47 protein-coding genes are annotated in these 49,935 nt (G+C 48.5%); 23 read left to right on the top strand and 24 right to left on the bottom strand.

The annotated features are described in order from the left end of the window. Positions 1-712: 712 nt before the first annotated feature. Both C7B65_RS27415 and mutS read right to left on the bottom strand, forming a co-directional pair. Positions 713-1,669 carry an XDD4 family exosortase-dependent surface protein gene (locus C7B65_RS27415; RefSeq protein ID WP_146135831.1) on the bottom strand — a complete coding sequence of 319 codons (957 nt, stop codon included), beginning with the start codon at positions 1,667-1,669 and terminating at the stop codon, positions 713-715. A gap of 363 nt (positions 1,670-2,032) precedes the next feature. Further along, entirely contained in the window at positions 2,033-4,696 is a 2,664-nt protein-coding gene (gene mutS / locus C7B65_RS14050; RefSeq protein ID WP_106254036.1) for a DNA mismatch repair protein MutS, read from the bottom strand. 101 nt (positions 4,697-4,797) lie between these two features. Between mutS and lnt the strand changes: the two genes are divergently transcribed. Then, positions 4,798-6,414 (top strand): apolipoprotein N-acyltransferase, encoded by a 1,617-nt coding sequence (gene lnt / locus C7B65_RS14045; protein WP_106254035.1) that lies wholly within the window; start codon positions 4,798-4,800, stop codon positions 6,412-6,414. On the opposite strand, the gene C7B65_RS14040 is transcribed toward lnt, so the two are convergent. From C7B65_RS14040 to C7B65_RS14025, 4 genes are all read right to left on the bottom strand, one after another. Further along, the gene (locus C7B65_RS14040) at positions 6,383-7,288 is read right to left on the bottom strand and encodes a bestrophin family protein (RefSeq protein ID WP_106254034.1); all 906 of its coding nucleotides are present in this window, start codon (positions 7,286-7,288) and stop codon (positions 6,383-6,385) included. The genes lnt and C7B65_RS14040 overlap by 32 nt on opposite strands. Positions 7,289-7,388: 100 nt before the next feature. Then, positions 7,389-7,820, bottom strand: a complete 432-nt coding sequence (locus C7B65_RS14035; protein ID WP_106254033.1) for a hypothetical protein — start codon at positions 7,818-7,820, stop codon at positions 7,389-7,391. 100 nt (positions 7,821-7,920) lie between these two features. Further along, positions 7,921-8,379 (bottom strand): DUF3531 family protein, encoded by a 459-nt coding sequence (locus C7B65_RS14030; protein WP_106254032.1) that lies wholly within the window; start codon positions 8,377-8,379, stop codon positions 7,921-7,923. 101 nt (positions 8,380-8,480) lie between these two features. Next, positions 8,481-9,431, bottom strand: a complete 951-nt coding sequence (locus tag C7B65_RS14025) for a Sll0314/Alr1548 family TPR repeat-containing protein (RefSeq protein WP_106254031.1) — start codon at positions 9,429-9,431, stop codon at positions 8,481-8,483. Between the two features lie 720 nt (positions 9,432-10,151). Here C7B65_RS14025 and C7B65_RS14020 point away from each other — a divergent pair. Then, positions 10,152-10,535 carry a hypothetical protein gene (locus tag C7B65_RS14020; RefSeq protein WP_106254030.1) on the top strand — a complete coding sequence of 128 codons (384 nt, stop codon included), beginning with the start codon at positions 10,152-10,154 and terminating at the stop codon, positions 10,533-10,535. 9 nt (positions 10,536-10,544) lie between these two features. Beyond that, positions 10,545-12,413 (top strand): caspase, EACC1-associated type, encoded by a 1,869-nt coding sequence (locus C7B65_RS14015; RefSeq protein WP_106254029.1) that lies wholly within the window; start codon positions 10,545-10,547, stop codon positions 12,411-12,413. A 29-nt stretch (positions 12,414-12,442) separates the two neighbouring features. Here the strand turns inward: C7B65_RS14015 and C7B65_RS14010 are convergent, their stop codons facing one another. Beyond that, entirely contained in the window at positions 12,443-12,856 is a 414-nt protein-coding gene (locus C7B65_RS14010; RefSeq protein WP_106254028.1) for an HNH endonuclease, read from the bottom strand. Beyond that, positions 12,857-13,066: a hypothetical protein gene (locus C7B65_RS14005; protein WP_106254027.1), complete on the bottom strand. Its 210-nt coding sequence runs from the start codon at positions 13,064-13,066 to the stop codon at positions 12,857-12,859. It lies immediately after the preceding gene. Between the two features lie 303 nt (positions 13,067-13,369). Here C7B65_RS14005 and C7B65_RS14000 point away from each other — a divergent pair, with 303 nt between their 5' ends. Both C7B65_RS14000 and rsmG read left to right on the top strand, forming a co-directional pair. Further along, entirely contained in the window at positions 13,370-14,041 is a 672-nt protein-coding gene (locus tag C7B65_RS14000; protein ID WP_106254026.1) for an ABC transporter ATP-binding protein, read from the top strand. Positions 14,042-14,051: 10 nt separating this feature from the next. Next, on the top strand, positions 14,052-14,798 hold the full coding sequence (gene rsmG / locus C7B65_RS13995; RefSeq protein ID WP_106254025.1) for a 16S rRNA (guanine(527)-N(7))-methyltransferase RsmG: 747 nt from the start codon (positions 14,052-14,054) through the stop codon (positions 14,796-14,798). Between the two features lie 2 nt (positions 14,799-14,800). Here the strand turns inward: rsmG and C7B65_RS13990 are convergent, their stop codons facing one another. After that, positions 14,801-15,703 carry a cation diffusion facilitator family transporter gene (locus C7B65_RS13990; RefSeq protein ID WP_106254024.1) on the bottom strand — a complete coding sequence of 301 codons (903 nt, stop codon included), beginning with the start codon at positions 15,701-15,703 and terminating at the stop codon, positions 14,801-14,803. 58 nt (positions 15,704-15,761) lie between these two features. Further along, the gene (locus C7B65_RS13985; protein ID WP_244913205.1) at positions 15,762-16,826 is read right to left on the bottom strand and encodes a phosphodiester glycosidase family protein; all 1,065 of its coding nucleotides are present in this window, start codon (positions 16,824-16,826) and stop codon (positions 15,762-15,764) included. 322 nt (positions 16,827-17,148) lie between these two features. Between C7B65_RS13985 and C7B65_RS13980 the strand changes: the two genes are divergently transcribed. After that, a complete protein-coding gene (locus C7B65_RS13980) occupies positions 17,149-17,748 on the top strand; it encodes a MiaE family protein (protein ID WP_106254039.1) in 600 nt (199 codons plus the stop codon). A 14-nt stretch (positions 17,749-17,762) separates the two neighbouring features. Here the strand turns inward: C7B65_RS13980 and C7B65_RS13975 are convergent, their stop codons facing one another. After that, positions 17,763-18,020 (bottom strand): hypothetical protein, encoded by a 258-nt coding sequence (locus C7B65_RS13975; protein ID WP_106254023.1) that lies wholly within the window; start codon positions 18,018-18,020, stop codon positions 17,763-17,765. A 199-nt stretch (positions 18,021-18,219) separates the two neighbouring features. Between C7B65_RS13975 and C7B65_RS13970 the strand changes: the two genes are divergently transcribed. After that, positions 18,220-18,786: a DUF2854 domain-containing protein gene (locus C7B65_RS13970; protein ID WP_106254022.1), complete on the top strand. Its 567-nt coding sequence runs from the start codon at positions 18,220-18,222 to the stop codon at positions 18,784-18,786. 44 nt (positions 18,787-18,830) lie between these two features. On the opposite strand, the gene C7B65_RS13965 is transcribed toward C7B65_RS13970, so the two are convergent. Next, positions 18,831-19,088 carry a CRR7 family NDH-1 assembly protein gene (locus C7B65_RS13965; protein WP_106254021.1) on the bottom strand — a complete coding sequence of 86 codons (258 nt, stop codon included), beginning with the start codon at positions 19,086-19,088 and terminating at the stop codon, positions 18,831-18,833. Positions 19,089-19,240: 152 nt separating this feature from the next. Between C7B65_RS13965 and C7B65_RS13960 the strand changes: the two genes are divergently transcribed. From C7B65_RS13960 to C7B65_RS13930, 6 genes are all read left to right on the top strand, one after another. Beyond that, complete coding sequence (locus C7B65_RS13960; RefSeq protein WP_106254020.1) at positions 19,241-20,197, top strand: YegS/Rv2252/BmrU family lipid kinase; 957 nt, start codon at positions 19,241-19,243, stop codon at positions 20,195-20,197. Positions 20,198-20,309: 112 nt separating this feature from the next. Then, positions 20,310-20,462: a hypothetical protein gene (locus C7B65_RS27825; protein WP_181314395.1), complete on the top strand. Its 153-nt coding sequence runs from the start codon at positions 20,310-20,312 to the stop codon at positions 20,460-20,462. Positions 20,463-20,474: 12 nt separating this feature from the next. Then, entirely contained in the window at positions 20,475-23,708 is a 3,234-nt protein-coding gene (locus C7B65_RS27410; protein WP_146135830.1) for a PAS domain-containing hybrid sensor histidine kinase/response regulator, read from the top strand. Further along, entirely contained in the window at positions 23,696-24,643 is a 948-nt protein-coding gene (locus C7B65_RS13940; RefSeq protein ID WP_106254019.1) for a response regulator, read from the top strand. Before C7B65_RS27410 ends, C7B65_RS13940 begins: the two co-directional genes overlap by 13 nt. A 563-nt stretch (positions 24,644-25,206) precedes the next feature. Next, on the top strand, positions 25,207-25,740 hold the full coding sequence (locus C7B65_RS13935; RefSeq protein WP_106254018.1) for an outer membrane beta-barrel protein: 534 nt from the start codon (positions 25,207-25,209) through the stop codon (positions 25,738-25,740). 349 nt (positions 25,741-26,089) lie between these two features. Next, positions 26,090-26,932, top strand: coding sequence for a histidine kinase (locus C7B65_RS13930; protein ID WP_106254017.1), 843 nt, complete (start codon positions 26,090-26,092; stop codon positions 26,930-26,932). Between the two features lie 149 nt (positions 26,933-27,081). Here C7B65_RS13930 and C7B65_RS13925 read toward each other — a convergent pair whose 3' ends face one another. Then, entirely contained in the window at positions 27,082-28,305 is a 1,224-nt protein-coding gene (locus C7B65_RS13925; protein ID WP_106254016.1) for a glycosyltransferase, read from the bottom strand. Between the two features lie 447 nt (positions 28,306-28,752). On the opposite strand from C7B65_RS13925, the gene hpsL reads away from it, so the two are divergent. From hpsL to hpsP, 4 genes are all read left to right on the top strand, one after another. After that, positions 28,753-30,372 (top strand): hormogonium polysaccharide biosynthesis protein HpsL, encoded by a 1,620-nt coding sequence (hpsL, locus tag C7B65_RS13920; protein ID WP_106254015.1) that lies wholly within the window; start codon positions 28,753-28,755, stop codon positions 30,370-30,372. Positions 30,373-30,472: 100 nt separating this feature from the next. Beyond that, positions 30,473-31,423: a hormogonium polysaccharide biosynthesis glycosyltransferase HpsN gene (hpsN, locus tag C7B65_RS13915; RefSeq protein WP_106254014.1), complete on the top strand. Its 951-nt coding sequence runs from the start codon at positions 30,473-30,475 to the stop codon at positions 31,421-31,423. A gap of 24 nt (positions 31,424-31,447) precedes the next feature. Further along, positions 31,448-32,620, top strand: coding sequence for a hormogonium polysaccharide biosynthesis glycosyltransferase HpsO (gene hpsO / locus C7B65_RS13910; RefSeq protein ID WP_106254013.1), 1,173 nt, complete (start codon positions 31,448-31,450; stop codon positions 32,618-32,620). 10 nt (positions 32,621-32,630) lie between these two features. Next, positions 32,631-33,806: a hormogonium polysaccharide biosynthesis glycosyltransferase HpsP gene (hpsP, locus tag C7B65_RS13905; protein ID WP_106254012.1), complete on the top strand. Its 1,176-nt coding sequence runs from the start codon at positions 32,631-32,633 to the stop codon at positions 33,804-33,806. Here hpsP and C7B65_RS13900 read toward each other — a convergent pair. After that, entirely contained in the window at positions 33,789-34,088 is a 300-nt protein-coding gene (locus tag C7B65_RS13900; protein ID WP_146135829.1) for a hypothetical protein, read from the bottom strand. The genes hpsP and C7B65_RS13900 overlap by 18 nt on opposite strands. 33 nt (positions 34,089-34,121) lie before the next feature. Next, positions 34,122-34,823: a phosphoribosyltransferase gene (locus tag C7B65_RS13895; RefSeq protein WP_106254010.1), complete on the bottom strand. Its 702-nt coding sequence runs from the start codon at positions 34,821-34,823 to the stop codon at positions 34,122-34,124. A gap of 157 nt (positions 34,824-34,980) precedes the next feature. Here C7B65_RS13895 and C7B65_RS13890 point away from each other — a divergent pair, with 157 nt between their 5' ends. Beyond that, positions 34,981-35,694 carry a uracil-DNA glycosylase gene (locus C7B65_RS13890; RefSeq protein WP_073073608.1) on the top strand — a complete coding sequence of 238 codons (714 nt, stop codon included), beginning with the start codon at positions 34,981-34,983 and terminating at the stop codon, positions 35,692-35,694. A 128-nt stretch (positions 35,695-35,822) separates the two neighbouring features. Next, complete coding sequence (locus C7B65_RS13885) at positions 35,823-37,133, top strand: chloride channel protein (RefSeq protein WP_073073609.1); 1,311 nt, start codon at positions 35,823-35,825, stop codon at positions 37,131-37,133. Between the two features lie 183 nt (positions 37,134-37,316). Here C7B65_RS13885 and C7B65_RS13880 read toward each other — a convergent pair whose 3' ends face one another. Genes C7B65_RS13880 through tyrS form a run of 4 tightly spaced genes read right to left on the bottom strand, consistent with a single transcriptional unit; the run spans position 37,317 to position 40,462 of the window. After that, on the bottom strand, positions 37,317-37,919 hold the full coding sequence (locus C7B65_RS13880; RefSeq protein ID WP_073073610.1) for a hypothetical protein: 603 nt from the start codon (positions 37,917-37,919) through the stop codon (positions 37,317-37,319). A gap of 48 nt (positions 37,920-37,967) precedes the next feature. Continuing rightward, positions 37,968-38,534, bottom strand: coding sequence for a hypothetical protein (locus C7B65_RS13875; RefSeq protein WP_073073611.1), 567 nt, complete (start codon positions 38,532-38,534; stop codon positions 37,968-37,970). A gap of 3 nt (positions 38,535-38,537) precedes the next feature. Beyond that, the gene (gene pyrF / locus C7B65_RS13870) at positions 38,538-39,248 is read right to left on the bottom strand and encodes an orotidine-5'-phosphate decarboxylase (protein WP_073073612.1); all 711 of its coding nucleotides are present in this window, start codon (positions 39,246-39,248) and stop codon (positions 38,538-38,540) included. Positions 39,249-39,253: 5 nt separating this feature from the next. Then, positions 39,254-40,462, bottom strand: a complete 1,209-nt coding sequence (gene tyrS, locus C7B65_RS13865) for a tyrosine--tRNA ligase (protein WP_073073613.1) — start codon at positions 40,460-40,462, stop codon at positions 39,254-39,256. A gap of 291 nt (positions 40,463-40,753) precedes the next feature. Between tyrS and C7B65_RS13860 the strand changes: the two genes are divergently transcribed. After that, positions 40,754-42,664 (top strand): transglycosylase domain-containing protein, encoded by a 1,911-nt coding sequence (locus C7B65_RS13860; protein WP_073073614.1) that lies wholly within the window; start codon positions 40,754-40,756, stop codon positions 42,662-42,664. Positions 42,665-43,537: 873 nt separating this feature from the next. On the opposite strand, the gene C7B65_RS13850 is transcribed toward C7B65_RS13860, so the two are convergent. Both C7B65_RS13850 and C7B65_RS13845 read right to left on the bottom strand, forming a co-directional pair. Further along, complete coding sequence (locus C7B65_RS13850; RefSeq protein ID WP_073073616.1) at positions 43,538-43,852, bottom strand: DUF1825 family protein; 315 nt, start codon at positions 43,850-43,852, stop codon at positions 43,538-43,540. 110 nt (positions 43,853-43,962) lie between these two features. Next, complete coding sequence (locus tag C7B65_RS13845; protein ID WP_073073617.1) at positions 43,963-44,886, bottom strand: J domain-containing protein; 924 nt, start codon at positions 44,884-44,886, stop codon at positions 43,963-43,965. Between the two features lie 256 nt (positions 44,887-45,142). Between C7B65_RS13845 and C7B65_RS13840 the strand changes: the two genes are divergently transcribed. Continuing rightward, the gene (locus tag C7B65_RS13840) at positions 45,143-45,589 is read left to right on the top strand and encodes an SHOCT domain-containing protein (RefSeq protein ID WP_223257424.1); all 447 of its coding nucleotides are present in this window, start codon (positions 45,143-45,145) and stop codon (positions 45,587-45,589) included. Between the two features lie 11 nt (positions 45,590-45,600). Beyond that, positions 45,601-46,140 carry a ComEA family DNA-binding protein gene (locus C7B65_RS13835; protein WP_073073619.1) on the top strand — a complete coding sequence of 180 codons (540 nt, stop codon included), beginning with the start codon at positions 45,601-45,603 and terminating at the stop codon, positions 46,138-46,140. On the opposite strand, the gene lepB is transcribed toward C7B65_RS13835, so the two are convergent. Both lepB and C7B65_RS13825 read right to left on the bottom strand, forming a co-directional pair. Next, the gene (gene lepB, locus C7B65_RS13830) at positions 46,130-46,717 is read right to left on the bottom strand and encodes a signal peptidase I (protein WP_073073620.1); all 588 of its coding nucleotides are present in this window, start codon (positions 46,715-46,717) and stop codon (positions 46,130-46,132) included. The genes C7B65_RS13835 and lepB overlap by 11 nt on opposite strands. 60 nt (positions 46,718-46,777) lie before the next feature. Then, positions 46,778-47,725, bottom strand: a complete 948-nt coding sequence (locus C7B65_RS13825) for a cation diffusion facilitator family transporter (protein ID WP_073073622.1) — start codon at positions 47,723-47,725, stop codon at positions 46,778-46,780. 168 nt (positions 47,726-47,893) lie between these two features. Here C7B65_RS13825 and C7B65_RS13820 point away from each other — a divergent pair, with 168 nt between their 5' ends. After that, positions 47,894-48,748, top strand: a complete 855-nt coding sequence (locus tag C7B65_RS13820; protein ID WP_083583049.1) for a Cof-type HAD-IIB family hydrolase — start codon at positions 47,894-47,896, stop codon at positions 48,746-48,748. Positions 48,749-48,932: 184 nt separating this feature from the next. Here the strand turns inward: C7B65_RS13820 and C7B65_RS13815 are convergent, their stop codons facing one another. Then, the gene (locus tag C7B65_RS13815) at positions 48,933-49,727 is read right to left on the bottom strand and encodes a DALR anticodon-binding domain-containing protein (RefSeq protein WP_181314394.1); all 795 of its coding nucleotides are present in this window, start codon (positions 49,725-49,727) and stop codon (positions 48,933-48,935) included. Between the last annotated feature and the right edge of the window lie 208 nt (positions 49,728-49,935).

The raw sequence follows: 49,935 nt of genomic DNA, 5'->3' as shown, positions 1-49,935 counted from the left end.
CGATCGCGTTTCAACCAGTCATCGAGAGCGTCGAATACGCCTCGGGTTGGTTGCGCGCGCCCAACTGCAATGGTCATAAATCAAACCCTCTAGTTTTACTAAAAATGCAGGTTCTCTAGAGTGAACGCGTTTATATGTTTATTTATAATATGAGAAATCAGAAATTTTACAAAGCGAAACGTGTCGTCTCAGCTAACTTTTTGTGAATTTTGAGCAGATTCCCTAGACTCAGCAAGGATTGCACCGTCCATGAGAAAATAATAGATTTCTGAGATCAGGTTCTATCTAAGTAAGTTTGCTTACCAAACGTGATAAACCGTTATCTAGCGTCACGATCGAGGGAGATGCTATTTGAAAGCGCCTACTTGCGCTCACGGTTTCTCTTTAGTCTGATCAGAGGAAATCTGGTTTGTTTGAAGGTTATTATGCGTAGCGTTCTATCGCCAAACATTATCTCACAATAGTCCAGACAGTTTTTTGAACGGTTTCACAAAACTTTCAGGGCTTGCAGCTTCAAGATTGAGCTATCTTTTCCAAAGTTGGCTTTGCCTCTGGGTTTGATTATTAAGATTCCGTCCACGGTTAAAGCAGGGTTTGTGGCTCAAACCCTGCTCAAGTTTTGTCTGAAGTATTGGTTATTCAAAAGTAAAGGGATGCAGAATTAATTCTGCACCCCCTAATGGTTACTTACGTCATTGCTGTGATCAAGCGGTTATTGCGTGCTTTGTTGCTTACGAGTACGAAGTGTAGCAACCCCGGTTAGCAACAGCGCAGCAATCATGCTGGGTTCTGGTACTCTTTTGCCCTTGGGAGGTGTAGGCGATAAAGCTAGGCTGCCTGCAAAGCTGGGTTCACTTGTTGCAGTGCCGTATTGGAAGCGAAGGTTACTGATTGCTTTGGTCAAATCAAAGTTCGATGCCACATTGGTCAGACCGAATGTGAATAGCACTGAGCCTTTGATTAAGTCGCGATTCAGTCCACCATTTCCAGTGTTTGGATTATCTCCTGCGGTCACAATGCCAAAGTCTAAGCCGCCGACGTTCTCGGTGCCCGACAAATTTGAGGACGTGTCAAAACGATTTTTGGGTCCAAATAGTCCAAGGCCGGCAGCACTGACACCGTAATTATACGTGTTGCTGCCGATCGCAAGGTTTGAGGCCGATGCCCATTCGCCACCAACGTTACCAACTGGAGAAGTTGCGCCATAAACTTGAGAGCCAGCACCAAGCGAGGCTGCCAAGGGACTTAAGGTTGCTCCAGAGAGGTTGAAGAACAAGCCTGTTAAAACATCAGTGGGAACTAATGAATCAGCTTGACTCGTGTTGTTTAGAGCGATCGTTAAGGTGTTCCCAGTTAAACTAAACAGCGTAGAAGCTGAGCGATTTCCATCTAAGCCAGTCCATAAAACTGACGACGGAGTTGTGTTGGGACTGGTAGTTTGAGTGGTTCCAGCACTTGAAGTAGGCTGTGAACTCGAACTAGGGGAAGGTGTTGAGTTCGAGGGTTGGCTAGAAGTTGACGACGAGCTAGAACTTGGTGTACCAGTGGCGCTTCCAGAAGTGGTGTCTTTTGCTTTTGCAAAGGCTGGTGAGGTTGTGACCGCACAGCAGAATCCTACGATTAAAAGCGTCGGTAGGCTGGCAACCAATTTTGCACGGAGTTTAGGCACGGTTCATTAAACCTTGTTTTGGGATATCTTGTATAAAATATTACGCACAAAAATCTGTTGCTGAGGCACCTTAGAGACTCTTCTTTCTAGCTTTAAAAAAAGCTTCGTAAAAAGTAGTACTACGGAGGGGCAAGGATAATTAGATTAAGAATACTAGAAACTAGATGCTGCTTACGTAAAAATACTTAAGCCACTCTATTTTTGAGCAGGTTTGAGCCGCAAACCCTGATTTAACGTGGACGGAATCTTAAGGATCAAAGTCAGAGGCAAAGCTAACTTTGATGAGATAGCTCCGGGAACTAAAAGCCTTGTGGAACTGTTCAAACTATCGTTATTCGCAATGGTCACTTGACAAACCAGCGATCAAATTCCAATCTCTAGCTGTTGAGTCGGATCATGAGGAGGGTCAGGTTGACTATTTTTTTCGCTGCGTCCGCCTTTGCGAAGCCCTACGGCAATTTTGCTGTGCTTCTCAATTTGGCTCATTACCTGTCGCGCCCGTTGAATCACAGAAGACGGTAAACCTGCAAGTCGTCCTGCCTCAATGCCATACGAGCGATCGGCTCCGCCAGGCTGAACTCTGTGCAAAAAGATAATTTGATCGGGCATCTCTTTAACCGTCACCTGATAGTTAGCAACATTAGGCAAAATCGAAGCGAGTTCATTGAGTTCGTGATAGTGAGTGGCAAAGATAGTCCGAGCGCGAACTTCGGTGGCAAGATGCTCTGCAACTGCCCAAGCGATCGACAACCCATCAAAAGTCGCCGTTCCCCGTCCAATTTCATCGAGCAGGATCAGCGATCGCGCCGTTCCATGATTGAGAATATTGGCGGTTTCATTCATCTCGACCATAAACGTCGATTGCCCGGTTGCCAAATCGTCAACTGCGCCGACGCGGGTAAAAATGCGATCGCAGATACTCAACTGAGCCGATTGCGCCGGGATAAAGCTTCCCACTTGCGCCATCAGTTGAATCAGCCCAATCTGCCGGAGATAACAGCTTTTGCCGCTCGCGTTGGGGCCAGTGAGCACAATCAGATCAGGAATCGAATTAGACTCCTGGTTCCCCAGTTCTGCCGAGTTGGGCACAAAAAATCCTGCGGGTAAAGCTTGTTCGACGACCGGATGACGACCTTCTGAAATGCTGAGTTGACGACCTTCTACCATTTTGGGACGGCTGTAGCCTTGATAGACGGCAACCTCTGCCAAACCTGCGAGGGCATCGACGGCAGCAACCGCGCGGGCAACGGTGCGAATCAGTTCGGCTTGTTCACCGACTTCCGATCGTAGCCCTGCAAAAATTTCATACTCTAAATCTCCCAGTTCTTTGCGGGCATTGAGAATTCGGTTCTCTCGCTCCTTGAGTTCTGAGGTGATATAACGTTCTTCGTTGACGAGAGTTTGCTTACGATCGTACCCGTCAGGCACTTGCCCCGCTTTAGAGCGAGAAATGCTGATGTAATATCCAAAAGTCTTGCTGTATCCAACTTTCAGGGTTGAAATCCCGGTGCGCTCTCGCTCAATAACTTCGAGTTTGGCTAACCAGGTTTCATCGTCAGTCGCTTGCTGACGCATTTCGTCGAGCTGGGGCACGACTCCAATGCGAATCAAGCCGCCTTCTTTGAGAGCAAGCGGCGGTCTTTCGACTAAACGGGCTTGGAGGTGTTTGCCGAGTTGCTCCAGCACGGGAGGCACTTGTTGAACGGCTTTGAGATAGGGCGATCGACTGGATTCAACCAATCTTGCCAACTCTGGCAATTTGCCTAGAGAATCGGCTAAACCCACTAGATCACGAGGGCTGGCGGTGCCTGATCCAGCGCGACCCGCTAACCGCTCTAAGTCGTAGATTTGGCGCAGCAATCGTTGCAAATCTTCTCGCAGCGTACCGTTGTTAACTAGTTCTTGCAGGGTGTCTTGTCTCGCCTGAATCTCAGTAACCTTCAGCAGGGGTTGCAGCAACCAGCGACGCAGGGCCCGACTACCCATTGGGGTAATGGTACGATCGAGCGCCCACAGCAATGAATTGTGAAACGTACCGTCACGCACAGTTTGAGTAATCTCTAAGTTACGACGAGTCTGACTGTCGAGAATCAAGAACTCCGTGAGCGTGTAGGTGCAAATCGGCTGAAGCGGAATCTGCGTTTCTTTTTGAGTGTCGTCGAGATATTCAAGCAAGCCGCCAGCCGCGCGAACGGCGAGTGGGAGATGCTCGCAGCCCAGACCTTCGAGCGATCGGACTCGAAATCGCTGCAACAATCGCTGTCGAGCTTCAACTTGGGTAAAAGGAGTCTGCGATCGCAGCGTATAGCAGAACTGAGTCGGTAAGCAATCGGGTAAATGCTCCGACTTTTCGCCAGGTCGCAGCAATCCCCGTAAATCAGGCGCATTGGTGGGTATGAGCACCTCCGCAGGCTGAAGGCGCATTAATTCTTGCGTCAATTGCTCTAGAGAAGAAGATTGCGTCGTCAGAAATTCTCCAGTCGAAATGTCGGCGTAGGATAAGCCCCAATGATGTCCGGCAATCACGATCGCGGCTAAATAATTATTGCGACGAGCGTTAAGCATTCCTTCTTCTAAAAGGGTGCCCGGAGTGACTACACGCGTAATTTCGCGCCGAACTAAGGCTCCTTGCGCGTCAGCAGCGTCTTCGACTTGATCACAAACCGCGATCGCATAGCCCTTTTCAACGAGCAGGGCACAGTAGCGATCGAGCGCATGATGCGGAATGCCCGACAGGGGAACTCGTCCGACTTCTTTGCCGCCATCCTTTGAAGTGAGTACGATTTCTAACTCACGGGAAACAATCAGCGCGTCTTGAAAGAAGGTTTCAAAAAAATCGCCCACTCGATAGAACAGCAGCGTATGCGGATATTGGTCTTTGAGGTCGGCATAGTGGCGCAGCATCGGAGTGAGGTGGTCTCGATGAACGGCGCGATGATCTGCATAGCGAACGGCGTGTTTAACGAGCCGATCGGGTAGCCCATTATTCGCAGCGGGTTCGGTGGAAGTGTTGGGAGGAACAGTCATGGACGATCAATTCAGTACGGACTTACTAGACTTTAGCGCAAGCCAAATCTCATATGAGTTTATAGCGATTTATCAGAATTTTGAGTTGTAAAGTGATTTGTATGGCAAACGTTCAAGACTTCAAACCGCAAGCGTTTAAGATTAAATCCGATCGAGCCTTTCAACTGGCGATCGCGCTAATCAGTGGCATTCTCATGGGCTTAACGCCTGCCCCGTTTAATGTCTGGGGTTTGGCTTGGGTCGCGATCGCGCCGTTGTGGATTCTGGTCGTAGCAACCGATGTAAAATCTACTTACCCAAGCGCTCCGCTAACCACACCTCGGTTCAAAATTCTTCCGGCGATCGCTTGGGGTCTTGGTTATCACGGCTTTGCCCTGGCATGGATTATGGGCTTGCATCCATTGATGTGGCTGGGAATTCCCTGGCTTGCGAGTGTGACGATCGTCCTCATAATCTGGTTATTTGTTACTGCTTGGGGTGCTGCACTAGTCGGCGTTTGGGCGTGGATTATGAGTTGGATGAGTCGCTCAGGAGTTTCTGCTGGGCTGCGCGTCCTAGGCGGAACTGGGGTTTGGTGCGGACTAGAGAGCATTTGGGCGCTGGGTTCGCTCAATTGGACTTCGGTTTCTTATACCCAAAGTCCTCATAATCTGGCGATTTTGCATTTGGGTCAGATTTCGGGGGCGATGACGGTGACAGCGGCGATCGTCTCGGTCAACGGGCTACTTGCCGAAGCCTGGATTGCCTCTAGAAGACAAAGAGAACCTAGAAAGACCGTTTATCTGGTGCCCATCAGCCTTTTTTTGGTCTTGCACTTGATTGGATTTGGGCTTTATAGCCGTCCGCTGATCGAAGCGCCTAACGCGGCGCTAAAGGTTGGGATTATTCAAGGCAATGTTCCCACTCGCATCAAGCTATTTTCTGACGGATTGCGGCGCGCGCTAGAGAGCTACAGCACTGGTTATCGAACTCTCGTCGATCGTGGCGCAGAGGTGGTTTTGACTCCAGAAGGGGCACTGCCATTCTTGTGGGAGGGCATGAATCGTACCCAAAATCCAGTCTACCAAGCGGTTTTAGAGAAAGGCGTTCCGGTTTGGCTCGGCACCTTTGTGCCCCAGGGAACTCGCTACACGCAAAGCCTGTTAACGATCGCGCCCAACGGTGAAGCCGTCAGTCGCTACAACAAAGTCAAGCTGGTGCCGTTAGGAGAATACACCCCGTTTCAAGACCTGCTGGGGGGTCTAATCAATCGACTGTCGCCCATTCGCGCCGACATGCTGCCCGGAAGCCCAGACCAGCAATTTGATACGCCGTTGGGTCAGGCAGCCGTAGGAATTTGCTATGACTCCGCGTTTCCAGATCTGTTTCGCGCTCAAGTGGCAAAGGGCGCAGAGTTTATCTTGACTGCCTCAAATCTAGATCCTTACAGCACAACTTTAAAGGCACAGCATCAGGCACACGATTTAATGCGCGCGATCGAGCACGATCGCTGGTCAGTTCGTGCCACCAACACCGGGTATTCTGGCGTGATTGACCCTCACGGTCGAATTCATTGGCGATCGCAGCCCGACGTTTACGAGATTCACGCTGACACCATTTACCGACGACAAACCAAAACCCTCTATGTGCGTTGGGGAAATTGGCTCACGGCTGGATTAGTTGGATTGGCAGCGATCGGGCTACTGCTCAGAAAAAAGGCTCTGCTGAGTGAACGGTAGGCTCAAGACTGATCAAATCATCGATATTGCGGTGCATTGTGAGGCAAATTGCATCTAAAGGCAGGTCATTTTGATTGTGTCCAAAAGGGTTTTCAATTTCATTTCCGATCTCCTCAATGCCAAACAATGTAAAGCTAATCAAAACCACAACCGGAGCCGTCCCCCATCCCAGTTGACCCACCATTTGAAACGGTAAAGAAAGACAATAAAGCAACAACAATTGCTTGAGATGAATGGCATAAGCCAGAGGCATCGGTGTCTTTGAAATGCGTTCACAGCCGCCGATCGCATCAACTAAATTATCTAATAGTTTGTGCATCTCAGTTAACTGATAGATATTGAGTCGATTATGTTGATATTGCGACTGCAAATAGTCTCCAATCCAGAAAGCAACTTTTAGCGGCGGATTGTTCATTCGCTGCAATTTCTTGTATTTGCCAGGAGACAAAAAATCTTTAATTTCTGGATCAATGGGTTCCTGTCTGAGATGAAGCTTTGTCGCAATTGCAAAGGCGACTAGCAAATAGAGGGCTTTGACTTTTTCTGGTCGATCGCCTGCTTCTTTCTCTTCTACTGCAAGCCAAATCTGTCGCGCTAGATTTCTGACCGTGTTCACGATTGAACCCCAAAATTTTCGCCCTTCCCAGAAGCGATCGTAAGCCGTATTCGTTCTAAACACTAGCAGTAAGCCTAAGACAATGTTAGGAATCAAACTGGCTAAAAGCGGCAACGAAACTGGGTAGTGAGCGTCTAAAAGAAGCTTGACAATTAGCGCAAAAAAGCCACAGAAGAGCGATCTCGGAAGAACGGCTGGAATCACTGAACCCTTTACTTGCAAGGCAAGACGTAGCCAGCGACGCTTTTCCATACTCATCGAAGCGTTTCCTCACTCAAAAAATCAACTCTAGAAAATTGGCTCTTGCAGCGCAAAAACTCGTTTCTAACAAGCTTTTCTAATCTAAAGACCCATGCCTTTAACGACGAACCTTGCCCGTAAATCCCGCCGCCTTGAATTGCTCTAGCTTGAGCGGCGTGGGTTGATTGGCAGAAACGGTGATTCTCAACTCAAAATCGCTGATGCCGGGAGGCACTTCTGCGATCGCACCCAATCGCGTCCGATTTTGCATTACCGAATCGTTATTTGCGTCGTAGATTCGTCCAAAAACATCAGCATTCACAACCATTTTGTTGGTCGCATTCTTGGCTTTGCCCGTGACCAAAAAGCAGTTTGCAGCACGACCCGTGCCACTCATCACCGATCCTTCCCCCATCTCAGACGGGCACTCGTGATAAGACAAGTCAAACAATTTGATTTGAGTCAGCGCCAACGCATCGGGTGCATTTAGCCCCGCCAAAACCCATATTGTGACAGAGAGGACAACGACAACCAAGGCTCGAAACTGCATACACATCACCCTCTGCGATCGACAAACCGTTCTTCCGGTTATTATGAATCGCTTTCGTGCCCGTTGCATCCTCTTGATCGAAATAGAGGAACCGCCTGAATTAATTTCGCTCATTGTCGCCGATAAAATCAGGCTGATTGCTACCCGGAACCCGCCAATCTTCGTTTTCACCGCCGATGATCAGTTGCTCGATCGTTAGAAAATCCCTGCCCAATTCGCGCAGGGTATTGATGAGAATGTCGAGCGCGATCGCGTCACTGGTGCCCAAGTCAAACCAGCAGCGTCCCCAGTTTGACTCAAACTCAAACTCTCCCATATTGTGCATCAGCGCGACCATGCTGTTGTCAGCCTGATCTTCGTCGTAGTCCATGTAGCTAATCTCTAAACCTACGTCTTGCACCTGAAGGTTTTCGGCATTGAAGGCACCGAGTTTTCCCAGATAAAACCAGGAGCTAAAGGCTTCCTCGACATACTGTTTTTCCATTTCTGATGGATTGTTGCTGAACTCTACCCAGATCCAGACGTTAAACGGGTCAAATTCGCGAAACTGTATTTTCATAGTTAGAAGGCAATGAGCGATCGCGGGGCAAGGTTCGCAAGATTGCCAAAACCCAGCCCCGACTCTTCTAGCCTAGCGCCTATTGCCAACAGACTCCCTCGTCAACGTCCCATGTTCTGCATCCGTCGTTGAGTTCTCGCTAACTCTTTTTGAATTTGGGTGACAATGCCGCTCGGAAGCTGATCTTTTTGAGAAAGCGCTTTCTCAAACAAGGTAATCCCCTCTTGATTATTGCCTTGACGCACCAGAATTTGAGCTTTTAAGTAAGACAATTCAGGGTTTCTGGGAGCCGCCGCGATCGCTTGATTGATCGCTTGCAAGGCTTTTTCAGGCTGGTTTAAATCACGGTAGCCCAGCGCTAACCCTCGGTAAGCCAGATAACGAGGCGACGCATATTTTTCTAGCCGCTCGATCGCCTGAGTTGGGCTGGATAGCGGCAAGCTGACATTGACTGCCAACAGCAAATCAATGTAGCCCTTGAGAAGATTAAGCTCCGGGTCTTTAGAATCGATCTTCTCAGCTTCGTCTAGATATTTAAACGCTTGCTGAAGTTTACCCAACGCTTGCGGAGTTCCCCGAATTACGCCTTCGGTGCCCACCACATAAACCCCTTCTAAAAAGTTGCCGACTGCAATATAGAGATTTCCGCGCAAGGGGTCAGTCTTAAGCAACTGCTCGGCACTTTCACGGGTCTGGGTCGCATAGCCTTTAAAGCTATCCAACTCGGCTTGCTTTTTGGACTGATCAGATTCACCCTGCCAATTGCTATAAGCCAGCGATGCCTTCAGTGCAAATGCTAAGGGTTCGCCAGCTTCTGCCTGACTCAGATAAGAGGCGGCATTTTTATAATTGCCCTGCTCAAAGACCGATCGAAAAGCAGCCTCGGTTTTGTCACCGATCGGGCGAGGGCTAGTGGTGCGAAACGGGTCTTTTGCCAGCGAAGGACTTGCCCACAAACTGACGGCGATCGTCGCAGTGCCCACAATTCGCCAAACACGTTGCGAATTTAGAAGCGCAGAAGGGGGTTGAGAAGCAGAAAACCAATCAGCCATAAAGGTCGTTCTCTAAAACTATGCTTGAGACTTCGCTACCTGATAATCAGTAGCGATCGAGAAAATCTAAGATGCCTGACGCAGTTTCTAATGTCAAGTTCCAACTGAGAACGGATTGATTGAGGACGATCGAGTAAAAACTTCAAATTTGTCAGAATGGAGACAGAAAAGTTCTTGCACATCAAGACCAATCAACCTCACTGATATCTCTCTTCATCATCATGGCAGATCGTTTCGATCTCGGTAGATTGGGCTATCACATCGAAAATTGAGTGCAGCAGTCAAATCACGGGCAATGCTAGAGCGAACACCTCCGGTGCAGGGAACCTATGCGCTAACAGCCATACTAGAATCTGCGAATATACGGAAAGATTCCGCCGCTCCAGCCGATTTGGGATGACATGTGGAAACTTTCTCTCTAAAAATTTCTCTTTAAAAAAGTTCGACCGCTAAGTTATCTACTAGGGCACAGTTAGAAAGCTATCTGCGGAGTCGATGCTCAACTAACAAAAATCATTCATCAAGGTGCTGCTCAAAAGTACCCATAAGGGGAATGGCAACATTGAGACAAAGTTAATAATATATTGCAAAGAGGCAAAATGAGATTGTGGTATATTCAGCCAAAATGAGATAAAGTATCTGATTAAGAAATTACTTTCCATGTTGCAATCTTGATGCATGCATTGGCTTCTATCGAAAAAATCTTCGATAAGGACTGATATGAAAAGCGAACCTAACATTAAATTAACCTTTAACTTTAACGATCCAGATTTAACTCCAGATGAACGAGATGAGCAAGCTCAACAGCTCATCGCAGAACTCAAAGACGTGGATGAAGTAGAAACGGTCAAACGCGTACTTGATCCCAACCCACCCGAAGGCAATAAGGCATTAGGTGCGATTTTAGTAGGGCTGCTAACAGCCCAGGTGAATGCCGGGAATGCAAAACGGGTCTTTGAATTTTTGAGCGATCGCCTGGGAGGAAAAGCGATTGAACTAGAAGTGGAAGCGAATGGCAAAAAGCTTAAAGTCAAAGCTCAGAGTCGGGAGGAGCTAGAAGTCGCTATTAAAGCAGCCCAAGACTTCGTAGCTGCATCAGCATAGGAGGTTAAGGTGGCTAAGATCGCATTATTGATTGGGGTCGGTGAGTATGGGCTAGGGCTGAATCCACTTCCTTCAGCAGTCAAGGATGTTGAAGCGATGCAGCGAGTGTTGCAGCATCCGGAGATGGGTCAGTTCGATCAAGTCAAAACGTTAGCGAACCCTGATCCACTGGTGATGCAGGGAGAAATCGAGAATCTATTTGCCGATCGCGATAAGGATGACCTAGTACTTTTGTTTTTCTCAGGTCATGGTGTCAAGGATGATAGTAGTAGGTTGTACTTTGCAACGACCATTACCCGCAAAACGACTCAAGGCGAACTAGTTAAATCGACTGCCGTTCCTGCCAGTTTTGTGCTTGATGTGATGAAATACAGTAGTTCCAAGCGACAGATTATTCTATTGGACTGCTGCTTCAGTGGGGCATTTGCCGAAGATATGAGGGCAAAAGATGATGGCTCAGTCGATGTCCAAACTCAGTTGGGGGGTGAAGGGCGTGCAGTTCTAACCTCTTCAACCTCCACTCAGTATTCCTTTGAACAGCAGGGATCAGATTTGTCAGTGTATACTCGCTTTCTGGTAGAAGGACTGGAGACTGGTGCAGCCGATTTAGATAACAATGGTGTGATCTCGATCGATGAGTTACACGAGTACGCGAGTCGGAAAGTTAAAGACGCTGCACCAGCGATGAAGCCCAAAATCTATGCCGTAGAGGAAGGATTCAAGATTCGTCTCGCGAAAGCTCCTACCGGTGATCCAAAACTGAGCTATCGCAAAGAAGTAGAACGTTCTGCCAGCCGAGGTGAAATCTCTGATGTTGCCCGCTATACATTGAATATTCGGCAGAGACAGTTAGGGGTTTCGTCAGCAGAAGCCCAAGAAATTGAGGGTCAAGTGCTGAAGCCTTACCAGGAGTACAAGCAGAAATTGCAGCAGTATGAGGAAGTATTGGCAAAGGCATTGAAACGCGAGAATCCTTTGAGTGTCTACACGCGCCAAGAGTTGAAGCGATTTCAGGAAGTGTTGGGATTGGAGAATAGGGATATAGAGCCAGTTGAAGCAAGATTGAGTTTACTCAGAGAAGTAGTCCAACCTCAACCTATAAGCTCTCCTCAACCGTCAAACGCTGCATCGCCACCTGTTCAACCACAGTATCGTGAGGAAACAATTGACCCACTCCAAAGTGCGGCTAGAACGCCAACAGGCCCAACCCTTTCTCATTCATCAGAAGCTTCGCCTCCTAGGGTACAACCGCAGCATCGAGTAGAAGTTCCTGCCCAACCAGAATCATCACGCCCTGCCACACCTTCAATCCGAACTGAACGGATACAAGCAGCCTGGATCTTTTGGCTCAAATGGGTATTGGCAACGGCTGTGGGGGAATCTGTGACCAACGTCATGTTCTTTCAGGTTACGAATGGTGGTCAATCTATAGGAGTAATTCCTTCTTTTGCAAGTTCGGCTGTGGGCGGGGCTATCTTTGGAATACTCCAAGGTTTTATCCTACGACGTTACCTCCCCAAGACCCACTGGTTGCTAGCAAGCACATTAGGATATGCTATGGGTTCGGTTCCATCTGGTGGAATCATAACGGTTGCCAATTGGGTGTCTGGGGCTGTAAGTGGACTGGTGCTGGGTATCTTCCAATGGCTAATCCTACGACAGCACTTCTCTAAAGCTGGTTGGTGGATATTAGGCAGTGCTGTGGGCTGGGCTACGTGCTGGGCTATAGAAACAACAAATTCAAATCCAAATTGGGGGAATGTGAATGGATTCGCTGTGTATGGATTTGTAGGTGGGATGACGGCTGGAGCGATTACAGGAGGCGTAATGATTTGGCTAACTAGGCACCCAACTCCAGGAAAATCAGGTGTGCAGTAGTCCTATAAACTGAGCAGTGCCCACTGGTTTCACGGGGGTGGATGACGACCCAGCAATTCCTCTTCTGCTCGGATTGCCAGCATTGTTGCCCGATTTAAATCGAGTGCTTCAACTGTTGCTCGTCCCGTAGCGGTTAATCCAACCACGTTTACGCCATCCCAACGAAAATGTTCCCTCCAGATCTGTTGGCGTGGATTGAAAATGGTAACGGTCTCGCCTGTTTGTAAATCCTTAAGTTCCTGACGCGCACCCTTACGGAGTGAGCAGGATACACAGGCAAGTGCCAAATTGTCAGACGTGGTTTCGCCCCCTGCGCTCACAGGGATGATGTGATCGATATGAAACGTAGCCACTTGCCCCACCTGGGAAATGCTGCAATATTCGCAGCGATCGTCGGCTCTTTGAATCACCGATCGACGAAGAGACGCTGGAATCGTTGTCATTTAGGCTTGCTTCATCACTCGTGTTGAGCGCAAACGCAACAAAGATAGGAATTCTGCCAGTTCAACAAGCCCCTCTGCTTCCTGTCGCTCTGCCTGAGACAATGTATTTCCTTCATCTTGGCGATCCAACAGGAATTGCAAGCGTGCTTGAACCGCCTGGGGCAGTTGGAATCGGGTCAGTTCAATGGGGATCTCGATGATTTCAGGCATAGAGCAATGGGATCAACCTGCAATCTTATCTGAGCTTAGTGTAAGCGAAAGTATCAGAGTAGTGCAGCGATCGCAGTCGAACAACCCAGTTGGAGCCGATCAAACAAGACTTGTCGGTTAAAATTAAGGTCATCTGCCACAGGTAAGCCGGAACGTTAGCTCGTCAGACCCGATCGCTAAAGTTAAGTTTTAGATACGATCGCCCCAGCAGATTAGGTGTGTATCTACTATTCTCTGTTAAGTTTGGAAGAGTTTGCCTTCGCTGAACGATCGTCCCAGTCCACCCTGCTCATAACCCTCTGAATGCTTCATCTTCGAGATCTGTCTTATCACCCAACCGCCAGCCCTAAGCCGATTTTGAACGCGCTCAACTTAGAGTTCGCCCCTCAGCAGCTAGGGCTAATCATTGGGCCGAGTGGTTCTGGAAAAAGCACCCTATTAGAAATCTTGGCGGGTCTGGCAGAGCCAACCAGTGGCACTATGTTTTGGCGAGAACAAGAACTGACATTTCTGCATTTGCAGCAATTGAGCGGGTTGGTTTTTCAGTTTCCAGAACGCCACTTTTGCGGCGGCACGATTCTAGAGGAGTTGCGGCTTGGGCACCCTGAAATCAAGTCAGAGCGAATTCACGAAGCCCTCGCAGAAGTGGGTCTCGATCGCTTATCACTGCAAACCTCACCCCATTCGCTGAGTGGTGGGCAGCAGCGCCGTCTCGCCTTAGCCGTGCAGTTGATTCGTCAACCTAGCATTTTGCTGCTCGATGAGCCGACCGCAGGGCTAGACTGGTCTATGCGTCAACAGTTGGTGAGTTTATTAGCCAAACTCAAGGCGCACTGGAGTTTGCTGGTCGTGTCACACGATGCGGGGGATTTGCTCGCGATCGCAGACCAATGTTGGACTCTAAACCACGGAGAACTCAATCAAGTAGACCCCAAAACGCTCAAAGCCCCAGGGGAAGCGCAGCTAATTTCTTGAAGGGTGAAGGATGAAGGATGAAGGAGACTTAGCCAAACTGCCAGAAATGGCTGATTTGTGGCAGGAGACGCTCAACTGGCAGCCAGATGCTAATCAACTGGCTCAGCTCCAAAGTTTTTATGAGCTAATTTTAGAGAGCAATCGACAACTCAATCTGACTCGGATTACAGAACCCTCCGAGTTTTGGGAAAAGCACTTATGGGATTCTCTACGCGGGATTCTCCGCCTACTGAGTTCACATCACCCTTCGCCTTTCCAGGCGATCGACATTGGCACTGGCGCTGGCATTCCGGGTGTGCCCATCGCGATCGTGCGACCCGACTGGACGGTGACCCTGCTAGACTCGACGCGTAAAAAAATTAATTTCGTCCAGCGTGCAGTCGAGGCTTTGAAGCTAGAAAACATCAAAACGGCAGTCGATAGAGTCGAGCAGATCGGGCACGATCGTCACCATCGCGAACATTACGACTTGGCACTAATTCGAGCTGTCGCCACTGCTTCAGTCTGTGCAGAATACACGCTGCCATTGCTGAAAGTGGGTGGAGTTGCCATTCTCTATCGAGGACAGTGGACGACTGACGAAGCCCAAGGGTTAGCACTTGCGGTCGAGCAGTTAGGCGGCAAGATCGAAGCAACCGAGGCGTTTGTGACTCCGCTCACCCAAAGCACCCGCCACTGCATTTATCTCCGCAAAGTTGCCCCAACGCCTCCAACTTTTCCGCGCACGATCGGAATTCCGACCCAAGATCCCCTATAGGGTCACTCACAGCAAGATTTTTGAGCGCAAGACAGCATAGAATAACCCGTTTCTATCTGAATTGTGGTGTGTTCAATGTCGAAGCGATCGTGCAACTCTTGAGAAATTCTGGCTAGAAAGGCATCGTCTGGGCATCCAGTGAGCATCACTAGATGGGCAGTCAGGGCCGTCTCAGTCGTGCTCATTGCCCAAATGTGCAAATCGTGAATGGCAACCACACCCGGAGTTTCGTCCAGGAAAGTCCGAATGGCGAGAGGCTCAACCCCTGGTGGAACTGCATCGAGTGCCAGGTTTAGAGAGTCGCGCAGCAAGTTCCAAGTGCTAACCAAAATGACCACGACAATGACTAAACTAATCACAGGGTCAAACCAGAGCCACCCAGTTGCGAGAATGGCAATCCCAGCCAGCACTACGCCCAGCGACACGAGGGCATCAGATGCCATATGTAGAAAAGCTGCTCTCAGGTTTAAGTCTCGCTTGCGACCCGACATAAACAGCAGGGCGGTCAGGCCGTTGATCACAATTCCAACGAGGGCAACCCCAATGATTGTTTCGCCGTTGATAGCGACTGGATTTTTAACCCGTTGGATGGCTTCGATCGCGATCGCGCCCATTGCAAACAGCAAAATCATGGCATTGAGTAGCGCGACTAAAATCGAAGAACGCCGCAGCCCATAGGTGTAGCGGCGAGTTGGGCGAAAAAGAACTAACCAACTTGCGCCCCATGCTAGCAACAGCCCCAGCACGTCACCCAAATTGTGCCCTGCATCAGCAAGCAATGCCAGAGAGTGCGTCAGAAACCCAAATATCGCTTCGGTGATTACGAAGCCGAGGTTTAGCGCAATTGCGATCGTAAAAGCGCGATTATAGCTGGGTTGCCCGTGGTCATGATGGTGAGGTGCCATTAAAGGGACTCAGTAACAGTAGGATCATTATATATGAACATCTGCTCAGATGTCTTATCTATTCTTCACCTTTCGGCAGTGCGGCTCGTTGACTTTGCTGAAACTCTAGCCAAGATCTTTGCACCTCATTAGGAGCAGGATGATCGGTGTCATAAATTGCAATCACGTTGGTGAGTGGTCGCCCCGCCGACCTGAGAATTTTGCCCCCTTGAGCCAAAGCCAACGAGGTGCCGCCATCTAAATTCATGGCTTCATGGCATCCGAGAGATTTCATAATCGCTGCTTCTTTTTTCAAAGAAACCGGATTGCGAAAGGTCACAAGCAGCAACCGTTTTCCGTGTTCGGGAAACCCGATCGCGGCTCTGACTGCCACCCCCATCACTGCCCGGTCAGTAAACCCCTCCTGTTTAGGGTTGAGCCAAATCTCGCCGCGTTTAAGCAGCCTCGGCCCGGCTGTGAGCGAAAACCAGTGCTGTTGCCATCGGGGTTTGCCATCGATACGCGCCGTCGTCATTTCGGGGCGATTGCTCGATCGCAGTCCCAAAGTGGTTCCATAATTTTCCCACGGGCTGTATTTGAGAAACTTGCCCCCCGACACCAGATTGCCCATGACTCGCTTTTGGGCATCCGTGCTGAAGAAAGTGCCATTAGCAGTGATCGCGGCTTGAGCGCGACGAACTATGGCTAAAAATGCTTCATCACCTTGGGTAGAACGAGCGCTGTTTGCCTGAGTGGCACGGTTTGCTAACTCTACGCTGACAAAGGTTTTGGGATCGGTGAGGTCGATCGTGGTGACATAGATCGCTGTTCCGGCAATATGGCGTTCGTTGACGGCGATCGGTCGGGCAGGAACAGAAAAATCAACGGGTTCGCGTTTAAGTTGGTCGGGTTTGATCGCATCAGCCAGAAGCAGAGATGGATGAGAAATGGTCGGAGGTTGGATCGGAAACAGCACCGTAGATAGAAAGAGGAAAGACCCTGTTGCTGCGGAAATGCTGCCAAAACATGAAGCAAAAAAGTGAAAAGCTCTACGTCGGCGATCGGACTTAACTCGGCTCTGCATCAAAACTTGCTGAAACGCTCTGTCGATCATGCCCTGCTTCTTTAATTGTTCAAGATCCATTAAAAAGATTTAATAGTTATTAACAGATTTGGAATGCATGTATGAAAAATTGGCGAGTCAATCTATTCAGTAATTTGATTTTTCAAGGCGCGATCGCGCCTTCCCGGAAGGTTAATTTACCGTCTTAAAAGCTTAATAGAAATATCAGTTTAGTTAAGCGTTGACTAACCTACATTTGCTCGCAGTTCTCTAGATGAATAATGATCAAATCTCTTGCAATTTCATCTACAGAACTCGCAGATTTATGCCCCATTAAGGCGAAGTCTCTGATAGAAATAATCGCGTTAAAATTGCAAATGCCGACCTAGTTATGGAGTTTTCTGTGAATTCTTCGACGCTGCCAACCATCAAGTTTTTGCAACAGCCCACCTCTGCGGCTTGGGTTGAGCAAGCCCTCGCCAACCTAGACATTATTTTGCTCGATCATTCTCACTGCGAGCGCAAAGCGGCTGGAGTGGCGCTCAATCTGATGTTCCGTTACCCTTCTAACGCCAAGCTAGTGAGAACGCTGACCGCGATCGCTCAAGAAGAATTGCAGCACTTTGAGCAAGTTAATCAGATTTTAGAGCGGCGCAATATTCCTCTAGCTCCCCTCGCAGCTCCACCTTATGGCGCAGGGTTAGCTAAACAGATTCGTCGCGACGAACCCGATCGACTCCTCGATGCTCTGCTCGTATCGGGGCTAATCGAAGCGCGCAGTCACGAACGCTTAGGCTTGTTGGGAGCGCATTGCCCAGAACCTGATCTCGCCCGTTTTTATCGCAGTTTAATGGTCTCTGAAGCGCGTCACTATGGCGCTTACTGGACCCTAGCAGACGCTTATTTTGAGCGATCGGCTTTAACCCAACGGCTCGAAGAACTCGCCCAAGTCGAAAGTGACTTATTGGCAACGCTGCATCCACAACCTAGAATTCACAGCTAGTAATTTGTCTAAACTCATCGCAAAAACGGGGGGCGGCAGAGGTCAGCAGGTTTTGTTTTCACCACTTCACTCATAAAGCGTTTGAGTGCTTTTTCTCGATTCTTCATAAACACTGCCCAAAAACCGGGGTGAAACTCTTCCATCGTCTTTGCCAGTGCCCAAACATCGACCGCTAGAATGTTGTAGAGCGTTTCATCTTCTTTTTTAAGAGAGTCAATTTGATCAGTCACCGACCCTTTCTGCGGAACGCGATGACCTTCGTTATTCAACACGATCGATGCTCCAGATGAGAAGTGAATAGAATCAATCTAGCCTTTATCATAGTCATACTCGATGCATTCACAAATATGGCGGCGGAGTCATGATTGAGCGCGATCGGGCAATGCGGTGAGAGTTTTCTCGATCGTAACCATCCTTAGAAGGCACTGAACCAGTGATAATTAAGAGTAGATATTATTGCAGGTTAGCCCTATGTTACGTCGAATTTCCTTAGCGTTGGTTGGCTTAGTAGTCGGCGGAGTGTTAACAATTGTTGGGTTTGCTGCTTACTTTTTAAACTACTCAACGCTGAATCTAATTGGCTTTTTTTACGGCATTCCTCTGCTGTTAGGAGGTCTAGCGCTCAAAGCATCCGAGCTAGAACCCGTGCCTTTAATGGAGCCAACTCCACCCGCAGTTTTAGATCTTCGGCAAGCACAAGCTACTCCGACACAGACCCAGATTCTTAAAGATGTGACTCGGTTTCGCTACGGTCAGCAAGCCCATTTAGATATTTCTCTCGGTCATTTGGGGTTAAGCCCAACTGATGATGAGCGCCCAATTTTGAGAGGGGTGCGAGAAACCGAGGTCGATGGTGCGTATACCTTAGTCCTTAATTTTGAGTCGCTTCTCGTCCCGTTTGAGACCTGGAAGACAAAGCAAGAAAAAATGACGACGTTCTTCGGCCCAAACGTGAAAGTTAAGTTAGATAGCCCAGAACCCGATCGCGTCGAAGTTGCCCTGATTGCAACGCCTGAGCCGACTCCAGAAAAGGTCTGAACGTTGAGTTTTGAGTTGAGTCGAAAGCAGCCATCCCTCAAAACTCATTTCTCTAAGCGCACTGCATACCACTGAAGATATTCTCCGGCTCCAACGTCTAGCTCACAGGCAGTATCTAACAACTGTTTTGCTTGCTCATCAACCGACGACAGCGACTGTAAATCTCTAGGTAAATTATCTTGATGCTGTGACAAAATCGATCGCAGCTTTTCTAACATTTCTGCTGCTGTCAAAAACTGTTCGGGTTGATCAGTTTCTAACACCACAAAATGGTCTTCTTGATACATTAAAGAATCGGGCATATTGGCATCCTAATAATCAAGCCTTATTCTGACATTTACTGATCAAGATACATGCAGAAAGATGCCGAAATCCCTCGTGAGTAGGAGCTTTTGACCCGAAACCAATGTTATCAAGAAAACATATAGCACTTGTTACAGGTTAGCAAAACTCTATGCTTCGTTCAGCCCGTCTGATTTTCAACCCGATCGCGGGTCAGAGCGACCCCGATCTCGATCTAGAGCAAATTCGATCGCTGCTAGCTGACATTGATTTAGAGATTGTTCAGACCACTCTAGAAGTCGGGGCAGACGAGTTGGCGCGGCAAGCAGTTGAGCATGGAGTCGATGCGGTGATTGCCTCTGGCGGAGATGGCACCCTGTCGGCAGCCGCGAATGCCCTGATTGGCACCAACATTCCTCTAGGTATTATCGCTAGAGGCACTGCTAATGCCTTTGCCAATGCGCTAGGCATTCCGACCACGATCGAGGGTGCCTGTGAAACTATCTTGCAAGGGCAAATCAAAACTGTTGATGTCGCTTCCTGCAACAATCAGCCGATGGTGCTGTTAGCTGGGATCGGGTTTGAAGCAGAAGCGGTCGAACTGGCAGACCGCGAGGCAAAAAATCGATTTGGGATGTTAGCTTACGTCATGGCAGGCTTTCAAGCGCTGCGGAATATGAAGCGCTTTGAGTCCCACATCGAAACCGAGGACAGAATCATTTCGGTTGAGGCCTGCGCTCTGACTGTAGCAAACGCGGCTCCTCCAACCTCTGTTTTAGCTCAAGGCCCGGCCGGGTTAGTCATTGACGACGGATTGTTGGATCTGACGATCGTGGCCCCAGCCAACAAAGCAGGCGCGATCGCTGCGACTTATCATTTATTTCAGTCTGCTTTGTCGGGAAACCCCACTGATCGAGACGATATTGGCTATCTGCGGGCAAAGCAGTTTAAGATCACGACCGAGCCGCCTCAAAAAGTAGTGGTCGATGGCGAAATGATTGGCACCACCCCGATCAATATTCAGTGCATTCCTGCCGGGCTTACGATCTTCGTGCCGATTCTCGAAGAAGCAGCGCCGAGCGAAAAACTTGAAGGACTTCCCCATTTAGTGATCGAAACCAAAGATTAACGATCGCAGACTGAATCCTGACCAGCCATGCAGAAGTTGTAATTTGATTTGTGAATGTGACAGCTTCACAAGAGAGCAGTGCCGTCCATGCCCATACGCGTAGAGACATGACATGTCGTGTTTCTACGCGATCGTTCCATCTGTGGCAATTATTTTTGAAATTAGGATAGGAGAGTCGAGTTCTAAGTCACTTTCAGCCTCGATCGCCGCCGACTATATGGAAAAATGGGGTAGTGTCTTTGAGTTCCTGGTCAGCTATCAGTGAGATCAACGTTGAATGCTTGCAGTAAATGTTGAGTGGGCTTTTCTGAGTGCGAACGCGATCGCCGCACTTTGCAACCTCATCGCCCTATTTGCGATCGCTCGTCGCTTGAGACAACGGCGACTTCCGTTTGCGACTCGTCTCACCTACTCGCCCTGCGACCCGAAGCAGGAACAGGCAGAACTGCATCGTCAGTCTGTGGCAGTTGAAGCGGCCATGGATGGCATCGCCATCTTCGACAGCCAAGGGGCGTTTCTCTACGTCAACGATGCCTTGGTGCGAATTTTTGGCTATCGCAACAGCCAAGAGTTAATAGGCAGATTTTGGCACGAACTTTACTATAGTGACGAAATTTCTCGATTAGAACGCGATGTTATTCCCTTTCTAAAGCAAAACGGACAGTGGCGCGGCGAAGCGATCGCCAAAAAACCTGACGGCAGCACGTTTTTTGAGGAAGTTTCTCTGACGCTAACCGAAGACGGATTTATCTGCGTCTGTCGAGATATCACCGAAGCTAAACAAGCTGAGATTCGGTTAAGGCTGCTTGAGCGAGCGATCAGTGCCAGCAGCAATGGCATCATTATTACCGATGCGCGACAGCCTGACAATCCGATGATCTACGTCAATCCAGGATTTGAGCGGATGACGGGCTATAGAGCAGGCGAAGTATTGGGCAAAAACGGTCGCTTTCTCGAAGGGCCCGAAGCCAACCAGCCTGCTTTAGAGCATCTCCGCAATTCCATCAAAGCTGGATCAGATTGCATTGTTAACCTGCGAAACTATCGCAAAGATGGCAGACTATTCTGGAACGAGCTATCGATTTCACCCGTCCGAGACTCTGAGGGGCACTTGACTCATTACATCGGGGTGCAGACCGACACCACCGAGCGCAAACGCACTGAAGATGCTCTACAACGACAATTTCAGCGCACTCTGCTGCTCAAGCAGATCACTCAAGAAATTCGTCAAAGCTTGGACGGTCAGCAAATTGTGCAGACAACCGCTACTCAGGTTGGGCGGGCATTTCGGGTCAATCGCTGTCTGATTCACGCTTATGTCATTACGCCTGAAGATGCTTTGCTGTCAGGGTTTGAGCTATCTCAACTAGGGTCGTCTTTCCCCCAGATTCCACGCGTTGCTGAATATCTAGAACTCAACTGCTGCGAGTCGGTGTCTGAGGTCGAAATTCCGATTAGTGGCAATCCTTACACTGAAGCGCTGTTGGCTACCGATCGCGCGATCGCTTCCCCCAATGTCCATATTGATCCGCTCCTAATTCCCGTTGCTGATCTCTGTCAGCAACTTCGTCTCAAGTCGATGCTGACCGTTCGCACCTCTTATCAAGGTGAACCCAATGGGGTGATTGGCTTGCATCAATGTGACCGATTTCGGCAGTGGAGCGCAGACGAAATTGAACTTCTAGAAGCGGTCGCAGACCAGGTAGGCATCGCCCTCGCTCAAGCCCGATTACTCAAACAAGAAACCCTCCAGCGAGAAAAACTGACCCAACAAAACTTTGCCCTCGAAAAAGCCAAACGAGTTGCAGAATCTGCCAACCGTGCCAAGAGCGAGTTTTTGGCAACCATGAGCCACGAAATTCGCACCCCAATGAATGCGGTGATTGGTTTAACCGGATTGCTGCTCGATATGAAGTTGACCCATCAGCAGCGCGACTTTATCGAAACCATTCGCAGCAGTGGCGATACGTTGCTGACGATTATCAACGAAATTCTAGACTTCTCAAAAATCGAGTCTGGCAAATTAGAGCTAGAGCAACAGCCTTTTGATCTGCAAGCCTGCATTGGCGAGTCGATCGACCTCCTGGTTGCCAAAGCATCCGAAAAAGACTTGCATCTGTCTTATCAGGTGTCTCCCCAAGTTCCGACGGTGATTTTAGGTGACGTAACCCGGCTTCGACAGGTGTTAGTCAATCTACTTAGCAACGCCATCAAGTTTACTGACGCAGGGCAGATCGTCGTTTGGGTGAATGCGCGCCACATAACCGACCCAGCGATCGATTCTAAAACCCAAACGCCAAAATCCAAACCTCAAACCCCGACCTATGAGCTACAGTTTGCCGTAAAAGATACGGGGATTGGCATCCCGCCCGATCGCATGGAGCGGCTCTTTAAATCTTTCAGCCAAGTCGATTCTTCTACGAGCAGGCAATATGGCGGCACAGGGCTAGGTCTGGCAATCAGCAAACGCCTCAGCGAATTAATGGGGGGGCACATGTGGGTTGAAAGTCGCGGTCAGATTGGGGGAGATTGCCCCCCTTACTATCGCAAGCTAAATGGGCTAGGCGTAGAACAGGATAACCTTCAGGGATCGACATTTTGCTTCACGATCGTCACCCGTCCCAGCATTCAAGAACTCAACGTGATTACCCAGGATGTAACTCACGGCTTAGGATCTGCCGCCAGCACCACTCAATCTTCTACTAGCGCTGACCTTCATCCCCTAAGAATTTTGCTGGCAGAAGATAACATCGTTAACCAAAAAGTGGCGATGCACTTACTTCAACGCTTGGGCTATCGAGCTGACATTGCTGGAAACGGGTTAGAAGTGCTAGAGGCACTCCACCGTCAGACTTATGATGTCGTGCTGATGGATGTGCAGATGCCAGAAATGGATGGCTTAACTGCCACAGAGCGGATTTGTCAAGAATGGCAAGTAGGCAAACGTCCCCAAGTGATTGCGATGACGGCAAACGCGATGGAGGGCGATCGCCAAGCTTGTCTCAATGCTGGAATGAATGACTATCTCAGCAAGCCGATTCGGATCGAGACACTGATGCGGGTTCTCAGCAAATGCCAGCCGTTGAGCAGTCAAGAGCCTGGTCTGTCTAGTCCGACCTCAAGCACGGCTCAGGTCGCTGCCTCTATTTCTATCAAAACGGCAACGAGTGCCCAGACGCTACGAGACATTCACGATCGGTCAGGTGCTCATGGCACGCTCCTAGTAGAGGTCATTCGCAGCTATTTAACTGATACCGTCAAACTTGTTCAAGCGATTCAAACCTCTGTTCAAGTCAGAGATCTTTTTGCGCTTCAGCAGACCGCGCACACGCTTAAGTTCACTAGTGCTATGTTAGGCGCAACTCACCTGTCTGAGTTGTGCTGGGAGTTAGAGAAGATGACTCAAATAGGAAGTCTAGAAAGCATTGCCTCAAAAGTGCGCCAACTGGAAGTGGAATATGATCGTGTCAAAGCATCGCTGCAAATGGAACTCCAGCAATGTCAGAGATAACGCCTCCTCTGATCTTGATTGCAGATGATGACAAGATCACTCGCATGGTGCTGCGGCAAGCAATGGAGCAAGAAGGCTATCAGGTTGTAGAGGCGATCGATGGTGAGAGTTGTTTGGCAATTTTTTCTCGCTTGCGTCCTGATGTCGTGTTGCTCGATGCGATCATGCCAATTATGGATGGCTTCGCTTGCTGCGCCCGCATTCAACAACTGCAAGGTGCCACCCAGACTCCGGTGCTGATGATTACAGGGCTTGAAGATCAAGACTCGGTTGATCAAGCCTTCACAGCGGGTGCCGTCGATTACATCACAAAGCCGATTCATTGGGCGGTGCTGCGGCAGCGAGTTCGCCGACTGATTCAGCAGGTTAGGCTCTATCGGCAGCTTGAAGAAGCCAACTCTAAGCTGCAACGCCTTGCCACTGTGGATGGCTTAACTCAGATCGCAAACCGCCGCCGATTTGATGAATATCTAGAACATGAATGGCAGCGCATGATGCGAGAGCGGCTGCCTTTATCGCTGATTTTAGGCGATATTGACTGCTTTAAGCTCTATAACGACACCTATGGGCATCAAGCGGGCGATGACTGCTTGCGAAAGGTCGCTCAAGTCATGCAGATGGCAGCAAAACGGGCGATCGACCTCTCTGCCCGCTATGGTGGCGAAGAATTTGCGGTGATTTTACCCCACACTGAGCAGTCAGGTGCAATTCAGGTTGCCGATGATATTCGAGTCGGCGTTAAGGGGTTAGAGATTGCTCACGCCAGTTCTAAAGTGGCTCAAGCTGTGACGATTAGCTTGGGCGTTGCTACGACGATACCCAGTCAGGCTAGCAGCCCTGAGATGCTGATTATGGCAGCAGACCAAGCACTTTATCAGGCAAAGGCAGCAGGGCGCGATCGCTATTGCACTGACGCGATCGAGTCAGACTATTGAATAAGTGTGCCGCATAAATTCCTAATCGTTTGACCAATGGGAAACAAAACCCATTGCAAAATCATCTTATAGAGATATAGATCTCTTGCTTTGCTCTATCCCGCAGAACATCTATTTTGTAACGCTAGAAAAAGCACGTTTCAGACTTCTTTTTAAGCCTTATCGGTTTTGTGGCGATCAACAGTGCTACAAAGTGTAATTTAACGATTCTATATTCTGCAATTTCTACTGTTAGGAAATGCACGTTTTATAGTCAGCTAAAGATTATCAGTTTTCAATATATTTTGTGTGACACTTCGCAAACAGACCATCACACATCTATTAATAAGAATCTGCATATTACAACTGAAGTATAGAGAAGTTAGTTCACCAAACGATCCTAACAACTCTAAGTTCCTCACAAGAGAATTCAAAGTTTCTACTCACAACGACAGAGCTTCAAGAATGATTTAATGAGCCTTTAACTCGTAGAAGTCACTAGAATTCTCAGGAACAAATCACTCTCTTCTTACGACCTTAAAAGTAAGAGAAACACAAAAGCTCAAGTACTCAGAGAAACGAAAATGAAACTCTCTCTTAAAACCATCTCAACTCTTTCTGCTCTTTCTGCTCTTGTTCTGGCTCCTGTTTTCTTGGGTGCAGGCTCCGCTTCTGCACAACCCGTTCGCTTCACCGGAAGCTATGTGGGCGCAGGGGTTTCGCAAGGCGTGACTAATGGTGGTCGTGGTAACGATGAAGCCGTATTTGGTGGTAACATTCAAGGTCGTTTTGCAGCCCCTGGTAATGTACCCGTTTCTGTCCGAGGGTCTGTCTTATTCACAGGCGACAATAGTGCAGTGATTCCCAGTTTGACCTATGACCTGCCGTTGAACAGCAAAACAAACCTTTATGCTGGGCCCGGATATTCCTTTGTGCAAAACAACAATCGAACTTCTCAAATCGGCAACAAAGATTCAGCCGTGCTGACTGCTGGTGTAGAATCTCAAGTTGCGAAAGGGGTCGTTGTTTATAGTGATGCAAAGTATGGCATCAACGCCTTTAAAGGAAGTGGTGCAGGTTCACTAAGTGTGCAAGCTGGAGTCGGTATTCAGTTCTAATTCAAAACAGTTTGTGATTGAGACAAGCCTGTTTTCTCATAGCGCATTCTGCTGATTTCAACGCCACTTAGAATTGTGAATTGAATCATGTTGGTTACTGGCAATGTCAGTGGGCACGGCAGTGCCAGTCCCCTACGTAAATCTGCATCTTAATTCACGGTTCTTACTTTGTTAAACGGTTCTCAAACGATGGTGTTGGGGGCCGTTTTTTATTTGCCTCTTTTTTGACCCAAAGAGAGAGGTGGATCTCAACGATTTCTATCAAACTAAGACTAAAGAAGAATATGAATAGAGACCCGGTTAGCAAGCGCCTGAGTTGACATACTTGTAATTTTTATCGGAGTTAACCATGTCTAATCCTGTTAAAGAAAAAATTTCAACAGATTTAAAGCAAGCCAAAGAAGTCGGACAACTTCGGACTGAGCGAATTCGTGAAATTGTTCAAGCTGCGGTTTCTCAAGTTGCATCAGAGCTAAAAACGGGTTCTAGTGAGCTGCGATCGCTCGTCAAAGATGCCTTCACCTCTGCAATCTCAGGGGTTCAAGAGAGCAGCGAACACTTCAAAGAGGAAGTGACTGCCTCGGTTGAGGGGGTGATTGATGGCATTAGTCGAGCGCAGCAAACCAAGATTGCAGAAACTGAGGCAGAGGTCAAGCGGCTTCAGGCTCAACTAGACGAAGAAGAAGACCAACTCGATCAAGATGTTGAAGAAGGTTTAGAGGGGCTGAAAGAGGCGAGTCAAGGGATGTCAGCCGAAGTCAGAGAGCAAATCGACCAAGCGATCGAGAACATTCGCAACAGTGAGGAGGTGGCTTTGCTTAAAAAACGCTATGCCCAACTTCAAACACAGGCTGCTATCTTGAGAGCAAATTTGGCGGCTCGCAGTGAGTCTTATTACGATCGTGCTCAAGACCACCTAGAAGATGCCAAAACTTGGTATCAGCAAGCTCGCCCCAAAGCGGAAGTTGCCAAAGAGCAAGCAGATCAAAAAGTCAATGAACTAGAAAGCAAGCTTGGCGAAGCAGGCAGTGCTTTAGCTAAGAAAGAGCGGCAGGTGCGGGGTTTGTTGAGAGACTTACTCAAGCAAGCCACCGATTCACTTAAAGAAGCGGACAAAGACACGGACACGCGATCGACCACTGAGCTACCCCCCGCTAAACGAATCGAAATCGATCAAGACGAAAACCTATAAATTTTTAGGCGTTGCTGAATAGGGATGATTTGGTAGGGGCAATCCCCCCGTGATTGCCCTCCGTCAGGGGTAGGCACGGGGGCGCTACCCCTACTAAGATTTAGCAACGCCAAATAAAACTCTTGAGATTAGCGAGATGGACGCGAACTCTATTTCAAATCAGTGACGCGCCAACTGAGTTTTAAGTTAATCCAAAAATTCCAGAAGGTGACGATCGCGATCGCAACCAGCTTCGACGCAAACTCGTTAACACCAAAAGCATCGTGCAGTAAACTCACCAGCAACGCTTGCAAAATAATACCTGCAAGGCAAATGATGTTGAACTTTAGAAATCGCTTGAGGCGGGGACGTATTCCGGGTTGCCTTCTAGAAACATCTATAAACGTCCATAAATCGTTCCAGAAAAAATTATTGATCACTGCCACTTCAGCAGACAAAATCGTACTGCGAGCGATCGGCAACCCTAACTGCGCTCGCAGCAGATAAAACACTGCCATATCTACAAACACGCCGCTGAACCCAACTAAGCCAAATCTGAGAAAGCGGGCGATCGGAAACTTTTCTTTGAGTCGGCTGATGCGTCCACGCGATCGCAGCTTTGCCAGGTGCAGCAAATACTCCACATACTGCCGCCAAGTGACTTTACTTTCGCCTTCTTGTCGCTCTTGAAACACATAGCCGACTTCCGCCACTTCACGAACGTTGCCCCGCCCCAAGACTTCGATCAGAATTTTGTAGCCGAAAGGTTGCATTAGACACTCGGCGATCGCGGCACGGCGCACCATAAAATAGCCGCTCATGGGGTCAGAGACGCGCCCAATCACATGAGGCAAAATGATCAATCCTAGAAGTTGGGCACCTCGCGAAAGCATTCGCCGCACAAATCCCCAATCGCTGGTGCCGCCTCCTTCAATGTGACGACTGCCAACTGCAAGATCTGCACCTAGATCGATCGTCTGCAAAAGTTGAATCAACACTTCTGGCGGATGCTGCAAATCGCCGTCGATCACGCCCAACACTTGTCCGGTTGCCGCTTGCCATCCGCGAATCACAGCAGTTGACAAACCTCGCTCGGTTTGGCGACGCATTACCCGCAATTGGGGATAATCCGACATTAGCTGCTGGGCAATTTCCCAAGTGCGATCGGGGCTATCATCATCGACCACAATCAATTCGTAGTCATTTGGCAATGCTTGATCTAACAAGCGGCTGAGAATTTCAACGATCTGCCGAATGTTTTTGCCCTCGTTATAGGTGGGCACGACCAGCGAAAAGTAGACCGATCGAGTCATCAGCGATGGATCGGGCACAGAAGGCACCTCTAGCGCTCCTGATGGCACAGACAAAAGCGCGCGAGATAAGTCATTTCTCATAGGGCGATCGAGGCAGAGAGCAAATCAAATTTTAAGGTTTGGGAATCAGACGCACACATTGACCGGATTCTTAGACCCGCTGACTCGCGATCGCACTGGAGTTTTAGCGATCGCGTCTGGATAAAGCATTAACAAAAGATTAAATGCACCGCTACGTTTAACAGAACTACTTTAAGAGAGATTCTGCTCTACGTCACCCCTGCTGATGGAAGGGTGCCAGTAACTAATCGCCAGAGATCACCGTAAATACTCGTATCTAAGAGTGACTAATTTATAAAAGAACGATCAAACCTACGAGGTTTTGCGGGCAAGACATCAACAACTCTCTAAGCTAGGATTGGGGTGCGAATTTTGTGCAACTAACCAACCAGTGAGATCGCGTAGAAGGTTTTGCCACACACGCCATAACTTCTTCAGACTGAATCTCTGTCCTCTAATTTTGTTTTCATGCCCAAGCGCACCTCAAAACCATTGCCATCTGAATCTGCACCCGTTCTAAGTCTTAAAGAGAAATTAGCGGCTAAACGCAAAGCGGCTCAGACTCGCAAAGAATTGATCAGCTTTTTGTCAATGGCGGCGATCTTGGCGATCTTGGCGGGGCTACTGATGGCGATCGTGGGCGGCATTAAAGGCGGAGTTGGGGGCGGAGTTGCCATCTTTATTCTGATGTTTTCATTCAAATATCCCTGGCAAGCCCTCTACGCTTTTTTGATCTATATGCCATTTAGTGGCACAGTCACCTACGCGATCGGCGGTAACAATCCTCTATTTCAGCTTGCCAAAGACGGGTTTTATATTCCTGCTCTGATCGCAGTGATTCAGTATTGCAAGCTTCATAAGCAGCCGTTTTTAATGCCCAAAGCTTTAAAGCCTGCATTAGGAATCTTTTTGGCTTACTGCATTTTGGTGCTGCTGTTTGTGAATGGCTCTCAGCAATTTGCGGGCAATGGGTCTGAGAAACCACTTTTTATGGGGATCTTGGGCATCAAAGTTCTGCTGGGATACGTGCCTCTAATTCCTTGCGCTTATTATCTGTTACGAAAAAAAGCAGATTTATATCGGCTGATGCGAATCACCGCCGTGATTATTTTGATCTGCTGCGGTCTGACGTTTATTCAGTATATGCTGCTCAAAACTGGCAGGTGTCAAGGCACTGTAGGCGAAGGGTCTGCCTTGTTTAAAGCCTCCTTAGAAGCGAGATGCTTTGTCGGTGGATCACTGCTCTATAACGAAGAACAGGGCGTGATTCGTCTACCTGGCACCTTTGTCGCGCCCTGGCAGTGGGGATGGTTTCTGATCTCTAGTGCCTTTTTTAGCTTTTCAGTTGCCTTTATGGACCCGTCTTTTTTATGGCGTGGAGTTGGGTTAGGCTCAATGGCGGCAACGTTGGTACTGGCAGTGATTTCAGGTCAAAGAATTGCGCTGCTGCTGGTGCCGATCGTGATTGTGATTTTGCTGATTACCACGGGTCAGGTCGTCAACTTAAAGCGATTTGTGCCGATCGGGTTGGCGTTGGGTCTGATTATCGGCGGGGTGATGGTGACAAACCCAGCGATCGTCGAACAGCGCTGGACTAGTGCCGTCGAACGCTGGAACGCTGCGCCGCCGACTGACTTTATTGCGGGTCAATTCGCTGACTTTTCGGATGATGGCAAGTCAAGCTTTTTAGGCAGAGGGCTAGGACGTGCAACAAACTCTGCTCGTGGGTTGGGGCAGACGGCCCTGATTGAGACTTACTATCCCAAACTACTGTTTGAGATCGGCCCGATCGGCGCGTTTTTATTTTTGGCACTGGTGACGACGTTGACGGTGGTGACGTTCAAAGCTTATCGATCAGTGCGTGACAAAAGCCTGCGAGGTTATGGGGCAGCCTTTTGGACGTTTGTGCTCGTGATCAGCTACAACACTTACTACTACCCTTTAGATGTCGATCCGGTTGCCGTTTATTACTGGTTTTTTGCTGGAGTGATTTTGAAGCTGCCTGTTCTTGATCGGCAAGAACCGACTGCGATCGTGGACTCACCGTCTAAACGGAAAACTCGACGTGCGATCGTCCCCGACGCTTAAAATCGTGGATTGAATCATGTTGGCTACTGGCAAACAGACACGGCGGTGCCATGTCCCTACCTGTGGGAATACTAAACCAGAACTCTTTCACCTTTGTTCAATGACTTGCCCCCTGATTTCTGTGATCATCCCCACTTATGGGCGCGAAGAACCGCTCCAGGAGACGCTGCTGGATGTTTTGAAGCAGGATTATCCTAACTTTGAAGTGCTGGTCGTCGATCAAACGCAAGCGCACCAGCCAGAGATTCAGAAATTTTTAGATGACTTAGCAAATTCTGGCAAGATTCGGCTGTTTCGGGTCAATTGGGCAAGTTTGCCGGGGGCAAGAAACTATGCGGTTCGGCGATCGCATGGCGAGATTCTGCTGTTTTTAGATGATGATGTGCAGTTAGAATCCACCTTTTTAAGCGCCCATGCTAAAAACTATCTCGATAGACCAGAGATTGGCGCAGTTGCGGGGCGAGTGTTCGATCGCATGAAATTAGCCGATTTTGAGTCGGGTTTAGAAATTCAAGATCTGCCCCCCGAAGCGATGAATCCCGGAATCGCCTGGTATCACATTAATCTCGTTCACACCGTCAAGCCGCAGCAGGTGTTGAGCGCGAGAGGCTGCAATATGTCTTTTCGGCGCGACATTTTTGAGCAGCACGGGGTTTGGTTTGATGAACGATTTCAGGGCAGCGCCGTGCGAGAAGAATCAGACTTTTGCTTACGAATTCGCAAGACGGGGTTGATGATTTGGTATGACCCAGCGGCGCATCTGATTCATTTGGGTGAAGAAACGGGAGGCTGTCACGACATCAGCACGCGATCGCTCAAATATCAAATCACGTTCTATCACAATCATTTTTTGATGGGGTTTAAAAACCTCACATTTTGGCAAGCTTCACAGTTTTTCTTGCGGCTGTTTGACTGTCACGTTTTGGGTCGTCCTCCTTGTCACAAAAGCGGCTCACCGATCAAAGTGATCACCCGCTTTGGCTTCTATTCTACTGGGATTTTTGTCCGCTTTGAAGACGGTGCTGCGATCGCACAGCAGTCAAATTTATAGCCACGAATCCTCTGAGGTAACCTGATGAAAATTTTGGTTGCCAGCCATTCTTATATCGTCGATTTAAACTGTGAAAAACTGCGAGTTTTAGCGAATTTAGAACCGGGAATTGAAGTGACGATCGTGGTTCCTAAACGCTGGAAGCCGGGTGGTGTCATGAAAGACACGGTTAAAACTCGCTTTCGGCAAGAAGGCTCTTTTCGCGTGGTTCCGGTTTCCAACTTTAGCCAAAATAATCAAGGACTTCTCACTTTTGGGACTGACCTGTTCGCTTTAATGCAAGACTTTCGACCGGATATTATTCAAGTTGAGCAAGGGGCAAAGTCACTGGCTTATGCTCAAATGATCACGCTCAATCGTCTCCTCGGTCTGAAGGCAAAAAACTTATTCTTTACGTGGTGGAATCTTCCGTACACGCTGAAATTTCCTGTTTCGCAGCTAGAGTCCTATAACCTTCGTCACACTGACGGTGTTGTCGTCGGCAATCAAGACGGTGCCGAGGTTTTACGTCAACGCGGCTATCAAAAAGCGATGCAGGTGATGCCTCAACTAGGCGTAGATGAGCATCTGTTTCGTCCCCAGTCTCAGCCCGAACTCGCTGCCCAATTAGGGATCACACCTGCTGATTTTGTGGTGGGGTTTGTGGGGCGATTTGTCGAAGAGAAAGGTTTGCTGACCTTAGTGAAAGCATTGGCGAACCTCCACGATCGTCCCTGGAAGTTGCTTTTACTAGGACGCGGAGCGCTGAAAGAAACGCTGCTCGAACAGGCAAAACAATGGGGAGTTGGCGATCGCTTAATCTGGGTCGAAAGCGTCCCTCACGCTGACGTGTTTCGCTATATCAACGTGATGAATGCGCTCGTGTTGCCCTCCGAAACGGCTCACCAATTTAAAACTCTCACTTCATCCGGCTGGAAAGAGCAATTTGGACACGTTTTGATCGAAGCGATGGCGTGTCAGGTGCCTGTAATTGGCTCTGATTCGGGCGAGATTCCGAATGTGATTGGCGATGCGGGGCTGGTCTTTCCAGAAGGAAACGTAGAGGCTTTGAGTGATCGGCTGACGCAGCTAATCGACCCGCCCGAATCTGCTAGAGAAATTGGTCAGCGTGGCTATCACCGAGCGATCGCCCGCTACACTAATCGCGCCCTCGCTAAAAAATTACTGAACTTCTATCGCGATCTGCGAAATACATAAATCCCTTCTTATGAGAATCCTGCAAATCGTCCCCTCGATCTCTCTGATCTACGGAGGCCCTAGTCAAATGGTGATGGGGCTGTCATCGTCGCTGGTGGCGGCTGGCGTAGAGGTGACAGTGCTCACGACTGACTCAAACGGCGACACCGGACAAATGCCCTTAGACGTGCCGTTAGAATGTCCGGTTCGGCAAGATGGCTACGAGATTTATTACTTTCGCTGTTCGCCGTTTCGTCGCTATAAGTTTTCGCTCAGTCTGCTGCGATGGTTAGCAATCCACAGCCACGACTATGATTTGGTGCATATCCACGCGCTATTTTCGCCCGTGAGTACAGCCGCCGCGATCGTGGCAAGACAAAAAAAATTGCCCTATATTCTGCGTCCGTTGGGCACGCTTGACCCCGCCGATTTGCAGAAAAAACGCCGCCTCAAAACGCTTTATGCCGCCCTGCTAGAACGTGCCAATTTAGCTGGAGCCGCCGCCATCCATTTCACAAGTGATCAAGAAGCCAAAATCTCTGATCGCTTCGGCACCTCAACCCAAGATTTGGTGATTCCCTTGGGCGTAACCCTTCTCGAATCTGCCAATCATAATTTCCGCGATCAATACAACATTCCAGAAACCCGTCCCCTCGTGCTTTTTCTATCGCGCATCGACCCCAAAAAAGGATTAGATTTGCTGATCCCGGCTTTAGAGCAGCTTGCAGCCGAAGGTCAAGACTTCCAATTTGTGTTAGCAGGGGCAAATCCACAAGATCCGGCTTATGAAGCCAGATCTTGGGGTCAGATTCAAGCTTCTGAATTGCGCGATCGCACTACCATAACTGGGTTCATCTCCGGCGGCGAGAAAACCGCTTTACTTCAGCAAGCCGATTTGTTTGTGTTGCCGTCTTACTACGAAAACTTTGGCATCGCCGTTGCCGAAGCGATGGCAGCCGGAACGCCCGTTGTAATTTCTGATCAGGTTCACATTTGGCAAGACATTCAACAATCTGAAGCAGGTTGGGTGAGCGCCTGCACGGTTGAGTCACTGACCGCAACTTTGAGAATAGCGTTGAGTGATCGCGCCGAGCAACAGCGCAGAGGATTCAACGCCAAAACTCACGCTCAAAAATTTTATAGCTGGGCAGCGATCGCTCAACAGATGATTCAGGCTTACTCGCAAATCTTAGAGCGAGAAAATTAAATCAGCACATCCATATAAACTGACGACGAGCAGAACGGTTGCCGCCATTTGCGTCGGTCGCAGCCGAGAGGACAGAATGAGCGATTCTCTCACCAAAATCGAGGTACAGGCTCCCACAATATAAATCAAGCCCAGCAGCAGATAAGGAGCCTCCGAGTTAACCATCCACACCCCAAACAAAATCATCGATAGGGAGAGCATGAGGGTTTCAATCAACTGGGGCGGATTGTGTTGCCCTAAAATCATCATCGCCTGCCAGAAATGCCGCCATTGCCTGATCACCAACCCCGTCTCCTTAAATTTCTACCGTGCTGATCAATTCTGATAAAAATTCTGCAAACAAGCAAGCGCTTCTTCAGTTTCAACCTGGGTAAAGACTTGATAAAATCGGCTCACACTCCAAAACGGGTCAGGAGTGGCAAGAATGATTGCCCGATTTGCGCCCTTAGGCTCTAACAGATCACGGGTCTGCCCCAGAGAGTTCACCATTTCTTGGGGTGCCACAGGCGCACAAATCCAAATCTCTAGCGGTTTGCGAGTTCTGAGGGCTTTCACGGCAACCGCCATCGTCATCCCGGTGGCGATGCCATCATCCACGAGAAGCGCGATCGCACCTTCAGGGTCGATGTCAGGACGATCGCCAAATCGAGCCAACTGCGCTTGAGCCTTTTTTTGAGCAGAAAGCAGGGCGGCTTCACGATTGGGTTCTTGCACTTGATCAGATGATTTTAGCCAGAGGACGTGTCCATCGGCGGTGACTGCCCCGATCGCGAGTTCTGAGTTCTCAGGACGCGTAATTTTTTTGGCAACGATGACATCAAGCGGACAGCCCAACGCACGAGCCACTGGCGCTGCCACTGGCAAACCCCCACGCGGCAGGGCATAGACCACAAACCTTGTAGATTCTGGGAGGGTTTGAGCTTCGGTTAGCACAGCTTGAGCCAGCTTTTCTCCGGCATCGTGGCGATCGACAAAAATCGTCGCGTTTCCACCTTGAAACAGTTGAGAAAGGGTCATTGCGTCCTCCAGTCTGAGGCAACGGCTTTTCTTTATGATGCCATTCGTTTGATTTGATTGGGTTGGATGACTCGGCTCAAAACTATTTTCTGCGATCGCCCTCAACTTTAAGGTTTCAACCTAGAATTTATAGAGAGAATGTCCTGCCTGCCAATTCATGGTTAACGAAGAACAGATTAGTTTATTTGATTTAGGAAGCTCAGAGCCAGCCGCCCTGAAGGAGATTCCAAAAGATTTTGACCCCGATTTAATTCCGACGACTGCCAAGATTCCGATTCCGATCGGCACTTATCAGACAATGGAACAGATGGGCAAACACTGCAACCATTGCCATCGCTGCGACCTGGGCGCAAATCGAACTCATGCAGTCGTCGGGCGAGGCAACCTGAATGCCCCGATTATGATTGTGGGCGAAGGCCCAGGACAAACAGAGGATGAAACCGGACTGCCGTTTGTGGGCAAATCGGGACAGCTATTAGACAAAATTTTAGAATCGGTGAAGCTAACCGTTGAGGAAAATGTCTTCATCTGCAACGTGGTGAAGTGTCGCCCACCCGAAAACCGGACTCCCACCACTGATGAAGCCGAAGCCTGTAAGGGCTATTTGCTCGAACAGATTCGCCTGGTTGACCCTAAAATTATTTTGCTGACCGGGGCGACGGCAATGAAGAATTTAGTGGGCATTAAGCAAGGCATCACCAAAGTTCGCGGTCAGTGGATTGAGCGAGACGGACGGATGTATATGCCGATCTTTCACCCTGCTTATTTGCTGCGAAATCAGTCGCGCGATCAGGGAAGCCCCAAATGGTTGATGTGGCAAGACATTCAGGCAGTGCGATCGAAGCTAGACGAGATTCGTGCAGAATCCTAACAATTCGGATCACTATTGGAGGGGAGAATTGATAGGGTTTGGATTTTCTGTTCACAATCACTCTAACGATTGCTGTTAGAACAAAATCAAACCTGATATCGTTCTAAAGCTGTTTCGAGCTTTCAAAATTGCGTCCCAAACCTCAGTTACCCGGTTCCAATCAATACTCCAAACGGGTGTTTGCCCGGTTGTCAGCTTTGACAGAACGTAATCCATTAACTTTGTCCCGTTGGTTGCTTTGCTGGGTTGCAATCGGGGTTGGGAGTGGATTACTCGCTGGCATCTATTGGCATGTTCTTGAATATCTCACGCAATTTTTGAGTACCTTTCAGGGTCTTAGCCTAGTCGCAGTGATGACGATCGCAGGTTTCCTGATCGGGCTTGTGATTCAATTTTTAGGCGATCCTGGCGAACTTAGCTTTATTGTCGATAACATTCATTCTCGCGGTGGGCGAATTGAGACGCGAGAAAATCCTGCGATGATTCTAGCTTCGTTGATTGGCATTTCGGCGGGCGGCAGTTTGGGCCCTGAAGCGCCAATGGTTCAGATCACAGGTTCTTTGGGAACATGGGTTGCTGATCGCTTGCACCTCACAGGAGATTCGCTGAGAACCCTAAGTCTTGCAGGAATGGCAGGCGGCTTTACTGCGTTGTTTGGTTCGCCTTTGGGCGGGGCTTTTTTTGCGTTGGAAATCTTGCAGCATCAGCATGTCGTCGAATATTATGAAGCGATTCTGCCTGCTGTGGTTTCAAGTTGTGCAAGCTATGTTGTATTCGTTGTGATTACTCACTTAGGAATCAGCCCAACCTGGAATTTTCCTCAATATCAAATTGACCATGTTGATGACTATCTACTCGCGATCGTGTTTGGCTTAACAGGGGCGATCACAGCCTGGATTTTTATTTATATTTTTAGAGGGTGTGCTTGGGTATCTGAGCAAGTTTCTATGCCGATTTATATTCGGACAACACTTGCCGGACTCATCTTAGGCGGATTGGCGTTGTTGTTTCCGCTAACGCGCTATTTCGGGCACGAACAACTCAATGAAATTGTGATGACGCAAATGAGTGTAGGTGGATTGCTTACACTTGCGATCGCAAAAATGCTGGCAGTCAGCGTGACGGTTCAAGGAGAGTGGCGCGGTGGATTTATTATTCCGTTGTTTTTTACCGGAGCTTGTGTGGGCAAAGCGCTCTCAAGCTTTGTTCCAGGAGCGCACCCAGTTTTGGCAATGATCACCACGATGGCGGCGTTGAATGCTGCCATCACACGAACGCCCATTAGCACGACGCTATTACTCACGAAACTCACAGGATTTGCGCCCTTTACTCCAATATTATTTGCAAGCTTAGTTGGCTATTTTCTATCACCCAAAATCCCCTTTATTAAAGCGCAGTTGAAACGCGAAGCCACCAATAATCCAACCATTCAAAATTAATTATTCAAATTTGACGCGATGTGCAACTAATGGCCCTCACCCTAGCCCTCTCCTGCTGGGAGAGGAGACAAGAATTCTAGCTCCCTTCTTCTGGGGATGAGGGCGATTCATACCGTCATTCAGCAACACTGCTTAAAGTATTTCATTATGGAACACTCTGAAAGGACGGTGAGATGGTCATGATTACAACGATGGTAACTTCACAGAAATATTTAACTTGTTAGACAGAAATTTTATGTGTTCAAGAAAGTCAGTGGCGTTATCGATCTGTTTGACGATCGGAAGCATCATACTCAACACCGCTAGAAAGTAAGCTTTAATTCTTTGAGGCTTGCGCCGATAAACAATTTTGATTTCGGCTTGCAGATCTTCGAGATAAACGATCGCGAGTTCACGTCTTGCTTCTGGAAGTTTCTCTACAAATTCTCGCAACAGATCTAAAGATTTAAGAATTTCAGTAATATCTTCAGCAAAGCTTTTGTCAACATCGACTTCAAGATTGTTTGGGATTTGAGCGATTTTAGGAGTTTGATCAGATTGCTTTGAGACTGTTTGATCGAGGGCAGCTTTTCCTTGTTCGGTCAAATAGGCTCGAACGATTTGAAACTCTTTTGTCTTATTATCAAAAACTTTTGCCGCTTTTAGATAGCCATCTTCTGCCATCGTATCTAGATAATATCGAAGCATTTGCATCGAAGTTTCGAGGGCTTGCGCGATGCTGTCTCCTGTGATATTTCCATCGTCGATCGCTTGCAGAATTCTAATTTGCTTCTCGGTTAACGGCATCAATTTGTAACAGGTACGATCAAGACGCTAATCTTAACTGAAATTGATTTAAGACCGCACTGATCCGGCATTGCAGTCTCTGAGCCATGTCTGCACAGCTTGCCCGATCGTGCCCTGACTGCTTTCTCTCGGCGGCGTAATGATTTGCCCTGCGGAAGCCGAGCCGGTGCGGGTAAACATCAAGGCTAACCGCCAACCCCGGTCGGTTTTGGTCAAAAACAGCCAGTGAAACTGTTGAAGCTCGATCGTGGTGCCTGCCGTACCTTGACGCTCTAAAGTTGTCATAAAAACCTGACGCAAATCCGGCGAGTTTTGGGGGGATGGAATCGTTGAGGCGATGCTAGGAGCGAGGGGCAAGGGCACAAATTCGGGTCTGCCTGCGGTGATGATTGAGTTGAGTGAGGAGATCGCCGGGTAGCGAGTGCGCGATCGCACAATTACCCGATTGGCATAGCTTGGCAAATCTCGCAGCATCAGCGCTACTAATGGCTCGACCTCTGCTGGACAGATACGACGCTTGACGCTCACAGGTTTTGCCGAAAGTGCATGGGAGGTTGCGATCGAGCTACCCAATGACCAAATGATACTCAGCCCGATCGTTAGAAGTTTTTTCACGGTCTAGCTCAATTCTTCACAGATACGATCGAACGCTCTTACCGGATCATCGGCCGCCGTAATCGGACGACCCACTACTAAATAATTAGCGCCCGCCTTGAGCGCTGCCGCAGGAGTCATGACCCGCTTCTGATCCCCAACTTCTGCCCAAGTGGGTCTGACCCCCGGACATACTAACGTAAAATCATCACCGCAGCTTTGTCGCAGTTGTGCTACTTCTTGAGGCGAACAGACCGCCCCCGACAATCCGCTTGCTTGTGCCAATAGCGCCATGTGCAGCGCATATTCTGGCAACTCTAACGGAATTTTTAACTCAAATGCCAAACTGCGGGAAGAAATGCTGGTGAGCAGTGTAATAGCAATCAGTTTCGGGACGGGTAAACCTGCTTGTTCTGCACTGGTTTGCATTGCGGATTGCGCGTGTTGCAGTCCCTCTTTTCCGCAAGTTGCATGAATCGTAATTAAATCGACTCCATATCGAGCGGCGGCGGCACAAGCTCCCGCGATCGTATTCGGAATGTCGTGAAACTTGAGGTCTAAAAAAATACGCTTTTGTCGATCGTTGAGAATCTTTAAAATTGAGGGGCCACTACTGACAAATAATTCCAGCCCGACTTTCCAAAAAGTGACTTGCGGAAGTTTTTCGATCAGCGCGATCGCCTCTAATTCAGAAGGAACGTCAAGCGGAACAATAATGCAATCAGAAACGGACATAGAAGTTAAGGTACAAATCGCACAAATTTATTCTTGCCAAGCTGAAGAACTTTGCCAATCAGATCATCAGGAGACTCAAAGATCAAATCGACCTGCTCGATTTTGTTGCCATCCAATCTGACCGCACCGCCTTGAATTTGGCGACGGGCATCAGAGCTAGTTTTACACAGACCGCTGGCACTGACCAGATAGAAAACTTTGGCGGGAAACTGCGCCGATCCCAGAGAGAATTCTGGCACTACATCGGTCTTAGACGTACCGCCCTGAACCAGTTCGCTGGCTGCTTTTTGAGCTTCTAGCGCTTTTTCCCTGCCGTGATATTGGGAAGCGATTTCTAGGGCGAGAAGTTTCTGACGATCGCGCGCCCCTTCTGGCAATTGATCCAACGATAAATCGGTTAACAACTCAAAATATTGCAAAATCAGCGTATCGGGAGTTTTCTCTAGTTTCGAGTACATACTCAGCGCATCTTCCGACAACCCGACATAGTTGCCGAGCGACTTTGACATTTTTTGAACGCCATCTGTCCCAATCAAAATCGGCATCAACAGCCCAAACTGCGGCGTTTGCCCAAAGTGTTTCTGCAAATCTCGTCCGACTGCCAGGTTAAACTTCTGGTCGGTTCCGCCTAACTCAACATCAGCTTGAACGGCTACCGAATCATACCCCTGCATTAGAGGATAAAGGAACTCATGCAAATAAATCGCTGTCCCTTGTTTATAGCGTTCCGCAAATCCTTCTTTGGCAAGCATCTGCCCGACCGTCATCGTTGCCAAGAGCGCTAGCGTTTTAGGGAGGTCAAGTTTTGATAACCACTCAGAGTTATAGCGAACCTCTAACCGTCCGGGTGTGTCAAAATCCAAAATAGGACGCACCTGCTTGAGATAGGTTTCGGCATTGGCAGCAACTTGTTCTTCGGTTAACTGTCTCCGAACTTCTGATTTACCTGTCGGATCGCCAATTCGAGCCGTAAAGTCACCAATAATCACAACTGCCGTGTGACCCGCATCCTGAAACGATCGCAGCTTTCGGAATAAAATACTATGACCCAGATGAATATCAGTGCCCGTCGGATCGATGCCTAACTTAATTCGTAAGGGGCGATTGCTCTGAGTCAACCGTTGCTCTAGATTTTCATTCGGGTTTTTAGACTCAGGCTGATTGGGGAAAATTTCGGGGTTGCCCCAATGTAGCCAGGGGAAGGAGTTTGACATACGGTTCGCGATCGACAAAAAATTAGGTTAACGATTTCATTCCGCTATGATATGCAGACTTGCTAGAATTCAGATTCTCATTAGTCAGCCTACTCTAGTTAAGGTCAGCTTCGACTCAGGAAACTCGCGTCTACTCTAAATCCTATTCATAAACTTGGTTCACTTTCTCAAGTGTCCACTATCCTACTAAGGTTGCTTTAGCGAAAATCTAATGTAGGCTTTACGTCTTCAAGCCTTTTCTAGAAATTAGTTCTTAAGAAATCTTTCACCCTTTTATAAAGAGAGAGCGTCGTGGCGGTAAACACCCTTAGACAAAATCAACAAAAAGACCCTAATTCTGCCCTCCGGTTTGTGCAGACGGTCGGCAAGGTCACAGGAGGCAGCTTGTTAGGGCTGACCATGCTCACCAGTGCGATCGTCGCAGGCGGGTTGGTCGGTCTAGCCATCAGCTTTCGGAACCTGCCAGATGTCAGGGTGCTGCGAACCTATACGCCCAGTGAAACGACCCATATTTACGACATTAAGGGCAAGCAGCTTGCCAGCATCCACGGCGAAGCCAACCGCGAAGTCGTGACGCTTGACAAGATTTCTCCGCACTTAAAACGAGCGGTGATTGCGATCGAAGACAGCTATTTTTACTCGCACCAGGGTGTAAACGTAGGGGCGGTGGCACGAGCATTTAGCCAAAACTTTAACCACGGACGCACGGTTGAAGGTGGCTCAACCGTGACCATGCAGTTGGTGAAAAACCTATTTCTCTCGCCCAAACGTGCCTTTAGCCGCAAAATTGCTGAAGCTGTTTTAGCGCTGAGAATCGAGCAGATCTTCAAAAAAGACCAGATTCTAGAACTCTATCTCAATCAAGTCTATTGGGGACACAACACCTACGGCGTACAGACGGCTGCCCAAACCTATTTTTCTAAATCCGCCTCAGATTTGACTCTGGCAGAATCAGCGATGATGGCAGGGTTGATTCAGTCACCTGAAGCCCTCAGTCCTTTAGTGGACATCAAAGCCGCAACTCGTCGCCAGCACGAAGTTTTGCACCGCATGGTAGAGCTGAAATGGATTACGCCTCAAGAAGAAGCCGCTGCCCGAAAGCAGCCGATCAAGCTTGGTAAGCGAACCTCCTTTCAGTCGAGCGAGATGCCTTATGTAACCGATGCTGTCGTGCAAGAGTTGACGAAGAAATTTGGACGTGATGCCGTTCTTAAAGGCGGAATGCGAATTCAAACCACGATCGATTCTAAACTTCAGCGCATTGGTGAAGACACGGCTCGACGCTGGATTCAGACGCTTAATTATCAAGGGGTCTATGCTGACCAGATGGCGATCGTCTCAGTTGATCCCCGCACGCACTTCATCAAAGCAATGGTCGGCGGCATCAACTACAAAAAGAGCCAATATAACCGAGCTATCCAAGCGTTAAGACAGCCAGGTTCTGCATTTAAGCCGTTTGTTTACTATGCTGCTTTTGCATCGGGCAAATATACGCCTGATTCTACTGTTTACGACTCGCCAGTCAGCTACCCAGACGGCTACGAGATGTATTCTCCGCGTAACTATGATGGCAGTTTTGCGGGAGCAATTACCATCCGCAAAGCTTTAGAAATTTCGCGCAACGTCCCTGCCGTGAAGTTGGGGCAAGAAGTGGGATTAAACAAAATTGTGGAAATTTGCCGCAGCATTGGGGTTAAGAGTCCGATCGACCCAGTGATTTCCCTGCCTTTAGGTGCCGTTGACCTGACCCCGCTAGAAATGGCAGGCGCGTATGCCACCTTCGCCAGCAACGGCTGGTATTCTGAACCCACCCTGATCGTGCAGGTCACAGACAGCAGTGGAAACATCCTGCTAGACAACACCCCTAAACCGCGACTGGTTCTCGATTCGTGGGCATCGGCTTCTCTTAACGATACGCTTCAGGGTGTGATCTCACGAGGCACTGCTACAGCCGCCCAAATCGGTCGCCCCGCCGCCGGAAAAACAGGCACCACATCCTCTGAGCGAGATATTTGGTTTGTGGGCTATGTGCCTCAGCTTGCGACTGCTGTTTGGGTCGGCAACGACGACTATAGACCGCTCGGCTATGGGGCAACGGGCGGTCACTTTGTGGCACCGATCTGGCGTGACTATATGCAACAAGCCCTGCAAGGGGTGCCCGTTGAGAACTTTAAGTCCGCATCAGAATTCGATCGTCCTTGACCTCTAGACCTCCGATTTCTTAGAGAAGTCGGAGGTTTGTGTTTTATTACCGGAACGGAGGGTTCGGGAACCGTTAAAGCCCTGCTCGTTTACGACGGGGATGAAGAATCGGGTTCCCGCGTGGCTGCTTACTCAGTCCCCTTCTTACTTAGTTGCCTGCGACGGGAAACCCGTCTTCAGCACTGAGCGCTACAGCGGGAACCCCGCTTTCAGGGCTAGGCGCTACGGAGGGAAACCCTCCTTCAGGTCTGAGCGCTGCTTCAGCCACAGAGTCATCATTTCAGTCGTCGTTTTAGAGATCGAATGAGTTCTCTTAAAACATCAGTTTGATTTCTTGCCGATTGTTCGCAATATTGTTTCAGCAAATCTTTCTCCTCCTGGGTGACGCGAAACGTCACAAATATTTCTGGCTTCGACACAATCAAACTACCTCGATGTGTGGTATTTTAATTGTAGTGGAGAAGGTAATCAACCACTCAAAAAACCTTGTCGTCGAAAGACACGCTGCACCTTCTTACTCAGTCCCCTACGGAGGGAAACCCTCCTACAGAGCTGAGCGCTTGACAATTAAATCTATGCGGTTCTACTGCATTGTTCTAGTTTCCACCTCGCAGCAGGTAAAAGATTTAGAGGAGCTAGACGAGCGCTCAGTGCGCCAGGGCGGGTTTCCCGTCGCAGGCAACTCAGTAAGAATCAGTTTTTTTGAGGCATACGCTTCAGAACTAAACAGGACTTGCGATGGCGCAAATTAGGGTAGGGCATACCCAAATTAACGCTTGGGGAGAATCCCACCTCTGGGTTAGAGACTGCAAGGAATCTAATTTAAGTGGTTTCGTTGAGCCAAGAATCCTCGTACCTTTAGGTCGAGGAGTGTCAATCGACTTCTCTTTTCATCCGCTCCAGGGTTATGTTCATTTGGTCAAACATTTGCTGGGGCGTGATGCCAAACTGACCGAGTTGGGTTTTAAGCTGCTCGACCGTCATTTGGGCTGAGAAGTCTTCTGATAGCTCAAAACGCTTCATGAACACTTTGTAGCGATCCATCATCGTTTCCATTTGTTCGATATACATTTTTTTGCCTTCTCGATCGAACTTGCCATAACTACTCCCCAACTGGGTCAGAGATTGGTAGTCTTCAAACAATCGCTTCGCTTCTTCTTGAACAATTTCAGAATCAAAAAATCCCATCGCTCTCATTGCCTGAATGTTTCGGCTGGCTAAAAACTTTAATATCAGCTAATAACTATCATTTTAAGTCAGTGACTTGATCCAGTTAAGTAGTGTTTCCACTACCGTCTCTACGATTGGCGACGAAAAATTCCAAACAGTCCTCCTCGCTTTTCTTCTTTGCTGGGAGGTTTAGAAGTTGAAGGCGAACCTGATGGGACTGATCCATCCAGTTTAAGTTTGGGTGCTAAGTTTGAGGCTAGTGGATCTTGAGGGTTAAGCTCAAGTGCCCGACGAATATGAGCTTTCGCCATGCCCATCATTTTTTGGCGGAGATATGAATAGCCCAATAAAGCGTGATATTCTGCCTTGTTGGGCTGCATTTTTACGGCATCTTTTAACTCTGAGATTGCCTGTGTCCATTCTTCTCGCTTCACATATTCCTGCGATCGCTCATAGTGACGACGAGCATAATCAGGCTGAACGAATTCAGAATTAGCAGATGGGTTAACCGATGGAGAGGGGATTTCAGGAGAAACAGCGACTACACCTTGCCGTTTTTCTGTGAAGAACACATCGCCCATCTTTAACTGTAGATAGACCAGATTTAGCTCACTGATCTGCTGGGTAATGGTTTCAAAGTGATCTAGCGGTTGATATTGAACCTCCGCTAACTTCGCGATCGCTTGTTCATAAAAGACATCAGCTTCTTGCACGGGCTTTCGCATTAACTCTCGTGCCGCTTCACTCTGAGGCACCAAAGCCGATTCTCGCACTAGTTTTCGCACTTTAAACCGCAGCATTGCCACCGCTTCGGTGCGTCCTTTTTCTTGTTTGACGGTTTGATAGGCAGGGCTGACTAACCGAGCAAACATCTGGGTCGCAAGCTCTGCGATCGCGGGATCGGTTGCCCCATAGCTGTCAGGGTGCAAAATTTTGGCAACCGATCGATACCGTTTTAGCACTCGTCGATCGTCTGCCACAATCGAGATTCCCAACACGGCATAGGGATCTGACAATTTGTTCAACCAGTCTGGCGAGAAGGAAGGGGTCATCAATCGTCAGTCCTTAACCATCAAACAAATTTATTTCAAACGTTCGTCGCACTCTAGAAGTTTAAGAAACGCCTGTATTATCTATACTGAGACAGACCTGTTTACACAAGCGTAGACGAACGATTTTACTGACGTGCGGGTAGGTGGGTAGTCAGTGTCAATTAAAGACGTATAGATGCAGCGACCCTAATGCGAGGAACTTCTAGCAGATATCTATTGGAAGTCTAAACTCTACTGTACTCAATGTAGTCTCTCTATGTCAGCAAAAGCCGGAGAATTAACGCTTGAGATGTTAAGGAAGCCGAAGAATCGAAAAGTTGCCGCAATACTAGCGCTAGCAGGAGTTGCACCGCTCCCATTTTTTGGTGTGTCGCTGCATTTAGTCGGGCTACACAAATTTTATCTGGGGCAAAAATGGTGGGGGCTTTTATATATCTTGTTTGCAACAACTCCCATCGCTGCGATCGCCGGAGTCATCGAGGCAGTTTGGTATTTGATTCAAGACTCCGATGAGTTTGATCAAAACTTTAATGACGAACTAGCAGAACCAGGGATGATCAGCAAAAGTGCGCCTGTGGTTGCTGAAAAAGTGGTGGCGATCGCTGATGCAATGCGCCATTTAGATCAGTTGCGGCAAGATGGATTAATTACAGAATATGAGTTTGAGCAAAAGCGGCGGCAATTGCTCGATCGCATTCATTAGGGCGATTTTGGATGGCTTTTTTGAACTGGTTATCTGAATTGAAGTTGCAGGGGCGTTCTCTTAAATCGCGCATTCGCAACGATCCTTACTACCGCTTTCAGTCTTTAGACGAGATTCGGTTAGCGGTTTCTTTAGGCATTCATATTAACGTACAGCAAGCGACTATAGACGACTGGCTGAGGCTGCCGGGGCTATCGATCCATCAAGCCCGAATGCTGACTCAACTCTCTAACTCAGGAGTGCAGTTTTACTGCGTTGAAGATATCGCCGCCGCGTTAGGGCTTTCAATTCAGCGGCTTAAACCTCTGGAATCAATCTTGCAATTTTGCTACTATCCACCTGAAAGCCTCTATCTAATTCAGCGAGTCAATCCTAATACCGCCTCGATCGAGACATTAGGACAAATTCCAGGAATAAAGCCTGTTTTAGCACGGACGATCGTTCAAAATCGTTCGACGAATGGCACCTACAAAAATTTGGCTGACTTGCAGAAACGGTTGTCTTTGCCGAGCCAACTTACGACTAATTTAATGCACTACCTCAGCTTCTAACTTTGCCCCAGCGATCGAAGGGGTAAAACCGCAGCCAAGCCCGACCGATAATATTATCCTTTGGCAAAAATCCCCAAACGTGAGAATCGTTGCTGTTGTTACGGTTATCGCCCATCACAAAAAACGTCCCTTCAGGAACCAGTGCGGGTTTCATAATATAGCTCGGTGATTCTGCAATGTAAGGTTCTTGAAGCGGCTGATCATTAACGAAAACCTGACCGTTTTTAACCTCGATCGTTTGTCCAGGTTGCCCAATGATCCGCTTGATGAATGCTTGATCTTTCTTATATCCCTGTCGCTGTAACTGAGGGGGCGGATCAAACACCACAATGTCGCCAAACTCAGGCGGATGGAGATGATATGAAATCTTCTCAACGACTAAGCGATCGCCCACTTCCAAAGTCGGCACCATCGAATCTGACGGAATAAAACGAGGTTCTGCCACGTATGCCCGGACTAAAAGCGCCAAAATCAGTGCAACAACCAGAATCTGGAGGTTTTCCCACAGCGCTTTTAATTTTGATGACGGTTCAGCAGCGATCGGAGTCTTTGATTCTGTCGTGGGATCAGAGGTCATGAGTTAAAGTTGGGCGAATGACTGCAAGTTAAGAGCAATAGTAATCAGGGTAACGCTTCTCTAGTTCCAGTCCAATTCTCGACTGGGGTTTTGCGATCGCAGCTTGTGGTCAGAAGGATGCAACTCATCGCGATCGTCATCAATTTTCATCAACACATGCACGGGCCCATAGTGTTCTCGAATAGTGGCTTCGATCTGTTCCATGATCCACTGGGTTGCCCCGATAAATTCGGGATGCAGCACGAGCCGCATTTCAATTAACACCTGACGACCCACAATTCCACGCGATTGAATCTGGTAACAGGTGGTCACGCCCTGCACTTGTCGAACGAGTTGAGAAATTGCTTCTGGTGCGATCGCGGTTTGCCGAATCATCATCGGCAATTGCCAGTTAAATACTCGCCAGCAGCTAACCACAGCCGTCAAAACCATCGTGATCGCCATGAGTGGATCGAGCCAGCGATAGCCTCTCCAAATGCCGATTAGTCCAATCAGCACCACTAGGGTCAGCCAAGCATCTTGCAAAACGTGATTAGCATTGACTCGCAGCGCCGTACTCTCCAGAGTTTTGGCTAAACGTTTTTGAAAATATGCCAACCCTAAACTAGCTAGAAACACGATCGTCAGCAGCCCAATCAACGGCAGCGACATTTTGACAGGCAGTAATGCGGGCAGTGCTTGAGTTGCCCCAAGCTGTTGAACCGACAGCCCCAACAGGCTAAAGCAGGCAAATCCTAAAACAGCAGATAGTAGTAGCGCTAAAGTAGTTTCGAGCTGACCATGCCCCCAGACTTCTCTACCTGAGATGCGATGAGGAGCCGCCACCGCCACCAAACTGAGAACTGTGCTGAAGCTATCAATTACAGTATGAAGAGCTTCTGCAAGGAGACTCAGCGATCGGGTTGCCCAACCTGCCCATACTTTTATGGCTAACACCAGCAGCGTTAGCCAGAGCGTAACAAATAAAACCTGACGACTCACCCCACGGGGATTTCTAACTTCAGCCATGACCCCCAAATTACCACGAAACCTGTTTCCTGAATCACTAATTGCGAAGATGAAAGAAAATTAATTAGGTGATTTTCTTAGGCGCTGGTTGATTGCGTTTCTAATGCAGTTTACGGGGCTGGAACGGACACCCGCATACTAGAAAAATTGAGAAAGAGAACAGTTACTATGCAGCAATTTGCCTCAGACCTCGCGGGGTCAACTAAACCAGACATTCGCCTTTTGGCATTAGATATTGATGGCACGATCGCAGGCAAATCTAATGATATCCGTGAACCTGTACTAGAGGCGATCCGCGCCGCACAAAAAAAAGGAGTGCAGGTGGCGATCGCCACCGGAAGAATGTTTCGATCGGCGTTGCGTTTTCACCAACAGGTCGGCTCGACTCTGCCATTAATTGCTTATCAAGGCGCGTGGGTGCAAAATCCTAGCTCTGAGAAGCCTGATCGTCACTGGTCAGTGCCTAGAGAACAGGTGTTGAGTTTGCTGGATTATTTCGAGCGACCAGACCTGCGATCGCTGCTCTCGGTTCACTTCTATATCAATGACGAGCTGTATGTGCGTGAGATTACGCCCGAAACGAAAGCTTATGCAGAACGATCGGGCATTCAGCCAATTGCAGTTGGCGATCTGCGCTGTACGCTCTCGACCGAACCGACTAAAGTTTTAGCACTCAGCGATGATATTGACTTGATTGACCAGTTGCTCGGCTCACTTCAAACTCAATACACACCTGCCGAACTCTATCTGACAAAATCGGTTGCCACATTCTTTGAAGCCACTAACCCTGCTGCCAATAAAGGAGCAGCCGTCCGCTATCTGGCCGAAAACGTGCTGGGGCTGAAAGCAGACAACGTGATGGCGATCGGCGACAATTTCAACGATGTAGAAATGCTTGAATATGCTGGAGTCGGGGTAGCAATGGGCAACGCGCCCGAAGCGGTGCAAGCGATCGCTCAGTGGGTGGCTCCTAGTGTAGAGCTTGATGGAGCCGCCGCCGCGATTGAGGAGTTTGTGCTTTAGCGCTGATTGGCGAATCTATGAGCTTTAAAATCAGAAAGAGCGCCGACGACTGACCGTGTTTCGTCTCGGCACTCTTGCTGGTTCGCTCCTCACACTCCAACAATTTAGCCGAGATGTCTGAGTTTGTCATCCTATTACTACATAAGAATAAGTTATGACGCTCTCATGACATTCCTATGTCGTTTTAAAGAGCAAGCGGTGCCTTGACGTTTAGTCCGACTTCAAGCAAGTGCCTCAATAACCGCTGAGTTGCCATTACTAAACCTAGTCTGCTCTGGGAGCGCTCTAGAGAAGAGGGTGACGCTAACTCAAGGATTCGACAAGCTCTATAAAAGGTTTGAAAGGCGTGACTGAGTGCAAGTGCAGACTTTAGACACGATCGCGGGTTTGTCAACAGATTAGAGAGATTATCGACGATCGTCACCAGTTGAGAAATCAATGCCCGTTCTGCTCGATGCGTGAGGCACAACTGCCCCTGAGGCGTTAACCAGGGAATCGGATCAGGCTTAAGAACCATCCAGAAATCGTCTAGAGCGTCAGTCTCTAAGCGATTTAAAGTCATGACTGGTTCATGGGCAAGACGCAGCAGCGAACAGCAGCGAGCATGGCTATGTTGACAGACAAACAACGGTTCGCTATCTTCTAAGGCTTGAACAAATGGCTTTTTCAGTGAGGTCAAGAGCGGGATTGAGTCGCTTGAGTTGGCTGGCAATGGCGGCTTCATTAGGCACTGTAACCAAACTGACAAGCCACGATCGCCCAACTCAAACTGAAGCAAGCCAGAAGAAAATGCCTTACCCGTAAAATCACTGAGAATACACTGAGCAATCGTTGAATCCTCTTGACAAAAATTTACGCTTTCTTGCTGGAACTCACCTAAAATTTGATACGCTAGTTCTAAAGAATTTCTCCGTAACACTGAGGAAAGCTGGAGGGCGATCGCAGACTGGTAAACAATAGTAAACGTATTATTCTTCACCCTTTTGAGTGGGGTCGATTTCAATAAAAGGCTAACTTTAGAAGAATCAAAATCGTTTTGATTCGTAACCGCAGATACTTTTTTTACAGTAACATCTGCCTGAGGGTAGATTACTTCACAAAGTTTGACCAGTAACAATGTGCGAAACATTGGATAAGTAATCTCAGGTAAGTTACAATTCATGGTATTTACGGTTGATGCTCTGAGA

This window comes from Phormidesmis priestleyi ULC007 (assembly GCF_003003695.1).
GTDB lineage: Bacteria > Cyanobacteriota > Cyanobacteriia > Leptolyngbyales > Leptolyngbyaceae > Phormidesmis_A > Phormidesmis_A priestleyi_A.
The sequence above is the reverse complement of the archived record's forward strand: the minus strand, read 5'-3'. Positions and strand labels throughout refer to the sequence as shown.

Bases quoted from the DNA above. Each gene is read 5' to 3' on its own strand.
- C7B65_RS13840 (WP_223257424.1), top strand. From the start codon at position 45,143: ATGTCAGCAAAAGCCGGAGAATTAACGCTTGAGATGTTAAGGAAGCCG.
- C7B65_RS13965 (WP_106254021.1), bottom strand. From the start codon at position 19,088: ATGCCCGATTCTTTAATGTATCAAGAAGACCATTTTGTGGTGTTAGAA.
- pyrF (WP_073073612.1), bottom strand. From the start codon at position 39,248: ATGTCCGTTTCTGATTGCATTATTGTTCCGCTTGACGTTCCTTCTGAA.
- C7B65_RS13925 (WP_106254016.1), bottom strand. From the start codon at position 28,305: ATGAGAAATGACTTATCTCGCGCGCTTTTGTCTGTGCCATCAGGAGCG.
- C7B65_RS14010 (WP_106254028.1), bottom strand. From the start codon at position 12,856: ATGACAACGATTCCAGCGTCTCTTCGTCGATCGGTGATTCAAAGAGCC.
- C7B65_RS13940 (WP_106254019.1), top strand. From the start codon at position 23,696: ATGTCAGAGATAACGCCTCCTCTGATCTTGATTGCAGATGATGACAAG.
- C7B65_RS14000 (WP_106254026.1), top strand. From the start codon at position 13,370: ATGCTTCATCTTCGAGATCTGTCTTATCACCCAACCGCCAGCCCTAAG.
- lepB (WP_073073620.1), bottom strand. From the start codon at position 46,717: ATGACCTCTGATCCCACGACAGAATCAAAGACTCCGATCGCTGCTGAA.
- C7B65_RS13990 (WP_106254024.1), bottom strand. From the start codon at position 15,703: ATGGCACCTCACCATCATGACCACGGGCAACCCAGCTATAATCGCGCT.
- C7B65_RS14005 (WP_106254027.1), bottom strand. From the start codon at position 13,066: ATGCCTGAAATCATCGAGATCCCCATTGAACTGACCCGATTCCAACTG.
- C7B65_RS13930 (WP_106254017.1), top strand. From the start codon at position 26,090: ATGTCTAATCCTGTTAAAGAAAAAATTTCAACAGATTTAAAGCAAGCC.
- C7B65_RS14035 (WP_106254033.1), bottom strand. From the start codon at position 7,820: ATGCAGTTTCGAGCCTTGGTTGTCGTTGTCCTCTCTGTCACAATATGG.
- C7B65_RS13935 (WP_106254018.1), top strand. From the start codon at position 25,207: ATGAAACTCTCTCTTAAAACCATCTCAACTCTTTCTGCTCTTTCTGCT.
- hpsP (WP_106254012.1), top strand. From the start codon at position 32,631: ATGAGAATCCTGCAAATCGTCCCCTCGATCTCTCTGATCTACGGAGGC.
- mutS (WP_106254036.1), bottom strand. From the start codon at position 4,696: ATGACTGTTCCTCCCAACACTTCCACCGAACCCGCTGCGAATAATGGG.
- C7B65_RS13880 (WP_073073610.1), bottom strand. From the start codon at position 37,919: ATGCCGTTAACCGAGAAGCAAATTAGAATTCTGCAAGCGATCGACGAT.
- C7B65_RS13845 (WP_073073617.1), bottom strand. From the start codon at position 44,886: ATGACCCCTTCCTTCTCGCCAGACTGGTTGAACAAATTGTCAGATCCC.
- hpsN (WP_106254014.1), top strand. From the start codon at position 30,473: ATGACTTGCCCCCTGATTTCTGTGATCATCCCCACTTATGGGCGCGAA.
- C7B65_RS14040 (WP_106254034.1), bottom strand. From the start codon at position 7,288: ATGAGTATGGAAAAGCGTCGCTGGCTACGTCTTGCCTTGCAAGTAAAG.
- hpsO (WP_106254013.1), top strand. From the start codon at position 31,448: ATGAAAATTTTGGTTGCCAGCCATTCTTATATCGTCGATTTAAACTGT.
- tyrS (WP_073073613.1), bottom strand. From the start codon at position 40,462: ATGTCAAACTCCTTCCCCTGGCTACATTGGGGCAACCCCGAAATTTTC.
- rsmG (WP_106254025.1), top strand. From the start codon at position 14,052: ATGAAGGATGAAGGAGACTTAGCCAAACTGCCAGAAATGGCTGATTTG.
- C7B65_RS14030 (WP_106254032.1), bottom strand. From the start codon at position 8,379: ATGAAAATACAGTTTCGCGAATTTGACCCGTTTAACGTCTGGATCTGG.
- C7B65_RS14025 (WP_106254031.1), bottom strand. From the start codon at position 9,431: ATGGCTGATTGGTTTTCTGCTTCTCAACCCCCTTCTGCGCTTCTAAAT.
- C7B65_RS13820 (WP_083583049.1), top strand. From the start codon at position 47,894: ATGCAGCAATTTGCCTCAGACCTCGCGGGGTCAACTAAACCAGACATT.
- C7B65_RS13890 (WP_073073608.1), top strand. From the start codon at position 34,981: ATGGTTAACGAAGAACAGATTAGTTTATTTGATTTAGGAAGCTCAGAG.
- C7B65_RS27825 (WP_181314395.1), top strand. From the start codon at position 20,310: ATGTCGTGTTTCTACGCGATCGTTCCATCTGTGGCAATTATTTTTGAA.
- hpsL (WP_106254015.1), top strand. From the start codon at position 28,753: ATGCCCAAGCGCACCTCAAAACCATTGCCATCTGAATCTGCACCCGTT.
- lnt (WP_106254035.1), top strand. From the start codon at position 4,798: ATGGCAAACGTTCAAGACTTCAAACCGCAAGCGTTTAAGATTAAATCC.
- C7B65_RS13970 (WP_106254022.1), top strand. From the start codon at position 18,220: ATGTTACGTCGAATTTCCTTAGCGTTGGTTGGCTTAGTAGTCGGCGGA.
- C7B65_RS13850 (WP_073073616.1), bottom strand. From the start codon at position 43,852: ATGGGATTTTTTGATTCTGAAATTGTTCAAGAAGAAGCGAAGCGATTG.
- C7B65_RS13895 (WP_106254010.1), bottom strand. From the start codon at position 34,823: ATGACCCTTTCTCAACTGTTTCAAGGTGGAAACGCGACGATTTTTGTC.
- C7B65_RS27410 (WP_146135830.1), top strand. From the start codon at position 20,475: ATGCTTGCAGTAAATGTTGAGTGGGCTTTTCTGAGTGCGAACGCGATC.
- C7B65_RS13825 (WP_073073622.1), bottom strand. From the start codon at position 47,725: ATGGCTGAAGTTAGAAATCCCCGTGGGGTGAGTCGTCAGGTTTTATTT.
- C7B65_RS14020 (WP_106254030.1), top strand. From the start codon at position 10,152: ATGAAAAGCGAACCTAACATTAAATTAACCTTTAACTTTAACGATCCA.
- C7B65_RS13985 (WP_244913205.1), bottom strand. From the start codon at position 16,826: ATGGATCTTGAACAATTAAAGAAGCAGGGCATGATCGACAGAGCGTTT.
- C7B65_RS13835 (WP_073073619.1), top strand. From the start codon at position 45,601: ATGGCTTTTTTGAACTGGTTATCTGAATTGAAGTTGCAGGGGCGTTCT.
- C7B65_RS13960 (WP_106254020.1), top strand. From the start codon at position 19,241: ATGCTTCGTTCAGCCCGTCTGATTTTCAACCCGATCGCGGGTCAGAGC.